Source organism: Sphingobium soli (assembly GCF_020782245.1).
GTDB lineage: Bacteria > Pseudomonadota > Alphaproteobacteria > Sphingomonadales > Sphingomonadaceae > Sphingobium > Sphingobium soli.
The window spans coordinates 1-56,882 of record NZ_JAJGNP010000004.1 but is presented as its reverse complement, the minus strand read 5'-3'; the positions used below and the strand labels follow the sequence as shown (position 1 = coordinate 56,882).

General features: G+C 62.0%; 56 protein-coding genes, 2 tRNA genes and 1 other RNA gene (1 of these 59 running past the window's edge). 16 read left to right on the top strand and 43 right to left on the bottom strand.

Going from position 1 to position 56,882, the window contains the following annotated elements; translation table 11 throughout:
• The 5 genes from LL253_RS06805 to ssrA form a co-directional block, all read right to left on the bottom strand.
• Positions 1-363 carry the start of a CYTH and CHAD domain-containing protein gene (locus LL253_RS06805; RefSeq protein WP_228226675.1) on the bottom strand. Its footprint begins 1,065 nt before the window's first position, so 363 of the gene's 1,428 nt are visible here — the first part of the coding sequence; its start codon is at positions 361-363; the stop codon falls past the left edge of the window.
• Positions 364-508: 145 nt separating this feature from the next.
• Positions 509-3,202, bottom strand: coding sequence for a TonB-dependent receptor domain-containing protein (locus LL253_RS06800; protein WP_228226674.1), 2,694 nt, complete (start codon positions 3,200-3,202; stop codon positions 509-511).
• Between the two features lie 93 nt (positions 3,203-3,295).
• Complete coding sequence (locus tag LL253_RS06795; RefSeq protein ID WP_228222462.1) at positions 3,296-4,897, bottom strand: hypothetical protein; 1,602 nt, start codon at positions 4,895-4,897, stop codon at positions 3,296-3,298.
• 277 nt (positions 4,898-5,174) lie between these two features.
• Positions 5,175-5,558, bottom strand: coding sequence for a tetratricopeptide repeat protein (locus LL253_RS06790; protein WP_009821699.1), 384 nt, complete (start codon positions 5,556-5,558; stop codon positions 5,175-5,177).
• Between the two features lie 303 nt (positions 5,559-5,861).
• Positions 5,862-6,205, bottom strand: a transfer-messenger RNA (tmRNA) gene (gene ssrA / locus LL253_RS06785).
• Positions 6,206-6,271: 66 nt separating this feature from the next.
• Between ssrA and LL253_RS06780 the strand changes: the two genes are divergently transcribed.
• The 6 genes from LL253_RS06780 to lexA all read left to right on the top strand — a co-directional run bounded on the left by LL253_RS06780 (position 6,272) and on the right by lexA (position 11,147).
• Positions 6,272-6,862 carry an anthranilate synthase component II gene (locus LL253_RS06780; RefSeq protein WP_228226673.1) on the top strand — a complete coding sequence of 197 codons (591 nt, stop codon included), beginning with the start codon at positions 6,272-6,274 and terminating at the stop codon, positions 6,860-6,862.
• Positions 6,863-6,947: 85 nt separating this feature from the next.
• A complete protein-coding gene (trpD, locus tag LL253_RS06775) occupies positions 6,948-7,940 on the top strand; it encodes an anthranilate phosphoribosyltransferase (protein ID WP_228226672.1) in 993 nt (330 codons plus the stop codon).
• Positions 7,937-8,728, top strand: coding sequence for an indole-3-glycerol phosphate synthase TrpC (gene trpC / locus LL253_RS06770; RefSeq protein WP_228226671.1), 792 nt, complete (start codon positions 7,937-7,939; stop codon positions 8,726-8,728). Before trpD ends, trpC begins: the two co-directional genes overlap by 4 nt.
• On the top strand, positions 8,725-9,198 hold the full coding sequence (gene moaC / locus LL253_RS06765; RefSeq protein WP_228226670.1) for a cyclic pyranopterin monophosphate synthase MoaC: 474 nt from the start codon (positions 8,725-8,727) through the stop codon (positions 9,196-9,198). The genes trpC and moaC overlap by 4 nt, the downstream gene beginning before the upstream one ends.
• Positions 9,195-10,373: a molybdopterin molybdotransferase MoeA gene (locus LL253_RS06760; protein WP_228226669.1), complete on the top strand. Its 1,179-nt coding sequence runs from the start codon at positions 9,195-9,197 to the stop codon at positions 10,371-10,373. Before moaC ends, LL253_RS06760 begins: the two co-directional genes overlap by 4 nt.
• A gap of 102 nt (positions 10,374-10,475) precedes the next feature.
• Positions 10,476-11,147 carry a transcriptional repressor LexA gene (gene lexA, locus LL253_RS06755; RefSeq protein ID WP_228226668.1) on the top strand — a complete coding sequence of 224 codons (672 nt, stop codon included), beginning with the start codon at positions 10,476-10,478 and terminating at the stop codon, positions 11,145-11,147.
• Here the strand turns inward: lexA and LL253_RS06750 are convergent.
• Positions 11,138-13,225: a ComEC/Rec2 family competence protein gene (locus LL253_RS06750; protein ID WP_228226667.1), complete on the bottom strand. Its 2,088-nt coding sequence runs from the start codon at positions 13,223-13,225 to the stop codon at positions 11,138-11,140. The two genes, lexA and LL253_RS06750, sit on opposite strands and share 10 nt — an antisense overlap.
• A 103-nt stretch (positions 13,226-13,328) precedes the next feature.
• Here LL253_RS06750 and gltX point away from each other — a divergent pair, with 103 nt between their 5' ends.
• Both gltX and LL253_RS06740 read left to right on the top strand, forming a co-directional pair.
• Complete coding sequence (gene gltX, locus LL253_RS06745) at positions 13,329-14,786, top strand: glutamate--tRNA ligase (protein ID WP_228226666.1); 1,458 nt, start codon at positions 13,329-13,331, stop codon at positions 14,784-14,786.
• A gap of 20 nt (positions 14,787-14,806) precedes the next feature.
• A complete protein-coding gene (locus tag LL253_RS06740; RefSeq protein ID WP_228222606.1) occupies positions 14,807-16,093 on the top strand; it encodes a citrate synthase in 1,287 nt (428 codons plus the stop codon).
• A 74-nt stretch (positions 16,094-16,167) separates the two neighbouring features.
• Here LL253_RS06740 and LL253_RS06735 read toward each other — a convergent pair whose 3' ends face one another.
• From LL253_RS06735 to LL253_RS06725, 3 genes are all read right to left on the bottom strand, one after another.
• On the bottom strand, positions 16,168-17,541 hold the full coding sequence (locus LL253_RS06735; RefSeq protein ID WP_228226665.1) for a sensor histidine kinase: 1,374 nt from the start codon (positions 17,539-17,541) through the stop codon (positions 16,168-16,170).
• Between the two features lie 55 nt (positions 17,542-17,596).
• Positions 17,597-18,763: a hypothetical protein gene (locus LL253_RS06730; protein ID WP_228226664.1), complete on the bottom strand. Its 1,167-nt coding sequence runs from the start codon at positions 18,761-18,763 to the stop codon at positions 17,597-17,599.
• Between the two features lie 72 nt (positions 18,764-18,835).
• Complete coding sequence (locus LL253_RS06725; protein WP_037542240.1) at positions 18,836-19,138, bottom strand: Hpt domain-containing protein; 303 nt, start codon at positions 19,136-19,138, stop codon at positions 18,836-18,838.
• 80 nt (positions 19,139-19,218) lie between these two features.
• Between LL253_RS06725 and LL253_RS06720 the strand changes: the two genes are divergently transcribed.
• Positions 19,219-21,891, top strand: a complete 2,673-nt coding sequence (locus LL253_RS06720; RefSeq protein WP_228226663.1) for a coiled-coil domain-containing protein — start codon at positions 19,219-19,221, stop codon at positions 21,889-21,891.
• Positions 21,892-22,124: 233 nt separating this feature from the next.
• Here the strand turns inward: LL253_RS06720 and LL253_RS06715 are convergent, their stop codons facing one another.
• The 27 genes from LL253_RS06715 to thiE all read right to left on the bottom strand — a co-directional run bounded on the left by LL253_RS06715 (position 22,125) and on the right by thiE (position 45,869).
• Complete coding sequence (locus tag LL253_RS06715) at positions 22,125-22,397, bottom strand: DUF1467 family protein (RefSeq protein WP_009821713.1); 273 nt, start codon at positions 22,395-22,397, stop codon at positions 22,125-22,127.
• 9 nt (positions 22,398-22,406) lie between these two features.
• Entirely contained in the window at positions 22,407-24,044 is a 1,638-nt protein-coding gene (locus LL253_RS06710; RefSeq protein ID WP_228226662.1) for a ribonuclease J, read from the bottom strand.
• Complete coding sequence (locus LL253_RS06705; RefSeq protein WP_009821715.1) at positions 24,041-24,823, bottom strand: type III pantothenate kinase; 783 nt, start codon at positions 24,821-24,823, stop codon at positions 24,041-24,043. The genes LL253_RS06710 and LL253_RS06705 overlap by 4 nt, the downstream gene beginning before the upstream one ends.
• Positions 24,824-24,834: 11 nt before the next feature.
• Positions 24,835-25,536, bottom strand: a complete 702-nt coding sequence (locus tag LL253_RS06700; protein WP_228226837.1) for a biotin--[acetyl-CoA-carboxylase] ligase — start codon at positions 25,534-25,536, stop codon at positions 24,835-24,837.
• 2 nt (positions 25,537-25,538) lie between these two features.
• Positions 25,539-26,975, bottom strand: coding sequence for an NADH-quinone oxidoreductase subunit NuoN (gene nuoN, locus LL253_RS06695; protein WP_228226661.1), 1,437 nt, complete (start codon positions 26,973-26,975; stop codon positions 25,539-25,541).
• Positions 26,975-28,528: an NADH-quinone oxidoreductase subunit M gene (locus LL253_RS06690; RefSeq protein WP_228226660.1), complete on the bottom strand. Its 1,554-nt coding sequence runs from the start codon at positions 28,526-28,528 to the stop codon at positions 26,975-26,977. Before LL253_RS06690 ends, nuoN begins: the two co-directional genes overlap by 1 nt.
• Positions 28,528-30,621 carry an NADH-quinone oxidoreductase subunit L gene (nuoL, locus tag LL253_RS06685; protein WP_228226659.1) on the bottom strand — a complete coding sequence of 698 codons (2,094 nt, stop codon included), beginning with the start codon at positions 30,619-30,621 and terminating at the stop codon, positions 28,528-28,530. The genes LL253_RS06690 and nuoL overlap by 1 nt, the downstream gene beginning before the upstream one ends.
• Positions 30,622-30,629: 8 nt before the next feature.
• A complete protein-coding gene (gene nuoK / locus LL253_RS06680) occupies positions 30,630-30,935 on the bottom strand; it encodes an NADH-quinone oxidoreductase subunit NuoK (protein ID WP_009821720.1) in 306 nt (101 codons plus the stop codon).
• Positions 30,932-31,543, bottom strand: a complete 612-nt coding sequence (locus tag LL253_RS06675; protein ID WP_009821721.1) for an NADH-quinone oxidoreductase subunit J — start codon at positions 31,541-31,543, stop codon at positions 30,932-30,934. The genes nuoK and LL253_RS06675 overlap by 4 nt, the downstream gene beginning before the upstream one ends.
• A gap of 27 nt (positions 31,544-31,570) precedes the next feature.
• Complete coding sequence (gene nuoI / locus LL253_RS06670) at positions 31,571-32,056, bottom strand: NADH-quinone oxidoreductase subunit NuoI (RefSeq protein ID WP_009821722.1); 486 nt, start codon at positions 32,054-32,056, stop codon at positions 31,571-31,573.
• Positions 32,053-33,102, bottom strand: coding sequence for an NADH-quinone oxidoreductase subunit NuoH (gene nuoH / locus LL253_RS06665; RefSeq protein WP_228226658.1), 1,050 nt, complete (start codon positions 33,100-33,102; stop codon positions 32,053-32,055). The genes nuoI and nuoH overlap by 4 nt, the downstream gene beginning before the upstream one ends.
• A complete protein-coding gene (nuoG, locus tag LL253_RS06660; protein ID WP_228226657.1) occupies positions 33,099-35,105 on the bottom strand; it encodes an NADH-quinone oxidoreductase subunit NuoG in 2,007 nt (668 codons plus the stop codon). Before nuoG ends, nuoH begins: the two co-directional genes overlap by 4 nt.
• Positions 35,098-35,466 carry a hypothetical protein gene (locus tag LL253_RS06655; RefSeq protein ID WP_228226656.1) on the bottom strand — a complete coding sequence of 123 codons (369 nt, stop codon included), beginning with the start codon at positions 35,464-35,466 and terminating at the stop codon, positions 35,098-35,100. The genes nuoG and LL253_RS06655 overlap by 8 nt, the downstream gene beginning before the upstream one ends.
• Positions 35,463-36,800, bottom strand: a complete 1,338-nt coding sequence (nuoF, locus tag LL253_RS06650) for an NADH-quinone oxidoreductase subunit NuoF (protein WP_228226655.1) — start codon at positions 36,798-36,800, stop codon at positions 35,463-35,465. The genes LL253_RS06655 and nuoF overlap by 4 nt, the downstream gene beginning before the upstream one ends.
• The gene (locus tag LL253_RS06645; RefSeq protein ID WP_009821727.1) at positions 36,800-36,949 is read right to left on the bottom strand and encodes a hypothetical protein; all 150 of its coding nucleotides are present in this window, start codon (positions 36,947-36,949) and stop codon (positions 36,800-36,802) included. Before LL253_RS06645 ends, nuoF begins: the two co-directional genes overlap by 1 nt.
• Positions 36,946-37,626, bottom strand: coding sequence for an NADH-quinone oxidoreductase subunit NuoE (gene nuoE, locus LL253_RS06640; protein ID WP_228226654.1), 681 nt, complete (start codon positions 37,624-37,626; stop codon positions 36,946-36,948). Before nuoE ends, LL253_RS06645 begins: the two co-directional genes overlap by 4 nt.
• On the bottom strand, positions 37,626-38,861 hold the full coding sequence (locus LL253_RS06635; RefSeq protein ID WP_009821729.1) for an NADH-quinone oxidoreductase subunit D: 1,236 nt from the start codon (positions 38,859-38,861) through the stop codon (positions 37,626-37,628). The genes nuoE and LL253_RS06635 overlap by 1 nt, the downstream gene beginning before the upstream one ends.
• A complete protein-coding gene (locus LL253_RS06630) occupies positions 38,861-39,697 on the bottom strand; it encodes an NADH-quinone oxidoreductase subunit C (RefSeq protein ID WP_228226653.1) in 837 nt (278 codons plus the stop codon). The genes LL253_RS06635 and LL253_RS06630 overlap by 1 nt, the downstream gene beginning before the upstream one ends.
• Position 39,698: 1 nt before the next feature.
• Entirely contained in the window at positions 39,699-40,253 is a 555-nt protein-coding gene (locus tag LL253_RS06625) for a NuoB/complex I 20 kDa subunit family protein (protein ID WP_031297956.1), read from the bottom strand.
• A complete protein-coding gene (locus tag LL253_RS06620; protein WP_009821732.1) occupies positions 40,244-40,618 on the bottom strand; it encodes an NADH-quinone oxidoreductase subunit A in 375 nt (124 codons plus the stop codon). The genes LL253_RS06625 and LL253_RS06620 overlap by 10 nt, the downstream gene beginning before the upstream one ends.
• A gap of 126 nt (positions 40,619-40,744) precedes the next feature.
• A complete protein-coding gene (locus tag LL253_RS06615; protein WP_009821733.1) occupies positions 40,745-41,560 on the bottom strand; it encodes an inositol monophosphatase family protein in 816 nt (271 codons plus the stop codon).
• Positions 41,561-41,597: 37 nt separating this feature from the next.
• Complete coding sequence (locus tag LL253_RS06610) at positions 41,598-41,945, bottom strand: hypothetical protein (RefSeq protein ID WP_228226652.1); 348 nt, start codon at positions 41,943-41,945, stop codon at positions 41,598-41,600.
• Between the two features lie 5 nt (positions 41,946-41,950).
• Positions 41,951-42,514 carry an elongation factor P gene (gene efp, locus LL253_RS06605; protein ID WP_009821735.1) on the bottom strand — a complete coding sequence of 188 codons (564 nt, stop codon included), beginning with the start codon at positions 42,512-42,514 and terminating at the stop codon, positions 41,951-41,953.
• Positions 42,515-42,647: 133 nt separating this feature from the next.
• Positions 42,648-43,226, bottom strand: a complete 579-nt coding sequence (locus tag LL253_RS06600; protein WP_228226651.1) for a M23 family metallopeptidase — start codon at positions 43,224-43,226, stop codon at positions 42,648-42,650.
• Positions 43,223-44,314 (bottom strand): L,D-transpeptidase family protein, encoded by a 1,092-nt coding sequence (locus LL253_RS06595; RefSeq protein WP_228226650.1) that lies wholly within the window; start codon positions 44,312-44,314, stop codon positions 43,223-43,225. The genes LL253_RS06600 and LL253_RS06595 overlap by 4 nt, the downstream gene beginning before the upstream one ends.
• A gap of 59 nt (positions 44,315-44,373) precedes the next feature.
• A complete protein-coding gene (locus tag LL253_RS06590; RefSeq protein WP_228226649.1) occupies positions 44,374-45,144 on the bottom strand; it encodes an SDR family NAD(P)-dependent oxidoreductase in 771 nt (256 codons plus the stop codon).
• 14 nt (positions 45,145-45,158) lie between these two features.
• Positions 45,159-45,869: a thiamine phosphate synthase gene (thiE, locus tag LL253_RS06585; protein WP_228226648.1), complete on the bottom strand. Its 711-nt coding sequence runs from the start codon at positions 45,867-45,869 to the stop codon at positions 45,159-45,161.
• A 99-nt stretch (positions 45,870-45,968) separates the two neighbouring features.
• Here thiE and LL253_RS06580 point away from each other — a divergent pair, with 99 nt between their 5' ends.
• Complete coding sequence (locus LL253_RS06580) at positions 45,969-47,096, top strand: DmpA family aminopeptidase (RefSeq protein ID WP_228226647.1); 1,128 nt, start codon at positions 45,969-45,971, stop codon at positions 47,094-47,096.
• A 35-nt stretch (positions 47,097-47,131) separates the two neighbouring features.
• Here the strand turns inward: LL253_RS06580 and LL253_RS06575 are convergent, their stop codons facing one another.
• Positions 47,132-47,677, bottom strand: a complete 546-nt coding sequence (locus tag LL253_RS06575; protein WP_228226646.1) for a hypothetical protein — start codon at positions 47,675-47,677, stop codon at positions 47,132-47,134.
• Between the two features lie 4 nt (positions 47,678-47,681).
• A complete protein-coding gene (locus LL253_RS06570) occupies positions 47,682-48,587 on the bottom strand; it encodes a fructose bisphosphate aldolase (RefSeq protein WP_228226645.1) in 906 nt (301 codons plus the stop codon).
• Between the two features lie 219 nt (positions 48,588-48,806).
• Between LL253_RS06570 and LL253_RS06565 the strand changes: the two genes are divergently transcribed.
• The gene (locus tag LL253_RS06565; protein WP_228226644.1) at positions 48,807-49,310 is read left to right on the top strand and encodes a TlpA family protein disulfide reductase; all 504 of its coding nucleotides are present in this window, start codon (positions 48,807-48,809) and stop codon (positions 49,308-49,310) included.
• Between the two features lie 70 nt (positions 49,311-49,380).
• Positions 49,381-50,580, top strand: a complete 1,200-nt coding sequence (locus LL253_RS06560; RefSeq protein WP_228226643.1) for an MFS transporter — start codon at positions 49,381-49,383, stop codon at positions 50,578-50,580.
• A 13-nt stretch (positions 50,581-50,593) separates the two neighbouring features.
• Here the strand turns inward: LL253_RS06560 and LL253_RS06555 are convergent, their stop codons facing one another.
• The 3 genes from LL253_RS06555 to tkt all read right to left on the bottom strand — a co-directional run bounded on the left by LL253_RS06555 (position 50,594) and on the right by tkt (position 54,884).
• Positions 50,594-51,796 (bottom strand): phosphoglycerate kinase, encoded by a 1,203-nt coding sequence (locus LL253_RS06555; protein WP_228226642.1) that lies wholly within the window; start codon positions 51,794-51,796, stop codon positions 50,594-50,596.
• 79 nt (positions 51,797-51,875) lie between these two features.
• Positions 51,876-52,886, bottom strand: a complete 1,011-nt coding sequence (gene gap / locus LL253_RS06550) for a type I glyceraldehyde-3-phosphate dehydrogenase (protein WP_228226641.1) — start codon at positions 52,884-52,886, stop codon at positions 51,876-51,878.
• 30 nt (positions 52,887-52,916) lie between these two features.
• On the bottom strand, positions 52,917-54,884 hold the full coding sequence (tkt, locus tag LL253_RS06545; protein ID WP_228226640.1) for a transketolase: 1,968 nt from the start codon (positions 54,882-54,884) through the stop codon (positions 52,917-52,919).
• A 94-nt stretch (positions 54,885-54,978) separates the two neighbouring features.
• On the opposite strand from tkt, the gene LL253_RS06540 reads away from it, so the two are divergent.
• The 4 genes from LL253_RS06540 (at position 54,979) to LL253_RS06525 (ending at position 56,622) form a co-directional block, all read left to right on the top strand.
• Complete coding sequence (locus tag LL253_RS06540) at positions 54,979-55,269, top strand: hypothetical protein (RefSeq protein WP_037542252.1); 291 nt, start codon at positions 54,979-54,981, stop codon at positions 55,267-55,269.
• The gene (locus LL253_RS06535) at positions 55,262-55,597 is read left to right on the top strand and encodes a cell division protein ZapA (RefSeq protein ID WP_228226639.1); all 336 of its coding nucleotides are present in this window, start codon (positions 55,262-55,264) and stop codon (positions 55,595-55,597) included. The genes LL253_RS06540 and LL253_RS06535 overlap by 8 nt, the downstream gene beginning before the upstream one ends.
• 198 nt (positions 55,598-55,795) lie before the next feature.
• The gene (locus LL253_RS06530; RefSeq protein WP_228226638.1) at positions 55,796-56,383 is read left to right on the top strand and encodes a 5-formyltetrahydrofolate cyclo-ligase; all 588 of its coding nucleotides are present in this window, start codon (positions 55,796-55,798) and stop codon (positions 56,381-56,383) included.
• Positions 56,380-56,622: a DUF2842 domain-containing protein gene (locus LL253_RS06525; protein ID WP_009821751.1), complete on the top strand. Its 243-nt coding sequence runs from the start codon at positions 56,380-56,382 to the stop codon at positions 56,620-56,622. Before LL253_RS06530 ends, LL253_RS06525 begins: the two co-directional genes overlap by 4 nt.
• 22 nt (positions 56,623-56,644) lie before the next feature.
• Here the strand turns inward: LL253_RS06525 and LL253_RS06520 are convergent.
• Together LL253_RS06520 and LL253_RS06515 are read right to left on the bottom strand one after the other, a co-directional pair.
• Positions 56,645-56,721, bottom strand: a tRNA-Asp gene (locus LL253_RS06520).
• 84 nt (positions 56,722-56,805) lie between these two features.
• A tRNA-Asp gene (locus LL253_RS06515) sits at positions 56,806-56,882 on the bottom strand.

Sequence of the window (56,882 nt, the reverse complement as noted above, 5' to 3'; positions counted from 1 at the left end):
CATGCGTTCGATATCGGTTTCAAACATCGGCTCGATCTGGTCGACAGCCTCGCCCAATGCGTCCCGCACTGGCGTTTGCGCATCAAGCACTGGCCTGTTCGACCGGACGGGTCGTTCCCATTCCTGACGCGTGAACAGCCCGCCCGCAGCCGACCCGTCGCCCTTGACGGTCTGCACCCTGCGCCGCCCGGACTGGCGAATCCGCAGGCTGATCCGCTTGTTCGCCAGTTGCGTATCGGGCGTATCGAAATAAATGGCGCGCAGACGGGCGACATCCTCGCGCTCAGGCAGCATGTCCCATTGCGACAGACGGCTGGCGCCATCGTCCGACAGGTCCAGCTTGAGTTCGATTTCGCGGCCCATAGATCCTCCATCATACGCCGCAAGGGGGCGGATGCATAGCAGGACGCGTGGACCCGGGGCGTCGTTCCAGAATCGCAACGGCCGGCCTGTCGAATGACGGGCCGGCCGCACGATCCGGGGGGCGATCAGCCCCCACTGGCAAGGTTCAGAACGCCACCGTCAACGACGCGGCGATCGTGGTGCCGATCTTGTAGCGGTTATAGAATATCTTGGTGCCGCCGGCCTCTTGGAATTCCTGATATTTGCGGCCCGTGATGTTCCGGGCCTCAAATTTGAATTCGCTGTTGATGCCGCCCGGCAGCGTCACACCCTGACGGGCGACGAAGTCCAGCGTCAGGCCTGGCTTTTCCTTGATATCGGGTTGCAGGTTCGGACCGCGGCTGGTGACGCGAGGGCTTGCATAGGTGAGCAGCAGCGTCTGCTGCGACAGCTTGTCCGTATCCTCAAGCCCGATCTGGACGTTGACCAGATGATCCGACTGGCCCGTCAACGGCGCGCCGTCGACGAAATAGTCGGACGCGGCCGGCAGGTCGCCGGTGGTGTAGGTGTAAGGAATGGTCGTGTCGCCATCGCTCACCTTCAGTTCCGACTGGGTGTAGGTGTAGTTGCCGATCAGCACCACGCGGCGGGTCTGGAAGAAGTTTGAATCCATCCCGTCGAGCGGAATATATTTCTGCGCTTCTACCTCAAAGCCGTACAGCGTCGCTTCCGGCGCATTGGCGAAGCTGGTGGTCACTGCATAGGTATCGGTAATGGTCGTGAAGGTTTCGATCGGATTGTCGATCTTCTTGTAGAAGGCCGACGCCGTCAGCCTCTCATCGCGCCCCATATACCATTCCGCGCGAATGTCGGCGTTCCACAATTCGCTGTCCTGCAGGAACGGGTTGCCGCGATAGAAGCGGTTGGATTCGGTGTCGATGAACGGCTGGGCGATCAGTTCGCGGAACTGCGGACGAGCGATCGTCTTGGACCCCGAGGCGCGGAACTGCAAACCGCCGCCCACGTCGTAAGTGAGCGTGACGGCCGGCAACCAATAGTCATTCTTGACCTGGTTGAACGGCGTCTCGCCGGTCGAATAGACGTCGACGCCCGTCACCGACTGGCGGCCATTTTCGTAGCGGACGCCAGCATCGATGCTGAGGCCCGGGAACAGCTCTGCCTTTACCTGCCCATAGCCGGCATGAACGCGAAGCGCGGCGTCATAGACCGGATATGGCCCGGAAAAGTCGAGAAGGCCAAGATCGTAGAGCTGGATGGTCGCATCCGACAGCAGATAATCGGGCCGCAACTGCTGCACCGGCACGGGCAGGTTCACGGCATCGAAATGCAACTCATAGCGCGACGATGTACGCTTCGTATCCGTATAGGCATAGCCCGCCGTCACGGTGAAGCTTGGCGCGATCTTGTAGCTCAGGTCCGCGCCGCCCGACCACAGGTCTTCGTTCAGGTCGCTGAACGTGACCGATGCATCGCCACGCTGGCGATTGAGCGCATTGATGAAGCGGTCGCCCACCGGATCAATGTCCAGATCGCGGTTCGAACGGACATAGACGAATTCGCGTTCATAGGGGGCTTCGCGCTGCGAATTGGCATAGCCGCCCCGCACATCGAGGCTCAACGCATCGTCAAACTTGAATTCGCCGACAAATTGCGTGTCGATCAGCTGACGCTCATACCAGGCGGTCTGCTGGGTCAGATAATCAGCGCCCTGAATTTGGCCGTCATTCTGGCCGATAGCGAGCGAGGCACGCTTGAGCGTGTCGCGGATATAGAGGTTGGTCCAGCGCAGCTTCTGCTCGCCCCACTCAACGCCGACACCCAGCAGTCCGTTAACGGTGACCTGATTGTCGGTGACGACCTGATTATAGCTTTTGCCCGCGCCTTCTTCGACAGTCAGCGACGCCTGCTGCAAGTTGTCGCGCGTGCGCCATTTGTTGCTATATCCCGCCGTGGCGATGATGCCGACCCGCGCATCGCTGCCAACGTCGAACGCCGTGCCGCCGTTGATCGAGCCGGAGAAGTTGAACGGCAGGCTGTTGGTGCGCTGAAGCACCGACGTCTTGCTGTTCAAAAACTGCATGGCGATCGCTTGCTGGTCGGAGCGATCGATGTTGGCGAAGGGCACGCCCGCGCCAAAGGCATCCTTGAGCAGCGGCGGCACGTCGCGCGAACTGTCGTCAAAGCCGGTCCAGTCCGACTTGCTGCCATAATAGGTATAGCCAAGCTGACCCGAGGTTTCGGTATTAGCGGAGCTTCCGACGCCGATTTCCAGATAGGATTCGGTCGGGATCGCCTTGGTCGTCAAGTTGATCACGCCGCCGCCAAATTCACCGGGGAAGTTGGCCGAGAAGCTTTTCTGCACCAAAGTCGACGCAATCACGCTGGTCGGGAAAATGTCGAGGGGCACGACACGCTTGAGCGGCTCGGGACTGGGCAGCGGCGAACCGTTGAGCAGTGCGAGCGAATAGCGATCGCCAAGGCCGCGGACATAGACATAGCCGCCCGACACCACGGACAGGCCAGTGACGCGCTGAAGCGAACCGGCGATGTCACCCTCACCCGTGCGCTTGATGTCGGCCGCCGACAGGACGTTCACCACCTGCGGCGCCGCCTGCGAGATGTTGCTGGTGCGGCGACCGGTGACGACGATGTCGGAACCGGGAATGGAAACATCGACGTCGCCCGACTGGGCGGCGGCTTCATCGGCGGCGCTGGGCGTCGTCGAGAGGCCGGCGTCGCCGGCGGACGATGAACTGGTGTCGGTCTGCGCCATCGCCACGGGAGCGACCAGCGCGGTGGAAATCAGGAGCAGGCGCGCCAAGGTCAGCGGCTTCGACATGCTAGGGGTCCCCCTTTGGGAATATGCAGTGTGCAAGAAAGGCGGGGAAGCGCCGATTCACGCTCCCCCGCCCCTATTGAGGTCAGGTGCCGATCAGGTCGTCGGAATGGCCGTGCAGTTGCCGCTGGCGCTGCCGAAGCTGGCGGTCACGGAATTGCAGGTCCAGCCGGCATACCAGGTGTCGCTGCTGTCCTTGACCGCACCGACATAGTTGGTCGTTGCGAAGGCGCTGTCGATCGTCTTGGGATCGGTTGCCGTCACCGCGGTTTCGGTCGCGCCGTTGATGAACAGGCTGGTCAGCGACGGCGTGTAGTTGATGCTGCTGTTCGGGCCAGCTTCGAAGATCGACTGGACGACCGAAGCCTCTACCCCGCCCGTGCCCTTGAACGGCTCGCTGTTGCACTGCATGACCACCGAAATATAGCGCGGCTTGCCGGCATCCTGAAGAGCATCGTCGGCGTCGCGAACGGTCGCGGCACTGTTGATGCGCAGGCAGCTTTGGTTGGGGCTGACGATGATGCCGTTGACCAGCGCCAGGTCGGCGCCGCCGCGCAGCAGCATGGACGCGCCGTCGTCACCAGTGTTCGAACGCTGGATGTGGGTGAAGTTGGCGACCTTCAGATACTGGCGCGGCAGGGCGTCTTCGCTCGCGTTGCTGTTGCTGGTCGAACCGTTCGAGTCGGTTTCCAGGAAGGTATCGCCGATATTGTTGTTGGCGCGCTGGACCGAGATCAGGAACTGCGCCGTACCGCGGAAACCGACGTCGGTGTCCAGATTGTCGTCTTCGTTACCGGTCAGGACCAGATATTTCATGTTGGCCGAGCCGCCGAAGGCTTCGATGCCGTCGTCCGAGCTGTTGTGGACCTGGATATGATCGATGACCGTTCCGGTGCCGACGCCCGAGGGGGTCAGGCCCTGCAATTCCTTGCCGTCGGCCAGGACGAAGCCCGAATAGCGGATCTGCACATAGGACAGGCGGCCAGAGCTGTCGGCGTCGTTCGCGCCGCCATACAGGGCGTTGCTGGTGCCTTCGGTGTCACGCTCGCACGCCGTCGTACCGGGCGCGGCGGCAGGCGCCTGGCAATCGGTGATCTTGCCGCGGCCCAGCAGCACGATGCCGCCCCACTGGCCCGACGACTGATCGGTGGCGGCGCCGGTGACGTTTTCGCGGCTGGTGAAGATGATCGGCGCGGTGGCGCTGCCAACGGCATTGATCTTGTTACCGCGATTGACCGCCAGATAGGCGTTACCCGTGCTGGCGAAGACGACGACGCCCGGATCGATGTTGAGCGTGACGTCGGTGTTGCTCGTGCCGGCGCCCTGATCGGTGCCGACATCGACGCGGCCGGGCAGCGAATAGATCACGCCGGTGGCCTTGGCGATCGCCGTCGTCGCGGTGAAACGCGTCGGGAAGCCGCAATTGCGCCAGGTGTTGGTGCCGTCGGTGATGGTGCCAAGGTCATTCAGCTGGTTTGGGCCAGCGATCGACGGGCAGCTCGCCGCGGGCGTCACCGCCGTCGGGGTGGGCGTGGGCGTCGGGGTAGGCGTCGGCGTGGGCGTCGGGGTAGGCGTCGGCGCGGGGATGACGATGGTGCCTTCGCCGGGCGAAGCAATGTCGTCAGCGCCACAGGCGCTCAGACCTACGCAGGCGCAGCTCGCCATCAGGATCGTGTGGATACGGTTAATCTTGGCCATGTCATCTCCGCTCCGGCTTTACCGGCGTTGTGGAACTGCGGAGCGCAGGGGAATTTACGAATCGGACAACGCCCCCTGTCGCCCTCTTTGCGGGGCACTAGGGGGGGCAAGTGACAGGCTCATTCCGCTTCGATGACAATGGAGCGTCTTTGATATGACGGACGCATGACAATCATGTCAGGAAAAAGACATTGCCAAAAAGTGGAGCGAAAAAAAGGGCGCCATCCCGCAGGACGGCACCCTCCCCTCATGAACGGCCTTTGACCGGGCCGCGCCGTCAGCGGGCAGCGAAGCTCGGGTTCAGGCGGCCCATGGCGCGACGTGCAATCACGCGCGACGACTCTTCCTCGCCATTGGCCAGCAGGAGCATCATTTCCGGCGCGAAACGTGCGGAGCGATAGGCTTCGCGCGCCTGCTTCATGCGGCCGGCACCAGCATAGGCGTTGCCCAGGTTGATCAGACGCGCCGGGTCGTTGGCGCTGTAGGGCCACATCGGCTCCAGCCGCTCGATCGCGGCGTCGAACTGCCCAGACGCAATCGCGTTCGCAGCGAGGTTGCCATCCTGCACGCCAAGAACGACAAGGCTATCGGGAGCGGACTGTGCCATGGCCGGCCCCGCCACGACCAGCGAAACCCCAAACATGATTGCGGCCTTGAACATCTCTCGTCTCCCAAAAAAAACTTCCCAATATAGCCAGGATTATTTCATCTAGATGACAATGGCGCAAGCAGGCTGCATGGGTATCGCAATGAGTTTGTTTTCAGGAAAATCAAAGCATTAGAAATTTTACGCTATTATGTCATAAAAGCGTAATCGAATTAGCACGCTGAATTCTGCCCGGCGCGAATCGCTTTGACACAGCACGACCTATGCCTCGGCCGGGCTAGAGACCCCGCGCAGCAAAATGACCGGTGGTTGGGAAAGGTCCGGAGGCTTCTGTTGCCCGGCGCCTCCGGGTGCCGCTGAATTCCCTTCTGTTGCCCGGTGGGTTCAACCGCGCTATTTTAGAGTAATGTCAGGCCGTGAGGCCCTCAATTACGCTGCAATGGCGAGTGCTTCGTTATCGTTGGCACTTGTGAGTTTTGCACAGTTTAACGGCGTACACGGGCCGGGTAAAAGCATCGCTTTTCAACACACGTCGATCCTAGTTCGGCCCCGTCATCTTCCCCGCGAAGCGAGGGAGGTGGTGGAGCCGCCGGGTACTGCCCCCGGGTCCGCTGCGTCTATTATACGACACACTTTATCACCATAGCCGGGCGAACCCGGCAGCTGTGCATATGGGCGCAAGCAAATGATTCTTCAAGCGCTCCGCGCAACAAGCTCTTGCGCCCAGACATCTTTCCACCATGGCGCTTAGCCGCTAGAAGCCTTCCATGATCCTCGTCATCGACAATTATGACAGCTTCACCTGGAACCTCGTCCATTATCTGATGGAACTGGGCGCCAGGGTGGAGGTCGTCCGCAACGACGCCATTTCGGCCGGCCAGGCGCTTTCCAGCGGCGCCAAGGCTTTCCTCCTGTCACCTGGCCCTTGCACGCCCAATGAAGCCGGTGTCAGCCTGGACCTTGTCGCAGCCTGCGCCGACGCGGGCGCGCCGCTGTTGGGCGTTTGCCTGGGCCATCAGGCCATCGGCCAGCATTTCGGCGGCAAGGTGGTGCGTGGCGGGTTGATGCATGGCAAGACATCACCGGTCAGCCACGATGGCACGGGCCTGTTCCAGGGCCTGCCCTCCCCCTTTACCGCCACCCGCTACCATTCGCTGATCGTCGAGGATATTCCGGGCAGCCTGATCGTCAACGCCACCAGCGAGGATGGGTCGGTCATGGGCTTTCGTCACGCCAGCCTGCCGATCCATTCGGTCCAGTTCCATCCTGAAAGCATCGCCACCGAACATGGTCATGCGATGCTGGCAAATTTCCTGACGCTGGCCGGATTGCCCGTCCGGCGACGCGAAGCCGCCTGATCGGACAGGCGGGTATCGCAAAAAGCGTGGCGCGCCCGCCTTGCCCCTCGACTTACCGTGCCGGCGCTGATTAAGGCGAGGCATCATGACCCGTTTGCCCGATCCTTCCGCGCCGCTGTCCGGTGAAGCCGCCGCGATCGCCTTCGACCTGCTGTTCGATGCCGACCTGCTGGACGAGGACATATCGGCATTTCTGGTAACAATGGCGCGGCGGGGCGAAACGGCGACGGAAATCGCCGCCGCCGCCCGCGCCATGCGCGCGCGCATGATCCCGGTCGGCGCGCCGGCCGGCGCAATCGACGTGTGCGGCACCGGTGGCGATGGACACCACACGCTAAATGTTTCGACCGCCGTCAGCTTGGTGGTCGCCGCAGCGGGCGTGCCGGTCGCCAAGCATGGCAATCGCGCAGCCTCATCCAAGGCCGGCGCGGCCGATACGCTCGAAGCGCTCGGCCTCGACCTTGACCGGGCGGCCGCCACCGCCGAAGCGACGCTGGCGGACCTGGGCATCGGCTTCCTCTTCGCGCAAAATTATCATCCTGCACTCAAACGGCTTGGTCCCATTCGCCGCGCCATCGGTGAGCGCACCATCTTCAACCTCATGGGGCCGCTCGCCAATCCGGCCAATGTCCGTCGCCAACTGGTCGGCATTGCCCGGCCCGCTTATGTGCCCATCTATGCGCAGGCCTTGGCAGAACTCGGCGTTGACCGGGCGATGATCGTATCGGGTGACGAAGGACTGGACGAATTGTCGCTCGGAGGCGGCAATGACATGGCAGAAGTGAGGGACCATGCGTTGGTCGCCATGCACCGCATCGATGCGGCCGATCTGGGGTTGCCCACCCATCCCGTCTCGGCAATCCGTGGCGGCGATGCGGCCTATAATGCCGCGGCACTGCGCGCCTTGCTTCAGGGCGAGAGAAACGCCTATCGCGATGCCGTCCTGCTGAACGCCGCCGCCGCGCTGGTGGTGGCGGACGCTGCCGCCGATCTGCGCGAGGGGCTGGAGGAAGCGGCCGAAACGCTCGATCGTGGCCTTGCCAATGCGCTTTTGAATTGCTGGATTGCCTATACATGACCAACAAGCTGATCGAAATTTGCGACGTCAAGCGCCAGGAGGTCGCTCGGAGAAAAGCGGCGACCAGCATCGCCAGCCTTCAGACGCGCGCCGCCGAGCAGACGCCGCCGCGCGGATTTCGCCGCGCGCTGGACGCAGCCTCTCTATCAGGCTTCGGCCTCATCGCGGAGGTCAAGAAGGCCAGCCCGTCCAAGGGGTTGATCCGCGCCGACTTCGATCCGCCGGCTCATGCCGCCGCCTATGCGGCCGGCGGCGCGGCTTGCCTGTCCGTCCTGACCGACGAACCCTATTTTCAGGGGGCAGACGCCTATCTGGTCGCCGCTCGCGCCGCCTGCGCGCTACCGGTGCTGCGCAAGGATTTCATTATCGATCCCTGGCAGGTGCTGGAAAGCCGGGCACTGGGCGCGGACGCCATCCTGATCATCGTCGCCGCGCTGGATGACGGCCTCATGCGCGAGATAGAGGATGCCGCGCTGGGCCTTGGCATGGACGCGTTGATCGAGGTGCATGACGAGGCCGAACTAGAGCGCGCCCTGGCATTGCGCTCTCGTCTCATCGGCGTCAATAATCGCGACCTGCGAGATTTCAGTGTGGACTTTGCGCGCACCTATGAATTGGTCGACAAGGCGCCGGCAGGCTGCACCTTCGTCGCCGAAAGCGGGCTTGGCAGTCATGACGATCTTGTCGCCATGTCCGGCCATGGCGTCCGCTGTTTCCTAGTCGGCGAAACGCTGATGCGGCAAGCCGATGTCGAAGCGGCCACGCGTACGCTGCTGACCGGGGCATGAGCGGCCTCACGCATCTCGACACTGACGGCTCTGCCCGCATGGTCGACGTGTCGGCCAAGGCCGTCACTGCGCGCGAAGCCATCGCTGCAGGCCGGATCGACATGAGCGGTGAGGCCGCGCGGGCGATAGCCGAGGGCCTGGTGAAAAAGGGCGATGTGCTGGCGGTCGCGCGCGTGGCGGGCATCATGGCGGCAAAAAAGACCGCCGACCTTATCCCGCTGTGCCATCCGATCGCGCTCAGCGCAGTGACCGTAGATTTTACGCTCGACGATCATGGCGTCACGGTCGAGGCGACAGCACGAACGGCGGGCCAAACCGGCGTGGAGATGGAGGCGCTCGCCGCAACGTCCGTCGCTCTGCTCACCATTTACGACATGGCCAAGGCGCTGGACAAGGCGATGGTCATCCGCGACGTCAGGCTGATCGCGAAGACCGGCGGCAAGTCGGGCGATTGGCGGCGACCGGAATGAGCCTGCTGCCGGTCGCAGAGGCGCAGGCCCGCTTGTTCGCTCTTGCAGAACCGCTGTCGGCGGAGACGGTGCCGATCGGCGAGGCTGTCGGCCGCTGGCTGGCGCAGGATCTGATTGCCTTGCGCGACCAGCCCTGGGCCGATCTGTCGGCGATGGATGGTTATGCCGTGCGCGCGGCCGAGTATCCGGGGCCTTGGCGCGTGACGGGCGAAAGCACAGCCGGCGGTGCGACGCCCGCGCCGATTTCGGCAGGAGCGGCCTTGCGCATCTTTACTGGAGCGCCGGTGCCGCCGGGGGCCGACGCCATCCTGATCCAGGAAAACGCCACACGCGATGGCGACTTGCTCATGGCCAGCGCAGATCCCTTGCCGGTCGGTCGCCACATCCGTGCGCGGGCATCCGATTTCGCGCGCGAAACCCTGTTGCTGGACAGCGGCGCGCGCCTAGGCGCTGCTCAGGTCGCGCTCGCGGTCCTTGGCGGCCACGGCCGCGTGGCGGTGCATCGCCGTCCGCGCTTGGCACTGCTGTCGACCGGCAACGAACTGGTGCCTCCGGGGGCCGACACGCCGCCCGGCATGCTGCCCTCTTCCAATGCACCCATGCTGGCCGCGCTGCTCGCCGACCTGCCGTGCGACGTGATGGACCTTGGCATCGTTTCGGACGATCTCGACGCCATGACAGCCGCTTTTGTCCGTGCGACGCAGGCGGACATCATCGTATCAACGGGGGGAGCGTCCGTTGGCGACCATGACCTGGTTCGTCCCGCTTTTGCGGCGGCGGGCGGCACGCTCGACTTCTGGAAGATCCGCATGCGGCCGGGCAAGCCGCTGATGGCTGGAACGCTGGACAAATCCTTGTTTCTCGGCCTTCCCGGCAATCCGGTGTCGGCGTTCGTGACGGGCGCATTGTTCCTGCTTCCCCTGGTGCGCCATCTGTCGGGTGCGGGGCGCCCGCTGCCCTTCCTTACGGATGCCGCGCTGGCTTCGCCCCTGCCCGCGACCGGGGATCGTGACGACTATCTGCGCGCATGGCGTGGAATCGACGGCGTCGTGTCGGTGACGTCCCAGGACAGCGCCGCCACCGCCGCGATGGCGAAGGCGGATTGCCTGATCCTGCGCCCCGCCCAATCCCCGCCCGCCCAGCCCGGCGATCGCGTCACAATTCTTCCTCTTTGAATTGGTGATCCACATGACTGTGTCGTCAAGGTTTGCGACGCTTGACTAATCTCCATGTGTTTCCTATGCGTTCCTTATTCGTTCCAAAGAAGGATCGCAGCGATGTTGACGCCCAAGCAGCAGGAATTGCTGAGCTTCATTCACGACCGTCTGGAAGAAGGCGGTGTTTCGCCTTCGTTCGAGGAGATGAAGGACGCGCTCGACCTGCGATCCAAATCCGGCATCCATCGTCTGATCAACGCGCTGGAAGAGCGTGGCTTCATCCGGCGCTTGCCCAATCGCGCCCGCGCGCTTGAAGTGTTGAAGCTTCCCGACGCGATGCATCGCGCCCCTGTCCCGCCGGTCGCCCTGGCGGCGAAGGCGGCGGCACCCATTCCGATCGCAGCCAATGATGTTCTGGAAATTCCTTTGCATGGCCGGATCGCGGCTGGCGTTCCGATCGAGGCGATGGAGGGGCAGACGATGTTGTCTGTTCCAGCCGCCTTGCTTGGCTCGGGTGATCATTATGCCTTGGAAGTGTCCGGCGACTCTATGGTCGAGGCGGGCATTCTCGATGGTGATTTCGCGCTCATCCAGCGTACCGATGTCGCGCGTGAAGGACAGATCGTCGTCGCCCTGATCGATGACAATGAAGCCACGCTCAAATATTTCCGACGCGACGGTGCGCGGGTGCGGCTGGACCCGGCAAACCCGGCTTACGAACCGCAGGTTTACGATCCGCGTCAGGTGCGTATTCAGGGCAAGCTCGCGGGCCTGTTACGCCGCTATAACTGACGGGAAGGACGGCGTTTTCGCATCCGGGACTTGACGATCCAGGGATGCGCATCGCCTGGCCGATGAACGGTGTGAACTTCGCCTTCTTCCAGGCTGATCGACAGGCCGCCCGTTCGCGCCAGGAGCTGCCGGTCGATCCCCAACCAGCGCGGGCGGCACCATAGCGGAAGGCGACGATCGCTGATCACGATATCCGCGCGCGCGCATGCCGGTGCAAAGGCCGGCCGGTCGATCAGCATGTCACTGCGCGTCAGCAGCAAACGCCATGTCCGCCCAGCCGGATCGTGCATGTCCAGGGCGCAAAGGTCAGTAGAACAACGCGCCATCGGCAGGTCCGCAATAGCGCTGAGGTCGCCTTCGTAACCGGCGCTTTCCGACAGCGTATCACGAACATAGTCCCCCGCCCGATCGCGCAGGATCGCCATGCCGCTCCCGGATCGGACCGCAACATGCCGTCCATCCCCCGTCACCAGCAGATCGGGCGGGGCCGCGACCAGCACCAAAGCGACGCCGACAAGGACCGGCGGCAAACCAAGCCATCTCCATCGCGTGCGCCAGAGGAGGCACCAGAGCAGCCCGACGATGACCAAGGCAAACAGCCCCGGTCGCATGGCCGGCGCCAGCAGCGTCGCAAACGGGCTTGCGGCCACTCCATGGGCGACGGCCAGCAACAGATCGAGCGCATGGCCCGTCAGCCACCAGAAGGGCGCGCCCAGTCCGATCAGATCGAACAGGAGCGCCAGCACCTCCAATGGCATGACGACAAAGGTCGTGAGCGGAATGGCGATCAGATTGGCAAACGCCCCCAGCAGGCCGGCCTTATGAAAATGAAACAAAGCAATCGGCATCAACGCCAATTCAACGACCAGCCCCGTCGCCAGCGTCACCGCCAACGCCCGCGTCAGTTTCCACGACCAATTCTCTTCTCGTGCGGCGGCGAAGGCGCGAAATCGAGGATGCTCAGCCAATGCGACGATCGCCGTCACCGCCGCGAAACTCATTTGAAAACTCGGTCCGACGAGCGATTCCGGCCAGAAGAACAGGACGATCAGCGCGCCCGTGGCCACCAGCCGCAGTGTGATCGCGTCGCGGCCCAACGCGAGCCCGCCCAGAACAAGCAGGGCGGCAATACAGGATCTCACCGTAGGCACCTCGGCGCCGGTCAGCCAGGTATAGCCGATACCAACCAAGGCGCCCCCACCCGCTGCGATCAGCATGAGTGGCCAGTCGAGCGCGGCCCTGCGGCTAAGCGCCATCACCCGCATCAAGAGGAAAATGGCCGCGCCGATCACTGCGGTGACATGCAAGCCACTGATCGACAGCAGATGCGCGAGGCCGCTACGCCGCATCGCTTCGGCATCGGCATCGCTGATCGCCCCCTGATCGCCGGTGGCTAGCGCCGCAGCTATGCCTTCAGCCGGCCCTTCGACCTGATCCACTATGTGTGCAAACAACCGTGCGCGTAGCGGTGGAGTTTCGCGCGTCGGCGCCAGCACCCTGATCGGCCTCAACGCCTTTCCCGTCGCGCCGATACCCTGGAAATAGGCTCGCGCCGCGAAATCATAAGCGCCCGGCACGCCGGGCGGCGCTGGTGGCATCAGGCGGGTGCGAAACCGTATAACAGCGCCCTCGCCCAGACCCTTGGGAACATCCTCGGACGGAATGTTGACGCGCACCGTGACAGGCAAGCCAGGCGCATCGATCGGCCGCAGCATGGCGCGCACCATATTCCGCGCGGGCACCGGCCGAACGGACCGAACTTCCGCGGTCATCTCGACGAAGGTCGCGCGCCCCAGCGGCGGTTGCCCCAGCAACGTCGCCTTCCCCCATATCAAAAGGCAGCCGATCGTCGCCAGCAAGGCCCCAGCCATCACGATATGGCGCAACCGTCCCGATCCGGGCGACAAAGCAGCCAGCGCCGCGACACCCAGCGCGAAGCAGCAAAAGGCAAGCCACTGTGCAGGATCGAGTAGCCAGAACCAGGCAACGATGCCCGCGCCGAGCCCGACAGGCGCCCAAAGCCCAACCTGCTCGCGTTCCGTTTCCAGCCATGTTTCGAGCGCCGAAAAAATAAGCATTGCGCGTGTCTTGAGCCGCCCGCGACAGGAGGTTTGTCGTGGCTCAAAAGCCATGCTAGGGGGCGTCGAATTCATGGATCAGATAAGGCGAATGTCAAAGAATATGACGGCGAGCGCAACGGGAAAAAGCAAGCAGGTGGTGACCCGTTTCGCCCCGTCCCCCACGGGTTATTTGCATATCGGCGGCGCACGGACCGCTCTGTTCAACTGGCTGTTCGCCCGCCATCATGGCGGCAAGTTCCTGCTGCGGATTGAGGATACCGACCGCGCCCGTTCCACCGAGGCTGCCGTTGCAGCCATCTTCGATGGGTTGGACTGGCTGGGTCTTGGCGGTGATGAACCGGCGGTCTTTCAGTTCGAACGGACCCCGCGCCATGCCGAAGTCGCCGCACAGTTACTCGCCGCGGGCCACGCGTATAAATGTTTTGCGACCCCCGAAGAACTCGCCGAATTGCGCGAACAGCAGCGGGCCGCAAAGCTGCCTATGCGCTATGATGGCCGCTGGAGGGATCGCGATCCCGGCGAAGCACCCGAAGGCGCACCCTACGTCATCCGTATCAAGGCGCCGCGCGAAGGCGAGACGGTCGTTGAAGACGCCGTTCAGGGCCGTGTGGTCGTGCAGAATGCCGAACTGGACGATATGATCCTGTTACGATCGGACGGAACGCCCACCTATATGCTGGCCGTCGTCGTCGACGATCGCGATATGGGTGTGACGCATGTCATCCGTGGCGATGATCACCTCAATAATGCCTTTCGCCAACTAACGATCATCAAGGCGATGGCCCAGATCGAAACTGGATGGGATGAGCCGGTTTACGCGCATATCCCGCTCATTCACGGGTCGGATGGCGCAAAGCTGTCCAAGAGACACGGTGCGCTCGGCGTAGACGCCTATCGCGACGAAATGGGGATGCTGCCCGAAGCAGTGCTCAACTATCTGTTGCGGCTTGGCTGGGGGCATGGCGACGAAGAACTTATCTCGCTCGACCGCGCGATCGAATTGTTTGACATCGATGGCGTCGGTCGGTCGCCTTCGCGTTTCGACATCAAGAAACTGGAAAATCTGAACGGCCATTATCTGCGGGAGGCTGAGGATGTTCGGCTTGCGGCGCTCGTCGCGCCCCGCGTCGAATCGCGTCTGGATACACGCCTTGCACCTGCCCAAGCCGATATTTTGCGGCAGGCGATGGGATCGCTCAAGCCTCGAGCCAAAACCCTAAATGAAATTGCGGAAGGGGCCGAGTTCCTGTTCAAATCTTGCCCACTCGACTTTGACGAAAAGGCTACGGCTCTGCTAGATGAGCCTGCGCGTGCGCTGCTGATAAAGACAGCCGACGCTCTGCGGACCGTTCCGTCCTGGACGGTCGAAGCGATCGAGGACGTGATACGCCGCGTGGCAGAGGATGCTGGCCTGGGGCTTGGCAAGGTGGCGCAGCCGCTGCGCGCTGCGCTTACCGGCCGTACCGTCTCGCCGGGCATTTTTGACGTCCTCTTCCTTTTGGGGAGAGAAGAAAGCTTGGATCGACTGATCGCAGCCGGGCACGCTGCGGCCAGTTGATGGCACTCAAGGAGAAAAACATGTCGGATAATAAGGCCATTTTGACAATGGGCAGCGACGCCCAGGACTATGCCATCATGGATGGCACCATGGGTCCCCAGGTCATCGACGTTCGCAAGCTTTACGCCAATACCGGCATGTTCACCTATGATCCGGGCTTTACCTCGACAGCCAGCTGTGATTCTGGCCTGACCTATATCGACGGCGACGAAGGCGTGCTGCTGCATCGCGGCTATCCGATCGGGCAGCTTGCCGAACAGTCCAGCTTCATGGAAGTAAGCTACCTCCTGCTGAACGGCGAACTGCCTTCGGCCAAGGAACTGGACGAGTTCACGCACACGATCACGCGCCATACCATGATCCACGAACAGCTGACGACTTTCTATCGCGGCTTCCGCCGGGACGCGCATCCCATGGCGATCATGTGCGGTGTCGTGGGCGCCCTGTCGGCATTCTATCATGACTCGACAGACATTAATGATCCGGAACAGCGCCGGATTGCCAGCCACCGCCTGATTGCCAAGATGCCGACGATCGCGGCGATGGCCTATAAATATTCGGTCGGCCAGCCCTTCGTCTATCCGCGTAACGACCTCAGCTACACTGCAAACTTCCTGCGCATGACCTTTTCGGTCCCGGCGGAAGAATATGAGGTCGATCCGGTCATCGTCGATGCGATGGACAAGATCTTCATCCTGCACGCCGATCATGAGCAGAATGCGTCGACTTCCACCGTGCGCCTTGCCGGCTCGTCGGGTGCCAATCCCTTTGCCTGCATCGCGGCGGGCATCGCCTGTCTGTGGGGGCCTGCGCATGGTGGTGCCAATGAAGCGGCGCTCAACATGCTGCGCGAAATCGGCACGGTGGACCGCATTCCCGAATATATCGCACGCGCCAAGAATAAGGACGATCCGTTCCGCCTGATGGGCTTTGGCCATCGCGTCTATAAGAATTACGATCCGCGCGCGACCGTGATGCAGAAGACGGCCAAGGACGTGCTGGAAAAGCTGGGTGTCGACGATCCTATCTTCGATGTCGCAAAGGAACTGGAGCAGATCGCGCTCAACGACCCCTATTTCATCGAGAAGAAGCTCTACCCGAATGTCGACTTCTATTCGGGCGTCATTCTCTCCGCGATCGGCTTCCCGACCGAAATGTTCACCGTGCTCTTCGCGCTGGCTCGCACCGTCGGTTGGGTCGCGCAGTGGAACGAAATGATTTCCGATCCCGCGCAGAAGATCGGCCGTCCGCGCCAGCTCTATACCGGGCCGACGCAGCGCGACTATGTGCCGGTCGACAAGCGCTAAGCCGGATCATCATCGAAAACAAACGGCGCCCGTTTCGGGCGCCGTTTTCTTTGGGGCGGTAGCGCGTAGGAGGGCTAGGTACGCGCCGGCAGGCTGAGGATGAAGCGCGCGCCTTCCCCGACCGCGCCGCCGATTTCGATATCGCCCCCCATGGCCCGCGCCAGGCGGCGCGAAATGTAGAGGCCAAGCCCGCTACCGCCAGCGTCATCGCGCCCCAGCCGCTCGAACTTATCGAAAATGCGCTCGCGGTCCGCGATTGCAACGCCACTGCCTTGATCGATCACCATGATCCGTGCTTGCCCGCGCGCCTGTTCGGTGACGACGCGCACCATGCTGCCCTGGGGGGAATAACGGACCGCGTTGCTGATCAGGTTGACCAATATTTGCAGGACTCGCCGGAATTCGCCCGTGGCCGTCGCACTGGCATCCTCAGGGGGCGGAACGATCAGGATCTGTCGATCCAGGGCTTTAACGCGAAGCAAGCCGGCGGCGCGTCGGCCAAGGTCAGCCAGGTCCACCTCTTCCAGTGTGACGGAGAAATCCGGGCGATCGATTGCCTGAAGATCGGCCAGGTCATCGATCAACGCCATGAGATGCCGACCCGCCGATGCAATGTCATCGGCATAGCCGGCATAATCGGCCCGTAGGGGTCCTTCCATCTGGGCGCTGATCGTGTCCGCATTGGCGATGATGCGTCCGAGCGGCTGACGCAGGGACCGGTCCAGGCGCTTGCCGAAGTCCGCCGGGTAGAGCGTGACCTCGGGCTCCCGTCCCAACGGCGCCAATATCATCTGATCCAAGGGGAAAGCCGAACCGCGATATCCGATCAATTGCCCGGCCAGATCGAACAAGGGATAACCGGACAACTGAAACAGCCGTCCGGGGTCGCTCGCCTGGGCCGCGACCTGATGACGAAACGCCCGACGCTGTGCGATCCCGCGCAGCATCGGCAAATCCCCGTCGTCCTCCGCACGCAGTTCGAAGAAACCGGCAAAGCGTGAGCCGGGCACGGGTGGAGCCGCCGGCAGGACTCCTTGAGGTCCATGTCCCGCCGCTATCATTTCGAACCGCAATTCCGTATCGATTTGCCAGGCCCATCCTTCCGCCAGAGCGGCCAGATCAGCCTCTCGCCGCAATGTTTCAGTGGAATCGCCTTCAATCGGACGCTCGTGCCAATCAATAATGGCCAGTGCGACGCCGCCACCATCCGGGCGCGCCCTCACCCACATATCAATCAATCCCCGCTCGGCCGCCGCGATGACGGGACGGGACACCGCCGCACCCATACGATGGGTCAGGCGAGCGATCGCGGCGAGTTGCGGCACGGCGATCGGCGTTCCAAGGTCGCCGCCAGCTTCCTTCTGCAACGCTAACAGCGCCGCATCGGCGCTCAGCAGCCTCCCGTCCGCCGACAACCTGGCGCGCAAAATAGTGGACGGGCCGCTCATGACCACAACCATAAATGCACGTCGTTAAAATGCACTAAACCGTGCGAGGAAAAATTCAGGCTGGCCGCCGCAGGATAAGCGCGCCTGCTGATGCGATGGCGGCAAGCATTCCTAAGCGGTAGGCTTCCTGCATGAAGCCCAGCGCACCCCCGATAATCAACAAGACCAGAAGTGTCGCTGGCGTAAAAACCATCCAGGGCATTGCCCCTCCCAACCGTCGCCAGCGAACCGCCAGCGTGAGCAGCATCACCAACATGGCTAGATCAAATGCGACCGCACTTTCGCCAGCGAGAGCGATACCGATGAGGGTCAAGGCAGGCGCGACGAAGGCAGTCCACCCTCGCGGGGGCGGGCGCAATGCCAGTTCGTCCAGACGATCGGCGGAATCGCACAGCAGGATGGCAACCAGCATCAGGCAAAAACCCGGCAGAACCCAGGATAGCTCAATGGGAACAAGAGCGATTGCCGCGAGCGCCATCGCGCCAATACGCACCTGAAAGGCGGGCACTTGCAGCCGCATCAGGGCTCCGCCGATGGATCGTGCCAACGGCGCAAGAACATAATGTTCCAGGCCGCCCCTGTCATAGGCGCGATCGGCCCCTGCAGAGGTTATGGCCTGCGCGACAAGATCGGCTTGTTGCTGGCTTTCGACCATGGCCGCCCTGCCTTCGAGCAGGTCAGCCTCTGGCACGGTGATCCTACGCGCGCCCTTCTGAACCGCGCTCCGGACCAGCGTCAACGCCAGGTCCCAGTCGCCGATCATGTCGAGCGTTCCGAACAAAAGGGCAGGACTTATGCGCGCCAAGCCGGCCCAGCGCTGACCGGCGTCGATCCTTTCCAATGGGGCGCTTGCGCGGGAATCGTCGGCGACCAGCAATGTATCGCCCATCGCCGAACCCAGATGATCGACATGCGCCTGGCTGACGATCGCGCCGTCCGCGATCAGCAAGACGTCGGCATCGCGCGGCGCGTCACGCACCATCGACACCATATCCCGGACCAGCGCGACAGCGATCCCGTCCGCACTCAAACGATCGACCGCCTGCGACAGGGCAGGCGTGATGACGCTGACCATTACGAAAATCCGGTCCGCCCCAGCACGCACGGCCTGACGCGCCTGATATTCGACCAGGGTCTGCCCCGCGAAATGCAGACAGGCGCGCAGGCCCCCCGACGAATCGGCGGGTGCGCGACTGGCGCTCAAAATTGCGGCGAAACTCATGATGTAATGACGACGACCCGTTCTTGACTGACTACCTTTTCGCAAGCGCAAGCAACGGACGCAAGCCCGGTATCAGTCGCGAGCCAAGGTATCGAGAGTCGCCTGAAGCCGACGCAGGATTTTGGGATCGCCGGGCGCCGACTGTGCCGCTTCTTCCGCCAGCGCCATCAGGGATGTGAGGCCAAAGCTCGCCGCCAGGCCTTTCAGCCGCCAGGCAGCCAGATGCCAGTTGGCATCGCAACGCGCCCTGCCCAGCAAATCTATCTGGCGGCTGGCGCTTTCCAGGAACGCGACACGCAAATCCGCGATAAGCGCGGTATCGTCGCCAACGGCGGCGGCCAATGCCGCATCGAGAGCGCCAGGATCATAGGACATGGCGACCAACGCTATCTGGCTTGCGTTAAGTTTTGGTAACGGGGCATTTGCCCGCGCGTAAAAGCTGTTAAGGTGGTGAAATGACAGGGGGCAGCACAATCGTCGATTTTTGGCGCGATGAACCGATCGCGACGGAATCACAGGCGCAATCCGATGACATCTTGTTGTTGAAACAGGCCGTCATGGACATTGACGAGGCGCCAGCGACCAATGATCGGGACGCTAAATGGACGCGCCCGGTCACGGCCGCGCTTGCCATTCTGGCGCTGGCTTGGATTGTTTTTGCGGGCTGGAGCGTAATGGTCTCTGGCCAGTTGCGCGCCGGCCCGGCTGGGTGGAGCCAAGCGGTTGCCACCATGGCCGTGCCGCTCATCCTGTTGTGCGTTGTCCATATGTTGGTGATGAGGAACAGCAGGACGGAATCGCGGCGCTATCGCGATACGGCGCGCGCAATGCGCGCAGAAGCCGATCTGCTGGAATTGCGCCTTGGTCATATTGTGACCCAGCTGGAATCGGCGCGCCGGACGATGCAGGATCAGGCCGAACTGCTCGACAGCTATGGTGCCGCTGCGAGCAGCAATATGGAAGCGTCGGCTGAGCTGATTGCAAGCCGTGCGCAAGTGACAGCAGATCGCGCCGAGGCAGCCGAGCACGCCGGCGCAGCCCTTCTCAATCGGATGGAGGCGCTGATCGCATCCATCCCGACCCTTGAGGAGCGTAGCGCGCGCATCGCCGCGCAGATCATGGACAATGGTCACGCCCTGGGCGAGCGAATCGATACGCTGGAAACGCGGCTACACGGGCTCACCGAATTGTCTGACGACGCGCGCGCGCGCATGCTGGCCGCCACCAAGAGCCTGACCAGCCAGCTAAGCCAGTTGCAGGAAGCCACCCGCGCATCCAGCGACGAAGTGTCGGGTATGGCGGACATCGCCGCAAATCGGATCGAGGCAACCGCCACGGGTGCGCGTCTGGCGATGGACCACAGCCGGGCGCAGCTGGAAGACCAGTGTGCGGCGCTCTCGCAGCTAATCGAAGGCGCGCAGGACGGGCTCGCCCGCACCAGCGAACAGGTCCGCACCGCTCTGTTGGATGATCTGGAAACAACCCAAGCGGTAATCGACGAGCGCTTGAACGCAGTGGCGCAAAGAACACGACAGACGCTCTCGACGATCGACGAGAGTCTGACCCGGCGCGCCGATTCGCTAACGGCGCTGGTGGCGGCCGCGCAGACAGGCATCGACGCCAGCAGCGAACAGGCGCTCACCGCGTTGGCCCGCGACATGGATCATATCGAGCAGGATTTGCGGGGCCGGCTGGGCGCGGCGCTCGATCAGGCGCAGGAGGCGCTGGCACTCACTGACGGCAGGTTGAGCTTCCAGTCGGACGCGCTCACCGATCTCATTTTCCGTTCGCGCACCCATCTGGACATGATCGGCAACGAAACCGTGGTGGGCCTGACCGACGCGATCGGTGATGTTGAAGGCCGTCTGCATCAGATTAACGACATGGTTGAAGGGCAGCGCACTCTGCTCACCAGCCTTCATGTCGAATTGCAGGACAGCGCGAGTGCGGCGGAAACGCGGTTCGAGGCTCTGGAACAGTCAGCAATGGCCAGGAACCAGAGGCTGACCGGGGCGCTGGAACGACTGACGGCGGAAACCCGACGAATCGATGAGGCGCTGAATGCTGGCGGCGCGACTGCGGACCGGCTGATCGGCAACGCAGAGACGCTGATGGTTGCGCTCGACGCGAGCGTTCGCGAACTGGACGAAACTTATCCCGCCGCGCTGGACCGGTTCGACAGCAGGATGGAGCAGAGCCGCAGTCTGCTGGGCGACACCGCGCCGGAGATGGAACGATTGGAGGCCATTTCCCAAGCCCTGGTCGGTCGTGCCGAGGAGGCGGAAGCCTTGTTGCGTGGTCAGGGTGCGCGCCTTACCGAATGGCTTGAAAGCACACAGGGTGGATTGGAAGCCAATCGTGACCTTATAGACCGGTTGCGCGCGGCGCTGGATGCGGCACATCAGGATGCAAGCCGCATTACCGAAGGCGCAGGCCCCCTCCTCGTGACGGCGCTTCTGCGCGTCAAGGACACCGCTGAACAAGCGGCCGAGCGTGCCCGTCAGGCGCTTGGACGGGTCATTCCGGATGCCGCTAAACAATTGGCAGATGCCAGCGAGCAGGCCGTTGAAGGCGTCATCAGCGAGAAGGTGACCGCCCAGATCGCCCAGATAGCTCAGGTTGCCGACGAAGCGGTGAAGGCTGCACAACAGGCATCGGAACGGCTGACCCGCCAGCTCCTGACGATTGCCGACACCAGTGCCAGCATTGATCAGCGCATCGAAGAAGCCAGACATGCGACGGAAGAACGCGATCGCGATCACTTCGCCCGCCGTTCGGCCTTGCTGATCGAATCGCTCAACAGCACCGCGATCGATGTCGCCAAGATATTGTCGAACGATGTCACCGATTCCGCTTGGTCGGCCTATCTCAAGGGCGATCGTGGCGTATTCACCCGTCGCGCCGTCAAACTGCTTGATGCCGGGGAATCGCGTGAGATAGCCCTGCATTATGACGACGATGCGGAATTTCGCGATCATGTGAACCGCTATATCCATGACTTCGAAGCCATGTTGCGCGTGATCCTGTCCTCGCGCGATGGCAACGCGCTGGGCGTTGCGATCCTGTCATCGGACATGGGCAAACTCTACGTCGCCCTTGCGCAGGCGATAGAGCGGCTCCGGCAATAGGATTGGTTATCGCGCTGAGGCCGCCATTGACGACATCACGGTCGCTATGGCTCGAACCAAAGGGCATGAGCGAACGTGTCGCCACGAAGATACTGCCCCGCCTTCGCAGAGGCTGTTGTCTGGAAGATATCGCACCACCGGCAGACGCCATTTGGCGTCGAACTCGACTATAGGGCGCTGCCCCTTGCGACGGATCTGTTGCCTTCCCCCGCCTCAGCCGCTGCGGCCACCCGCTACGATGAGGCGGAGCGGTACCCCGGAACCATGTCGATCGTGACCCAACCTTGGGTATAATTCAGATAATAAAGACCGAATAAAAAGGCCGATAAGATCGTGGCGCGGAGCACCACTATTCCTGGGCGGAAATTGCTGGGCGCACTGTCCGCCTGCCCCCGGAGCAGCGCCTCACCCGTTTCGTCGGGCGTGCGCAGTCCGAAAGGCAGCATGACGAAGGCGCATATGACCCACATCAAAAAATAAATGGCGAAAATCGCGTACCAGTTCATGTGGCCTGATTAGGCGCGAATGAGGAGCACGTCCACCAAAGGCTTTTTGCCTGTCCAGCGCGTCGCCGTGCGTCGAACGGCCAGACGGACGCGCTCTCTCAGGGCCTCGTCCTCCTGTGAGCCCTTGGCGATAACCGATCCGACCTCTTGCGCAGCTTCTTCCAGGAAAGCCGCCTTATCCTCTTCGACCGGCACGCCCTGCGTTCGCAACGCCGGGCTCCCGATCAGCTTCCCCTTTCGATCAATGGCGACAGCGACGCTGATCTGACCGTGAAGACCCAGCTTGCGACGCTCGTTGATTGTCGTCCCATCCGCCGGCAGGATGACGTCGCCATCCAAGACCAATCGCCCGGTTTCCTGACGGCCAATGATTTCCGGCGCCCCGGGAGCCAGTCGCAGCAAATCGCCATTGGATTGAACCGGTGCATGGCGAATGCCATTTGCCAGCCCCAGCCGCGCCTGTTCCGCCATATGCCGACGCTCACCATGCACCGGCAGGAGAATGTCCGGCCGGATCCAGCGATACATAGCTTCCAGTTCCGGTCGGCCGGGATGGCCGGACACATGAACCTCGGCCTGGCGATCGGTGACCATCAACACGCCAGCCATCGCCAGTGCATTCTGAATGCGGCCGATCGCAATCTCGTTTCCGGGTATCTGCTTGGAGGAAAAGACAACCATGTCGCCTTCGGCCAGTTTGATCGGATGGCTGTTGAAGGCAATGCGCGACAGCGCCGCGCGGGCCTCCCCCTGCCCGCCTGTCGCGATGATCATCACCTCGCTGCGCGGCAAGGCCATCACGTCGTCCCAATCGACCGTCGGCGGAAAATCCTTGAGATAGCCCGCGGCCTTCGCGGTCCCAATAATCCGGTCCAGCGAACGGCCGGCGACGCACAATTTGCGCCCCGTCGCGTTGGCGACTTCGCCCAAAGTCTGCAAACGCGCGGCATTGGAGGCAAAGGTCGTCACCAGCACGCGCCCCTTTGCGCTGGCGACGGTCTGCATCAGGCCTTCGCGCACATCGCCTTCGGATCCGCTCGCCTCTGCATTGAACACATTGGTGCTATCGCACACCAGCGCCAATACCCCTTCATCACCGATCGCCGACAATTCTTCGGGCGTGGACGGTTGGCCCAGAAGCGGGCGTTCATCTAGCTTCCAGTCTCCGGTGTGGAATATGCGCCCATATGGCGTGTCGATCAGTACCGCATTGCCCTCTGGAATGGAGTGCGCCAGCGGGACATAACGAAATCCGAAGGGACCAAGAGCGAAGCTTCCCTCATTATCGATGACGTTGAGTTCGACATCGTTGGTCAGGCCCTCTTCCTCAAGCTTCAACCGGATGAGGCCGGCCGTGAAGGGCGTCGCGTAGAGCGGCACACCAAGATCCGCGGCCAGATAAGGGATCGCGCCGATATGATCCTCATGTCCATGGGTAAGCACGATGCCGAGGAGGTCGTCGCGTCGGTCCTCGATAAAGCTCAGGTCCGGCAGGATCAGTTCCACGCCCGGATAGGCCGGGTCAGCGAAAGTGAGGCCAAGATCGACCATCACCCATTTGCCTTGGCAGCCATATAGATTCACGTTCATGCCGATCTCGCCCGACCCGCCAAGGGCCAGGAAGAGCAGCTCATTTCCAGGTGTCATTCTCTATTCAAACTCCGCTCGTACAACAGCGCCAAGCCCTGAATTGTCAGGTCCGGCGCAATCGCATCGAAAATATCGCTATTGTCGTTAAAGAGGACGGCAAGGCCCCCGGTTGAAATCACTTTGGCAGGCCGGCCGATTTCCGCACGAATGCGCGCGACCAGCCCTTCCATCATCGCCACATAACCCCAGAAAACGCCGATATGCATCTGCGCTTCGGTGGTGCGGCCGATCACGGAACGGCTTTCGGGCGGCGCAATGGCGATCTTGGGCAGCTTGGCTGCTGCGGCGACCAGCGCATCGAGCGACAGGTTGATGCCAGGCGCAATAATGCCGCCCTTATAGGCGCCGGTATAATCAACGACGTCAAACGTGGTGGCAGTGCCGAAATCGATAACGATCAAATCCTCGGGATAAAGATGGTGGGCGGCAATGGCGTTTACAACCCGGTCCGCTCCGACGGATGCTGGCTCCGCCACGTCCAGAGGGATACCCCATTGCACCGCGCCTTGACCGGCAAGCAGCGCCGATGTCTTGAAATATTTGTCCGCCAGCACTTGCAGATTGTGCAACGCCCGCGGCACCACGGTGGCGATAATTACTGCGCTGACATCAGCAATGGTGAAGCCTTCCAGCATCAAAAGCTGGTTCAGCCATACGGCATATTCATCGGCCGTGCGGCGTGGATCAGTCGCAATCCGCCACCGCGCGCGGATCGTCCCTGCTTCCAGCAAGGCGAAAACGACATTGGTATTACCCGCGTCGATCGCGAGAAGCATGATCCGACCCTTCAGTTGAGGATGATGTCGCCCGCGTGAATGGCACGGCTCTGGCCATCCGCCAAGCGAAGGATCAACATGCCCTGTTGATCCAGCGTGTCGAAGGCCCCTTCCACCTGCTCGCCATTCGGCTGGAGCACGCGCATGGCTGTCCCTCGTGGATGGGCGTTGAGCAGCCAGTGTGCCCGGACCGGCTCCAACCCCTGCGCGCGCCATACCGCAAGCCAATGAGTGAACAACGCGGCGAGGCGTTCCAGCAACGCGCCGGCATCGGTTTCGATGGCGCCTTGCGCTTTCAAACTGGTGACGGGCCGATCCAGATCTTCGGGATGACCGGTCACGTTGACGCCGATGCCGGCAATGACGGCGTCGCCCGCCCGCTCCAGCAGGATACCGGCGATCTTTGCGCCGTCGACCAATATGTCGTTGGGCCATTTAATCCGGGCATTGCCGACGCACAGGGGCGCAATCAGCGCGTGGACTGCATTGGCGGCGACGAGTGCCAATGTATGCGCGGGCGGATCACTAGCCCGCACCCTGACCAATGTGGAAGAATGGAGGTTGCCTGCCGGGCTTTCCCAATGTCGACCCATCCGCCCGCGACCACCGGTCTGCCTGCCGGCGCGGAGCCAACTGCCCTCGGGCGCGCCCTGCTCCGCCAATGCCAGCATGTCGGCATTGGTGGAGCCGGTTTCGGCTACGAAGCGGATCAGTGTCAGAAGAGTGACGCGGCAGCAGCCGCGCTGACCGCGTCGAGTGCCGGGTTTAGCAGATACCCAAAGACGATGACCACCGCACAGGCGGTGAGGATGACATTTTCGACCATTCCGCCCTTGGCTTCATAGGCTGCGGCCGGCTCGTCAAAATAGATCGTCTTGATGATCTTGAGATAATAGAAAGCACCGATCACCGAGGCAGCGATGCCGAAGGCGGCAAGCGCAGTCAGATCCGCAGCGACCGCGGCATCGAACACCAGGAACTTCGCCCAGAAGCCAAAGAGCGGCGGGATGCCGGCCATCGAGAACATGAAGATCGCGAAGGCCGCGGCCAGACCCTTGCGCGACTGCGACAGTCCGGCAAGGCTGGCGATGCTTTCGACCGGGCGGCCATCTGCGTCCCGCATTTGCAGGATGCAGGCGAAAGCGCCGATCGTCATGACAACATAGATGGCCATGTAACTCATGGTTGCGGCGACACCAGCAGGCGTGCCCGCGGCAAGGCCGATCAGCGCGAAGCCCACATTGTTGATCGATGAATAGGCCATCAGACGCTTAATATTGGTCTGACCAATAGCCGCCACCGCACCCAGGATGATGGACGCCAGCGCGACGAAAATCACGATCTGCTGCCAGTCCAGCCCCGCAGGACCGAGCGCTTCGATCGCGACCCGAACCGCCAGCGCCATAGCTGCAACTTTGGGAGCGCTGCCGAAGAAAGTCGTCACAGGGGTTGGGGCGCCCTCGTAGACGTCGGGGGTCCACATATGGAACGGCACCGCGCTCATCTTGAAAGCCAAGCCCGCCAGCAGGAACACCATGCCGAACAGCTCGCCATTCGATACGCCGTTACCCATGGCCACCGCAATGCCGTCAAACGCCGTCGTGCCGGTGAAACCGTACAGCAGCGCCGACCCGTAGAGCAGAATGCCGCTCGCCAGCGACCCCAGCACGAAATATTTGAGGCCCGCTTCGGACGATCGTGCGTCCCGGCGCATGAAGCTTGCCAGCACATAGGCTGCAAGGCTCTGCATTTCGAGGCCGACATAAAGGGTCAACAGGTCGCCTGCCGACACCATCATGCCCATGCCGATGGCGCTGAACAGGATCAGCACCGGATATTCGGGCCGTTCCCTGCCGTCCGTCTGGAAATAGCGGGGGGCGAGAAGAATGGCGGCAGCAGCGGCGGCGTAGATCATGCCCTTGGCAAACGCCGAGAAGGCGTCTGCCCGCACCAACCCATCGAAGGCAACAGGGCCATTGGCGAGCGAGGTCGACAAGGCAACGCCAGCCAGCACCAGTGTCAGGACGGCCAGCCAGTTGACGACGCGGCTGCTCGCTTCGCCGCCCCAGGCGGCCACCAGCATCAGAGCGAGACCACCGACGGTCAGGACCAGTTCCGGCGCAACCGCCAGAAGGGAAGCGGATTCAATCATCAGTGCGCCTCCCCGTGCACGCTTGCTTCTTCATGGGTGGCGCCGCCAGCCGACTTCGCCGCGCCCATCTTGATATGGGAATCACCTGCGGGTGCCGCAGGAGCGAGGCGCGCTTCGAGCGCGCGAATATCGGACCGCATCGGAGCGAGGAAACTTTCGGGATAGACGCCCATCCACAGCACCGCCGCCGCGATTGGCGCCAGCAGGGCAATTTCGCGCACGGACAGGTCAGGCATGGCTGCTGCATCAGCATTGACCTGTTCGCCATAAGCGATCCGCCGATACAAATAGAGCATGTAGGCCGCGCCCAAAATGATACCCGTGGTGCAAACCAGCGCCACCCAGCTGGATGCCTGGTAAATTCCCATTAGTGACAGAAATTCGCCGACGAAGTTGGACGTGCCGGGCAAGCCGACCGACGCCATGGTGAACAGAAGGAACAACACCGCATATTTGGGCATGTTGATGCTGAGGCCACCATATCGGTTGATCTCTCGCGTGTGCAGGCGATCGTAAATCACGCCGACACACAGGAACAGCGCGCCCGACACCAGGCCATGGCCCAGCATGACCATCATCGCGCCTTCGATCCCGGCCTGATTGAAGGCGAACAGCCCGACCGTGACGATCGCCATATGCGCAACCGAGGAATAGGCGATCAGCTTCTTCATATCACTCTGAACCAGCGCAACCAGGCTGGTGTAGACCACCGCGACCATCGACAGGCCCCAAATCAGCCAGGCGAGCTGTGCCGAGGCTTCCGGGAACATCGGCAACGAGAAACGGATGAAGCCATAGCCCCCCATTTTCAGCAGCACACCCGCCAGGATCACCGACCCTGCGGTGGGTGCCTGAACGTGGGCGTCAGGCAGCCAGGTGTGGACGGGCCACATCGGCATCTTGACCGCAAAGCTGGCGAAGAAGGCCAGGAACAGCCAGGTCTGCGCCTCTGGCGCAAAATTATAGGCCATCAACGCGGGAATTTCGGTCGTGCCCGCTTCATGCACCATCCACATCATCGCTATCAGCATGAGGACCGAGCCAAGGAGCGTGTATAGGAAGAATTTATAGCTCGCGTAAATGCGGTCCGCGCCCCCCCAGATACCGATGATAAGGTACATCGGGATGAGGCCGGCTTCGAACATGACGTAAAAGAGGTAGATGTCCTGTGCCGTGAAGACGCCGATCATCAGCACCTCCATGAACAGGAACGCCGCCATATACTCGCCGACACGTTTCTGGATGGCCTGCCAGCTTGCGCCGATGCAAATTGGCATCAGGAAGACGGTCAGGACGATCAGCATCAGCGCAATGCCGTCAATGCCGAGCGCCCAGGCAAAGCGCCCGAAAATCGGCGCATATTCCTGAAATTGCCACTGCGCTGCCGTTCCAGCCTGATCGAAATTCGCCCAGAGCGCGATGCCGAGCACCAGATCGACCAGCGTAGCGATCAGCGCTATCCAGCGTGCGCTATTGGCGCCTGCAAAGAGACAGGCGATGGCCCCCGCCATCGGCACTGCCATCATCAGGGAAAGGATGGGGAAGCCGTCCATTATCGTGTCATCGCCCAGGTTGCGGCTGCGGCGAGGCCAATCAGCATCACCAGCGCGTAGGTGTAAAGGTAGCCGGACTGAATCCGACGCGTGATCTTGTTGCCCTGCACGACCAGCGCGGCAAGCCCGTTGGGGCCAAAGCGGTCGATGAAACCGACATCCCCGAACTTCCAGAAGAAGCGGCCGATGGCGAAGGCGGGCCTGACGAACAGGAAGTGATACAGCTCGTCAAAATACCATTTATTGAGGAGGAACTGGTAAAGCGCACCGAAGGTCGACACGAAGCGCTGCGGCCAATCGGTGTTCTTGATGTAGACAAGCCAGGCGATCAGCAGCCCGATGGCCATCACCGTGAACGGGCCGAACTTCACCCAGGTCGGCACTTCATGGGCAGCGTGCATCAGATGGCTGTTAAAGGCGAGCGCCCCGTTCCAGAACTCCATGCCGCCTTCCGCGCCGATGAACTGGTCGTGGAAGACGAAGCCGGCAAAAACCGCGCCCAGGCTCAGCACGACCAACGGGATCAGCATGACCAGGCCGCTTTCGTGCGGATGATAGCCACCCGTGCCCGCAGGCAAAGCATGCGCGGCGGTACCGTGCGCATGCGGCTCATCGCCTGCATCTTCCTGCGCAGGCGCATTGTCATGCTCTGCTCCATGGCCATGCGTGTCATGATCGTCATGGCCATGGGCATCATGAAGCGCATGCTGGATATGCTCTGACGCTGCCCAGCGCGGCTTGCCGAAAAAGGTCAGGAACACCAGGCGCCAGCTGTAGAAGCTGGTCAGCAATGCAGCGAACACGCCGACATAATAGGCCCCCACGCCCGCCCCGCCAGCCGCGAACGCGGCTTCAAGGATGCCATCCTTTGAATAGAAGCCGGCAAAGCCAACACCAACGAGCGGAATGCCGACGCCGGTGATCGCCAGCGTGCCGAGTGTCATTGTCCAGAAGGTGATGGGGATGCTTTTGCGCAGGCCGCCATAATAGCGCATGTCCTGCTCATGATGCATCGCATGGATGACCGATCCTGCGCCGAGGAAGAGCAGCGCCTTGAAAAAGGCGTGCGTGAAGAGATGGAACATCGCCGCGCCATAAGCGCCGACGCCCGCCGCGAAGAACATATAGCCCAGCTGCGAACAGGTTGAATAGGCGATGACGCGCTTGATGTCCGTCTGCACGGTGCCGACCGTCGCCGCGAACAGGCAGGTGGCAGCGCCGATGAAGGTTACGAAGCCAAGCGCTGTGGGCGAGGTTTCGAACATCGGTGACAGGCGGCACACCATGAACACGCCGGCCGTCACCATCGTCGCGGCGTGGATCAGCGCCGACACAGGGGTCGGGCCTTCCATCGCGTCAGGCAACCAGGTGTGCAGGCCGAGCTGCGCCGACTTGCCCATCGCGCCGACGAACAGCAGCAGGCAAAGCACGGTCATGGTATCGAAACGATAGCCCAGGAACCCGATGGTCGAGCCTGCCATTGACGGCGCAGCCTCAAGGATTTCCGGGATCGAAATCGTGTTGAACACCAGATAGGTGCCGAAAATGCCCATCATGAAGCCAAGGTCGCCGACGCGGTTGACGACGAAGGCTTTAATCGCAGCGGCATTGGCGCTGGGCTTACGGAACCAGAAACCGATGAGAAGATAAGACGCCAGACCTACGCCTTCCCAGCCGAAGAACATCTGGAGCAGATTGTTCGCGGTCACGAGCATCAGCATCGCGAAGGTGAAAAGCGAGAGATAGGCGAAGAAGCGCGGCTGATCCGGCTCTTCGTCCATATAGCCCCAGCTGTAGAGGTGGACGAGACTGGATACGCTGGTGATGACCACCAACATGACCGCTGTCATCGTGTCTACGCGCAGCGCCCACTGGGCATCGAAGCTGCCGCTTTCGATCCAGGTAAAAAGAGGCGTAACGGTCGCCTCTGCATGACCGGCGACGAACGGGACGAAGATCATCCAGCTCATTGCGCAGGCGATGAACAGCGCGCCGGTCGTGACGATCTTGGCCGGCAGCTTGCCAAGCGCCTTGTTTCCAAGGCCAGCGATGGCAGCCGCCAGCAGCGGCAGAAGGACGATAAGCTGGATCATGAAACGGCTCAGCCCTTCATCTGGTTGATGTCATCGACGGCAATGGTGCCGCGACCGCGAAAGTAGATGACGAGGATGGCAAGGCCGATGGCCGCCTCACCCGCCGCGACGGTCAGCACGAACATGCTGAACACTTGACCGACCAGATCGCCGAGGAAGGCGCTGAACGCCACAAGGTTGATGTTCACGCTCAGCAGGATCAGCTCGATCGCCATCAGGATGATGATCACATTCTTGCGGTTGATGAAGATGCCCAGCACCCCCATCACGAACAGGATGGCGCTGACCACCAGATAATGTTGCAGGCCGATCACAGCTCCACCCCCTGCCCCACGGGCTGATTGACGTTGCGCACGGCATCTTGCGGCCGGCGCTGGTTCTGACGCGCGATATTCTGCGGGCGAACCCCGCCACGTGCACGGTGTGTCAGGACGATAGCGCCGATCATAGCCACCAGTAGGACGATGCCCGCCGCTTCGAACAGGAAGATGTAGCGCGTATAGAGAAGCGCGCCGATCGCCTGGATATTGCTGAGCTCCGGGTTAACCGGGCCGGCGCGCTGCGCCAGCTCGATCGGACCGACGCTCCACAAGCCAATGCCGAGGACGATTTCCGCCAACAGCACCAGCGCGACCAGCAGGCCGAACGGCAGATAGCTCACGAAGCCTGCGCGCAATTCGGCAAAATCAATGTCCAGCATCATGACGACGAACAGGAACAACACCGCGACGGCGCCGACATAGACGATGACCAGCAGCATCGCGATAAATTCCGCGCCCAGCAAGATCATCAGGCCAGCGGCGTTGAAGAAGGCCAGGATCAGCCACAGGACCGAATGGACCGGGTTGCGCGACAGGATCGTCAGCGCGCCGCTGCACACCACAATCGTGGCGAACAGATAGAAGGCGACAACGTGAATCACAGGATCATATTCCCCTTGGCGCGCGGCTTAACGATAGGGTGCATCGGCGGCAAGGTTCGCGGCGATCGCGCGTTCCCACTTGTCACCATTTTCAAGAAGCTTGGCCTTGTCGTAGATCAGCTCCTCGCGGGTTTCGGTCGCGAATTCGAAGTTCGGACCTTCCACGACTGCGTCCACCGGGCATGCTTCCTGACAGAAGCCGCAATAGATGCACTTGGTCATGTCGATGTCATACCGTGTCGTGCGGCGGCTGCCATCGTCGCGCGGCTGCGCCTCGATCGTGATGGCCTGCGCCGGGCAGACCGCTTCGCACAGCTTGCACGCGATGCACCGTTCTTCGCCGTTGGGGTAACGACGCAACGCATGCTCGCCCCGGAACCGCGGCGAAATCGGGTTCTTCTCATAGGGATAGTTGATCGTCGCCTTTGGCTTGAAAAAATATTTCAAGGTCAGGGCGTGCGCCTTCACGAACTCCCAGAGGGTAAACGACTTGACGTAGTAACCGAGGCTCATTGTGCGCCTCCATAGCGCGTCAGCATGAGGAAGCCCGAAACCAGGAACACGAACAGCAGCGAGGTTGGCAGGAAGATTTTCCAGCCCAGCCGCATCAGCTGATCATAACGGTAGCGGGGCACCGTCGCCTTCACCCAGGAGAAGACGAAGAAGAAAAAGAGGATCTTGGCAAACAGCCAGAGGATGCCGGGCACATAATAAAGCGGCGCCCAATCGAACGGCGGCAGATAGCCACCCCAGAACAGCACCGCGTTGAGCGCACACATCAGAATGACGTTGGCATATTCGCCCAGCCAGAACAGCGCAAACGCCATCGACGAATATTCGGTCTGATAGCCCGCGACCAGCTCGCTTTCCGCTTCGGTCAGGTCGAAAGGCGCACGCGCCGTTTCCGCCATCGCGGAAATCAGGAACATGATGGCCATGGGGAATAGCAGCGGGTTGAAGCCGTTGCCGTTCAGAAACCCATAATAGCCCTTCTGGCTTTCCACGATCGCCGTCAGATTGAAGCTGCCGGCCCACAGCACGACGCAGATCAGGATAAAGCCGATCGAGACTTCATAGCTGATCATCTGCGCGCTGGCGCGGATCGCCGAGTAGAAGGGATATTTGGAGTTGGACGCCCAGCCCGACAACACGACGCCGTAAACCCCAAGCGAGGAGATGGCGAGGACATAGAGCAGGCCGACATTGATGTCCGCCAGCACCACGCCGACCTGGAACGGCACCACCGCCCAAGCCATCAGCGCGACCGTGAAGGTGATGATCGGCGCGATCAGGAACAGGGTCTTGTTCGCCGCCGACGGAATGATGGTTTCCTGCAGGAAGACCTTAAGACCATCCGCAAAGGACTGGAGCAGACCGAACGGGCCGACGACGTTGGGGCCGCGCCGCAGGGCCATTGCCGCCCAAATCTTCCGGTCAGCATAGATGATCATCGCCACCGCCAGCATGACCGGCAGCGCGATCAGCAATATGCCGATGACGGTGGCGAGCAGCCACGCGCCTTCGAACGGCAGGCCCATATTTTGGAAAAAGGCGGTCACTCTGCGGCCTCCGCGAAGCTTTCACCATGGATCAGCTCGGCCGAGCATTGCTGCATCGTCGGGCTGGCGCGGCAAATCGCGTTGGTGAGGTAGAAATCCTTGATCGGCGAACCCAACTCCCCGGTCGCCCCGCTGGGCAGGCTCGGAACGGACCAACCGAAATCGACCAGCCCTTCCTGCCCCAGCGCCGGCACGGCCTTGGCCATCTCCGCGCGCAATTGTTCGAAGCTGTCGAAGGGCAGCGTCGCCCCCATCACATCCGACAAGGCGCGCAGGATCGACCAGTCTTCGCGCGCGTCACCCGGTGCGAACACGGCCTTTTCACCGCGCTGCACCCGACCTTCCAGATTGACATAGGTGCCAGCCTTTTCGGCATAGCTTGCGCCAGGCAGAATCACGTCCGCTGCATGCGCGCCCTTGTCGCCATGATGGCCGATATAGACTTTGAAGCTGCCATCAAACGCCGCATAATCGACCTCATCAGCGCCCAGCGAAAAAAGCAACTTGGGCGCGGCTTGCGCCATCGCCTTGATGCCGCCGTCCATCGCATAGCCCAGCATCAGCCCGCCCATGCGTGAAGCCGCAAAGTGCAGGACGTTATAGCCGTTCCAGCCATCCTTGATCAGGCCCAGCGTATCGACCAACGCCAGCGTGTCGCCATGCGCGCCGTCCTTCGCCAGCACCCCGCCACCGACGATCATCGTCGGACGCGCAGCCTTGGCAAAGGCTTCAACCACGGCTTCCGGCAGCTTACCGAGGAGCGAGGCGTCATTCCCCAGCCATTCGACCTTGTAGGTCAGATCGACCTCGGGGCCGACGGCAAATATTGTCGCGCCACGTTTGATCGCCTTGCGGATGCGCGTGTTCACCAGAGGCGCTTCCCAGCGCAAATTGGTGCCGACCAGCAGGATGACGTCCGCAGTTTCCAGATCGGCCAGCGGGGTGTTGAATACCACCGACGACAGGCTCGACACGTCATAGGCAAGACCGGTCTGACGCCCTTCCAGCATCGTGCCGCCCAGCTTCTCCGCCAGCAGCTTGCCGGCAAACATGGTCTCGCAGTCGAGCAGGTCGCCGGCGATCGCTGCGACGCTGCCGCCATGCTGCACCGCCGCAATCGCCTTGAACGCTTCTTCCCAGGTAGCCGCGACCAACTTGCCATCCCTGCGGACGAACGGCTTGTCGAGCCGCTTGCGCACCAGCCCATCGACATTGTGCCGGGTCTTGTCGGATGCCCATTCCTCATTCACGTCGTCATTGATGCGCGGCACCGCGCGCAGAACCTGACGACCGCGGCTGTCGAGCCGGATGTTTGTCCCGACCGCGTCCATGACGTCGATCGCGTGCGTCTTCTTCAGCTCCCAGGGCCGCGCTTCGAAAGCATAAGGCTTGGACGTCAGCGCGCCGACCGGGCAAAGATCAACCACGTTACCCGAAAGCTCGCTTTTGGCGGCATGCTCCAGATAGGTGGTAATCTGCATATTCTCGCCGCGATAAATGGCGCCGATTTCCGGCACCCCCGCGACTTCTTCGGCAAAGCGCACGCAGCGGGTGCATTGGATGCACCGGGTCATGACCGTCTTGACGATCGGCCCCATATATTTTTCGGTGACGGCACGCTTGTTTTCGTCATAGCGGCTGCCGCCCCGGCCATAGGCGACCGACTGGTCCTGCAAATCGCATTCGCCGCCCTGGTCGCAGATCGGGCAATCGAGCGGATGGTTGATGAGCAGAAACTCCATCACCCCCTCGCGCGCCGTCTTCACCATTTCAGTCTGGGTGAAGATTTCCTGATTGTCGGCAGCAGGCAGCGCGCACGAAGCCTGTGGCTTGGGCGGTCCGGGCTTCACCTCGACCAGGCACATGCGGCAATTGCCGGCGATGGACAAGCGTTCATGATAGCAGAAGCGCGGAATTTCCTTCCCCGCCAATTCGCACGCCTGCAGGACAGTGGCGCCTGCCGGCACTTCGAGTTCTACGCCGTCGACTTTGACTTTAGGCATTGGGACGACCCCGGAATAGATTCCAGTTCGGCACGACGACCGCGACGAACATGACAAGAAACAGGGCATAGCCCCAGATAAAACCCCATGTCTGGGGCAGGAAAAAGCCCTTGATGACCTGAATGCCGGCACCGGCTACATACAGGTAAACACCAACGCGCTTCGTCAGGCCGGTGAGATATGCCCCGTATATCGCCATGGCCATGCCCACCAGCGTCGCAATGACGATCGGCTCACCATAGAGAGATGGCGCATCGGCCAGCGCAAACACCAGCGTGACGAAGAAGGCCGCCCAGATGAGGGCAAAGCCCCATCCGAACACCCGTATCGTCTTGTAGCCGCTGACAGGCTGATCGATCACTCGGCGGCCTCCATGACCGGAGCGCCGCGCTCGGCGATCCGACGCTCGATTTCCGGGCGGAAGTGCCGGATCAGGCCCTGGATCGGCCAGGCGGCCGCGTCGCCCAGCGCGCAGATGGTGTGGCCTTCGACCTGCTTGGTCACCTGGAACAACATGTCGATCTCGCTCTGGTCCGCATCGCCGGTGCGCAGCCGTTCCATCACCCGCCACATCCAGCCGGTGCCTTCGCGGCACGGCGTGCACTGACCGCAGCTCTCGTGCTTGTAGAAATAGGACAAACGGCTGATCGCCCGGACAATATCAGTCGATTTGTCCATGACGATGATGGCCGCAGTGCCAAGACCCGAGCCAAGACCTTTCAGGCCATCAAAGTCCATCGGCGCGTCCATAATCTCCTTGGCCGGCACCAGCGGCACCGACGATCCGCCAGGGATCACCGCCAGCAGATTGTCCCAGCCGCCGCGAATGCCGCCGCAATGGCGGTCGATCAGCTCGCGGAACGGGATGCCCATGGCCTCCTCGACCACGCAGGGCTTGTTCACATGCCCGCTGATCTGGAACAGCTTGGTGCCCAGATTATTGGGACGTCCGATCGAGGCAAACCATTCCGGCGAGCGACGCAAAATCGTTGGGGCGACCGCGATCGACTCCACATTGTTGACCGTGGTCGGGCAACCATAAAGACCCGCGCCCGCCGGAAACGGTGGCTTCAGGCGCGGCTGGCCCTTCTTGCCCTCCAGGCTCTCGATCTGCGCGGTTTCCTCGCCACAGATATAGGCGCCAGCGCCGCGATGGACGAACACATCGAAATCATAGCCCGACCCGCAGGCATTCTTGCCTAGGAAGCCCTTGGCATAGGCCTGCTCGACGGCGGCGAAGAGAACCTTGGCTTCGTAGATAAACTCGCCGCGAATATAAATATAGGCCGCGCGCGCCCGCATCGCGAAGCCGGCAATCAGCGCGCCTTCGATCAGCTTGTGCGGATCATGCCGGATGATCTCGCGGTCCTTGCATGAACCCGGTTCGGATTCATCGGCATTGATGACCAGGAAGCTCGGCCGGCCGTCCTTGCTTTCCTTGGGCATGAAACTCCACTTCATGCCGGTCGGGAAGCCCGCACCGCCGCGACCGCGTAGGCCGGACGCCTTGATGCGGTTGATGATTTCGTCCTGGCCGATCTCCAGCAGGGCCTTGGTATTGTCCCAGTCGCCGCGCTTCATCGCCGCGTCGATGCCCCAATCCTGGAAGCCGTATACGTTGGTGAAGATGCGATCCTTGTCGGCCAGCGGACCGACGAACGGCGGCGGCGCGGGAGGCGCGGTGTCTTCGGCCATTATCGGCCCTTTCCGATCAGTTTTTCAGCAACGAAATAGGCGAGCACGGCCACCGCCAGTCCAAGGACGAGGCCCAGCACCGCGCCCAAAATCTTGAGCGCGATGATGAAGACGATGATCGCCAGGATGATGGAGACAAGCGCACTCATGCGGCCGTGGCTCCCCACTGGCCGCGATAATCATGATTGTCGTCGACCATTTCCGGCAGGCTGGTCGGACCGCCTTCGGGACAGCTGGTCTGGCGGTCGATCTGCGGGCCGATCTTCGGCTGCTTTCCGGCGGCCAGATCGTCCAGGATCGCGCTCATGCTGTCATAGGTCAGATCTTCGAAATTATCGTCGTTGATCTGGACCATCGGCGCATTGGCGCACGCGCCAAGGCACTCGACCTCAGTCAGAGTGAACAGGCCGTCGGGCGTGGTCGATCCCTTTACCAGACCCTTGTTCTTGCAGGCCGAAAACACGTCGTCCGAACCGCGCAGCATGCAGGGTGTCGTGCCGCACACCTGCACATGATAGCGGCCGACCGGCGCCAGATTGTACATGGTGTAGAAGGTCGCGACCTCATAGACGCGCATATACGGCATATCGAGCTGCCGGGCGATATATTCCATCACCGGCACGGGCAGCCAGCCCTGCGTCTGCGTCTCCGCGCCGACCTGCCGCTGGGCAAGATCGAGCAGCGGCATCACCGCGGACTGCTGGCGGCCGGCGGGATAGCGGGCGATGACCTTCTCGGCCTGCGCGGCATTCTCTGCCGTCCACGCAAACGCGCCCCAGCGCGCGCGGGTCTCGGCTTCGTCAGGGATATGGGGTGCGTCAGCCATTAGCGGTCACATTCTCCGAACACGATATCCATCGCGCCTAGTACAGCGGTAGTGTCGGCGAGCATGTGGCCCTTCATCATGAAGTCCATCGCCTGCAGATGCGAGAAGGCGGTCGGGCGGATCTTGCAGCGATAGGGCTTGTTGCTGCCGTCCGCGACCAGATAGACGCCGAATTCGCCCTTGGGGCTTTCCGTCGCGACATAGACTTCGCCCGCCGGGACGTGGAAACCCTCGGTATAAAGTTTGAAGTGATGGATCAGCGCTTCCATCGAGCGCTTCATCTCGCCGCGCTTGGGCGGCACCACCTTGCGGTCGAAACTCGCGATCGGCCCTTCAGGCATCTCGTTCAGGCACTGCTTCATGATCCGCGCGGACTGGCGGACTTCCTCGACGCGCACCATGAACCGGTCATAGCAGTCGAAGTTGGTGCCGACCGGAACGTCGAAGTCCATGCGGTCATAGACGTCATAAGGCTGCGCCTTGCGGATGTCCCACGGAATGCCGCTGCCGCGGATCATCGGGCCGGAAAAGCCCCATTTCAGCGCGTCTTCCTTCGAGACGACGGCGATGTCGACATTGCGCTGCTTGAAGATGCGGTTGTCGACCACCAGGCTCATCGCATCCTCGAACAGGCGCGGCAATCGCGTGTCCAGCCAGTCGGCAATGTCGGTCAGCAGCTTGAGCGGCACATCCTGATGCACGCCGCCCGGCCGGAAATAGGCCGAGTGCATGCGCGCGCCCGACGCACGCTCGAAGAAGTTCAGGCAATCCTCGCGAATTTCGAACAGCCACAGGTTGGGCGTCATCGCGCCCACGTCCATCACATGGCTACCGAGGTTCAGCATATGATTGCAGATGCGCGTCAGCTCCGCGAAGAACACGCGCAGATATTGCGCGCGCAGCGGCACTTCGAGGTTCAGCAGCTTTTCGACCGCCAGCACATAGCTGTGCTCCATACCGAGCGGCGAGCAATAGTCGAGCCGGTCGAAATAGGGCAGCGCCTGCAAATAGGTCTTATATTCGATCAGCTTTTCGGTGCCGCGGTGCAGCAGGCCGACATGCGGATCGCAACGCTCGACGATTTCGCCTTCCAGCTCCATGACGAGGCGCAGAACGCCGTGCGCAGCGGGATGCTGTGGACCGAAGTTGATCGTGTAATTCTGGATTTCGGTATCACCATAGGCCGGATCGGCCGCGTCGGTGCGATGGTCCAGTTCGTCCAGATAATCGGCCATTACGCCTTGTCCTCCGGCTTGGCAGCGCCTTCGCCTTCATCGGTATGCTCCTCCGGCTTTACCGGAGCATCCTCTGACTTGGCCGCCGCTTTGGCGTTGGCCGGCTCGCCAGCCCCCGTATCGCTCTTGCTCTCGGTCGTCTTGGGCGTGTCACCCTTCGCTTCCCCCTTTGGCGCGGAAGGCGGCGGCGGTGGCGCGGCAGCAGGCGTGGGCGCGCCTGGCGCCTGACCGGCTTTTTCGTCCCCCGGCAGCACATATTGCGCACCTTCCCACGGGCTCATGAAGTCGAAGCTGCGGAAATCCTGAGCCAGACGCACCGGTTCGTACACGACCCGCTTATCTTCTTCGGAATAGCGCAACTCGACATAGCCGGTCAGCGGAAAATCCTTGCGCTGCGGATGGCCCCTGAACCCATAATCGGTCAGGATGCGGCGCAGGTCCGTATTGCCTTCGAACACCACGCCGTACATGTCGAACACTTCGCGTTCCAGCCAGCCGGCGACCGGCCAGATGTGCGTGACGGTCGGCACCGGCATATTTTCGTCGGTGCTCACCTTCACGCGGATACGATGATTCCGTGTCACGCTCAGCAAATGATAGCAGACCTCGAAGCGCTCGGCTCGGTCGGGATAGTCGACCCCGGCAATCTCCATCAGCTGCTGATAATGCCCCATGTCGCGCAGCGTGACCATGGCGTTCGCCAATTCCTCGCGCACGACAGTGAAGCTCAGTTCATCGGCATGATCGACGGTTTCGACCAGCATCGAACCCAGCAGGGCGGCGATTTCATCCGCGATGCCGTCGATGGTCGCGATCCGGGGTGCAGAATGGGCCATATTAACGCTCGATCGTCCCGATGCGGCGGATCTTCCGCTGCAACTGCATCACACCATATAGAAGCGCCTCGGCAGTCGGCGGGCAGCCGGGGACATAGATATCGACCGGCACGATGCGATCGCAGCCGCGCACCACAGAATAGCTGTAATGATAATAACCGCCGCCATTGGCGCAGCTGCCCATCGAAATGACATATTTCGGGTTGGACATCTGGTCATAGACCTTGCGCAGGGCCGGCGCCATCTTGTTGCAGAGCGTGCCGGCAACGATCATCACGTCCGACTGGCGCGGCGACGCGCGCGGAGCAGCCCCAAAGCGCTCCATGTCATAGCGCGGCATATTGACGTGGATCATCTCGACCGCGCAGCAGGCCAGACCAAAGGTCATCCACCACAGCGAACCCGTGCGGGCCCACTGGAACAGCTCCTCGGTGGAGGTGACAAGAAAGCCCTTGTCGCTGACTTCGCCATTCAGCGCGTTGAAGAAGTCCTGGTCGGGTTGGGTGCCCACCGGCGGCATGGTGCCGGGGATGGGCCGCTCAAGTTCTACTCCCAATCGAGTGCTCCCTTCTTCCACGCATAGACGAGGCCGAGCACCAGCTCCGCTATGAAGATCATCATTGTCGCCCAGCCGGCCCAGCCGATCTGCTCCAGGCTTACGGCCCAGGGAAACAGGAACGCCGCTTCAAGATCGAAGATGATGAAGAGGATGGCGACCAGATAGAAACGTACGTCAAACTGGCTGCGCGGCTCTTCGAACGCGGGGAAGCCGCATTCATATTCGCTGAGCTTTGCCGGGTCTGGCTGGTGCGCGCCAGTGAGGCGGCCGACCAGCATCGGCAGAAAAACGAAGGTGCCGGAAAGCAGCAAGGCAATCCCGAGAAAAATCAGGATCGGCAGATATTGGGCAAGATCGACCAACGGAGTCCCCTGGGCGAAAAGGTTGTGGGCGCGCTTTAGGCCCGCTGCATATGCGAAGCAAGGGGCCAAGGGCATGAGAATGAATCGCAAAAAGGCCAAGTCATTGAAGCGCTTGGCCCTTGTCGGTCATCGCAACGCGCCAGCAACCAATTTATGCAATTTGGAATGGATCGCGTCATTGCCCGCGATCACTTCCCGGCGGTCCATCATCTGGTCGCCGCCACGAAAATCACTGACGAAGCCGCCCGCTTCGCGGACCAGCAACATGCCCGCCGCCACGTCCCAGGGCCGCAGGCCGCTCTCCCAAAAGCCGTCATAGCGGCCGGATGCGACATGGGCGAGGTCAAGCGACGCCGCACCAAAGCGGCGAAGCCCCGCCACCGAGGGCGCGACTGCGCCGAAGATGCGCGACCATTGGGCCATGTCGCCATGCCCCATGAACGGAATGCCGGTTGCGATGACGCAATCGGCCATGTCGCGTCGCGCCGACACGCGCAGCCGCTGGTCGTGACGCCAGGCACCGCGGCTCTTTTCCGCCCAATAGCTTTCATCTGTGACGGGCTGGTAGATCAGCCCGGTCGTCACTTCGCGCTTGTTGCCGCCATAGAGCGGTTCTTCGACAGCGATCGAGATGGCAAAATGGGGAATGCCGTGCAGGAAGTTAGTCGTGCCGTCGAGCGGGTCGATGATCCAGCGGGGCTTGGTCGGATCGCCGGCGATTTCACCGCCTTCTTCCAGCAGGAAACCCCAGTCCGGCCGGGCCTTCTGCAATTCCTCGACCAATGTGCGTTCCGCCTGCTCATCGGCCTTGGACACGAAATCGGCTGGTCCCTTGCGGCTGACCTGCAAATGTTCGACCTCGCCGAAGTCGCGACGCAATTTCGAGCCTGCCTTGCGCGCGGCGCGCTCCATGACGGTGAGAAGGCCGGAATGCGATACCATATTCTTTCTCCGCCGCCCGTACCGGCGGCTCGCTGAGTTATTTTTTCGGGGCAGCCTGGGGCGCGGCGGCGGGGCGATAGCCGCAGGCGCCGGCGATCACCGCCAGCATCTGCGACGCGTCCTTGCGATCGACCTTGCCGGGATTGGCGGCAACCACCTTGTCCACCGCGCCGCTGATCTGCGACACCGAATTGCTGTAGAGGCATTCGAACAGCTTGTTCTTCACCGGCTGTTCGACCTCATCGGACTGGAGCGCGCTGCTCATGACGCGTAGCACGAACGCCGCATTGGCAAGCTGCGCCTTGGACGGCCCAGCCTGCGCGTGAAGCGCGGCTGGAACCAGACCCGCCGCCAGCGCGCCCGCCAGCATCATGCCGCGCCCCATGCCCATTACTCAGCCCGCTTCACATATTCGCGTTCATAGACATCGACCACGATGCGGGTGCCGGTGACGATATGCGGCGGCACCATGACGCGCACGCCATTGTCGAGGATTGCAGGCTTGTAGCTGGCCGACGCCGTCTGGCCCTTCACCACCGCATCCGCTTCCACCACGGTCGCTTCAACCGTTTCGGGCAGTTGCACGCTGATCGGCCGTTCGTCATACATTTCCAGCATGACCATCATGCCGTCCTGAAGGAAGGCCGAAGCATCACCGACCAGATCCTGCGGCAGGTTGATCTGCTCATAGGTCTCGGTGTCCATGAAGACGAGCATGTCGCCTTCCGCATAAAGATACTGGAAATCCTTGGTATCAAGCCGGATGCGCTCGACCGTCTCGGCAGACCGGAAGCGCACATTATTCTTGCGTCCGTCGATCAGGTTCTTGAGTTCCACCTGCATATAGGCCCCGCCCTTGCCAGGCTGGGTGTGCTGGATCTTCACGGCGCGCCACAGGCTGCCGTCATATTCGATGTTGTTGCCGGGACGAATCTCGACGCCGCTGATCTTCATGGGAAGAGCCTGCCTATATGTCTGGATGGGTAAAGAGCCGGCCTCATGCGAGGCTGCGCGGGCCTTTACCTGCTGATCGGCGGCAGGGCAAGAGGCGCTCGCCAACTGGCCATGTCGCCCGGATCAAACATATTCAACTTCCGACGAGCAGCGGATAGGGATTGATCGGCTGCCCGCCATACCAGGGCTCGTCCGGCCGTACCAGGTGGATGGCGAAATGGAGGTGCGGCGCAGACTCGTCAGCATTGCCGGTACTGCCGACCGTGCCGATCGGCTGACCGCGCTGAAGCGCCTGCCCCTCACCCAGCCCGGGCGCATAGCTGTCGAGATGGGCATAATAATATATGCGTTTGCCGTCGGTCGAGCGCTGGTAGAGAGTGCGTCCACCCTCCCCGCTCCAGAACAGCTTTTCCACGCGTCCATCGGCGGCAGCGACAACCGGCCGTCCGCGCGCCGCCATGATATCGATGGCGTCGTGAGGACGTGCGCCGCCCGCGCGCGCCTGTGTGAATGTATCCGCCAAAGCAGATGACGGCACTCCCTCGACCGGAATGACCAGCTTGCCCCGCGCGGCTGTTTGCGAAGAACGGGGCACGGGGGGAGACGGCAAAGGTGATGGCGCTTCGGCGGGGACGATGCGCACGCAGAAATGCGCGAACGCAGCACAGAGCAGGAGCGCAGCAGCCCCACCGCCCCACGCCCGACGGTTCACGCCTGGAACTTCGCCTTGACGCCCGTCTTCACCATCTGCGCCAAGCGCGCGGCATCCCAATTGGTGAGGCGGATGCAGCCATGGCTCTCGGTTCGCCCGATCGTCTGCGGTTCAGGCGTGCCGTGAATGCCATAATGATCCTTGGACAGGTCAATCCACACGACGCCGACCGGCCCATTGGGCCCCGGCTTCAATACCGCTTTTTCGTCCTTGGACGACGCGTCCCAGAACAAGTCGGGATTATAATGAAAGTCCGGATTGCGGCTTACGCCCTTGATCGTCCATTCGCCGATCGGCAAAGGATCATGCTGCGATCCGGTGGTCACCGGGAACTGCGCGATCATGCGGTTGTCGGCATCATAGACTTTCAGCAGCCCTTCTGACTTGTCCACGACGATATGGTCGGCTTGCGGCTGCTCCTTGGCGACACCCAGGCTTGCCAAAGTCTCCCCCCATCCACGCTCATCACCCTCGATCTGCGCAACCGGCTGATTGTCGATCGCGGGCACTCGGATGGTCGCACCGGCGCCGACCTGCGTCGTCGGCGAATTTAGCGCCACCAGCGCGTCGGGCGTCGTATGGAAACGCTCCGCCAGCTTTTCCATCAGATTGCGATAGGTCAGCGCCGGCAGGCTGGCCTGCTCGTTCAACCCTCTTGGAATGTTAAAAAACGGCCCACGCGCAAAATCTTCAGGGATCTTGACGAGATAGGTGGTGGGCCGCGCTTCGCCCTCAAGCAGCATATTGGATGTGGGTTGGTCGAACAGGCCGGTCACCGGCAGGTCGTGCGCTTCCTGAAAGCCGCGCAACGCTGCCTTGTAGCTCATGCCATCCTTGCCATCGAGCACGCCGGGCGAAAATCCCCAGCGATCCAGCGCGACCTGCGCCATCAGGATACGGTTGGGCTGTTTGGGATTCTGCTCCTGAACGATCTCAAAATCATAGGCGGCATTTTTGATGGCCGCCTGGGTGGCGGCATCATTGCCCGACTGGCCTTCCTCCTGGGCCGGCCGGCTTTCATTGGCGTCGGTGACGGTCACGTTGCAGGCGCTGCACAAAAACGCGGCGAGCAAGACGGGATTTCTCAAGACATGTTCTCCATTCCGGTGGAGCAACAACGTCTTACCGGTAAAAGGGATGCGCGCGGCTAGTGCGCATAGATCATCTTGCGCGTCATGCCGCCATCTACTGCGATCTGCTGACCGGTGATAAACGCAGCGCTCGGGGAAGCCAGAAATGCGACAGTCCCCGCAATATCGCCCGGCTCGCCGACCCGCCCGACTGGATGCTGCTCCCGGTCGATATCGCGATGCTCTGCCCCAGCGCGCTTAGACGCCTTCGCCCACGGACCCGTCTCGATCCAACCAGGCAGAATGGCGTTGCAGCGAATATCCGGTCCCAGGCTGATGGCGAGCGCATGATTGAGCGCCAGCAACGCGCCCTTGGCCGCCGCATAAGCCTCGCAATGGGGTTCCGACTGGATCGCTCGCGTAGATGCCATCAGCACGATGCTCCCTTTGCGTCGGCGTAATAGCGGTATGGCTGCGCGCGTCATCAGGAACGCGCCCGTCACATGGCTGTCCTGCCACAAATGCCAGTTCTTGAGCGTCAGATCCTCGATCGGGCCGCTCACCGGATCGGCCAGCCCGGCGTTGGATACGAGCAAGTCGATGCCGGCTGGCGTATCACCCTTCAACCAGTCGCCGATCGCCTTAAAGGCCTTGGCGACGGCCGTCTCATTGCTGACGTCCGCCTCGAGCGACAGCAGGCGATCATTGGGCATCTCGGCCGCAAGATCGCGTACCGCTTCGCCATCCTTGTCGATCGCCGCAACGCGCCATCCTTCGGCGATCAGATGCTGAACGATTCCCTTGCCGATGCCTTGCGCGCCGCCCGTGACGATGCCGGTCCGGGTCATGATGCCTCCTTGCGTCAGGCGCGCGGCGGCGGCGGGTTGCTCGCCAGGACGTCCGCGAACGCCGCGACCCCAGCGCGCGGTCCGGCCGGATGGTTCCAGACCGCGCCGCTCACCGCCAGGAAATCCGCGCCCGCCGCAACCAGGGGCGCCGCATTGTCCGCGGTGATCCCGCCGATCGCCACGCACGGCAGTTCGAACAATGTCGTCCACCATCCCAGGATCGAAGGCTCCGGGCGATGCATCGTGTCCTTCGTCATGGTCGGGTAAAAGGCGCCAAAGGCGACATAATCCGCGCCCGCCTCCCCGGCCTCCATGGCCAGGTGCCGGCTGTCATGGCAGGTCACCCCAATCTGCACCTTAGGGCCAAGCAGCTTGCGCGCGTCTTTGGGGTCACCATCGCCCTGCCCCAAATGCACGCCATCGGCCCCTAGACGTTGCGCCAGCGCCACGCTGTCGTTGATGATGAAGGCGACGTCGCGTTCCGCGCACAGCTTTTGCAAAGGCTCGGCCGCGCGCGCGACCTCATCCTCATCCATGCCTTTCAACCGCAATTGGAAGGCGGCGACCCTACCCCCGTCTAAAGCGGCAGCGAGCCGATCGACAAAGGCCGCGTCGATGGCCGGCGGAGAAATAAGATAAAGCTGGCAAGCTGGGCGAAAGCCTTGCTCGAACTGGGCGGCGAACTGCGGGTCGAGCGCCAGTTCCTCATCGGTAAAATCGGTCATGGCGGCCTTATAGCTGCTCCGCCGCCCGCGCCAAGGGCGGCTATGGATCGATCCTTGCCCCGCTGATAGCACAGCTGCATTTCTTGGGGGATTTTTTCAATGCGCTGCGCCCTGCCACTTCTGCTACTTCTGTCTTCCGCACCGATTCACGCCCAAGCGGAGATGCGGCCACGCGCCAGAGAGGCAGGCGTCATCGTCGGCATTCTGCAACCCGGCCCGCTCAACGCCATCACCGATGTCAAAGGCGTAAAGGTGGGCCAGGTGACATTGCCGCGCAGTCGCGACGTGAATACGGGCGTTACCGCAATTCTCCCGCATGGCGGCAACCTCTTTCAGGACAAGGTGCCAGCCGGCTTTGTCGCCTATAATGCGTTCGGCAAGTTCATGGGGTCGACACAGGTTGTGGAACTGGGTGAAGTGGAAACACCGATCCTCCTGACCAACACGTTGAATGTCGCCGAGGCCGGCGCCGCTGCGGTCGAATGGACCCTGGCGCAGCCAGGCAATGAAGAAGTCCGCTCCGTCAATGCCGTGGTTGGCGAAACCAATGACGGCCTGCTCAACGACATTCGCGCCCGCCATGTCACCGTTGCCGATGCGCGTCGTGCCATCGAGAGCGCAGCCGATGGCCAGGTGGAGGAAGGCGTCGTGGGTGCTGGCGCGGGCACCGTCGCCTTCGGGTTCAAGGCCGGGATCGGCACCGCCTCCCGCCTATTGCCGGCCTCGCTCGGAGGATGGACCGTCGGCGTGCTCGTTCAGGCCAATTATGGCGGTGTCCTCACGATTACCGGCGTTCCAGTGGGGGGCAAACTCGGCCGCTACGACTATCGGCAACAGGTGGAAGACAGGAAAGCCGATGGCTCCGTCGTCATCATCATCGCCACCGATGCGCCATTGTCCGATCGCAATTTGCGCCGGGTCGCCGAGCGCGCCTTTGCCGGAATCGCCCGAACCGGGTCCAGCTTCTCCAACGGATCAGGGGACTATGCGCTGGCCTTTTCCACCGCACAGGCCGTGCGGCGAACCGCCGATAGGCGCACGGACGCCGCCAGCGTTCAAGACCTGCCCAACGACCGCATATCACCGATTTTTCAGGCGGCGATCGAAGCGACCGAGGAAGCCGTCCTGAACGCCCTGTTCAAAGCGCATATGGTTGAAGGCCATCGCGGGACCGCGCAGGCGCTGCCCCTGGAAAAGGTCCTGCCGATGCTGGAGATCGCGCGTTGACGGGTCTCAAATGGCCGGCTTTCGGCCTCCTGACGTCAGTCCTTCATGTCCAGCCGGGGCGAGAAACTGCTCGACGCCGCCACGTTCCAGGCTGAAAATGCAGCGACGAAATCGGACGGTTCGTCCAGCCGATGCGCCAGAAAGCGGATCGATCGTCGTCTGGTTTGAACCGGCGGATCAAGTTCCACCACGATATTGGGATGGGCGATCAGCCCCCCATTGAACAATCCCGCTGCCCGAAGCTCTGCAAGTGTCCATTCTGCGCGCACTCCGACCACCTGCGGCCACGGAATCGTCAGGCTCCGCATGGATCCTATGGGCCAGGTCAGGCCGCGTGCATCGACACACACCGGATGACGCTTAAGCGAGCGGAGAAACAATATGAACCAGCCGACGAGGGTCAAACTCATAATGGAGAGAATGAGTGCCGCCCACGCATTCCACAACGCAACCAGCAGGTGCACCACCATGGTTTCGATCAGCATGAGGGTCAACAGGACCCAGAGCATCGGCGCGACGGCACGATGATAGAAAAAGGCGGCGCCGGCGGGGTCCATACCCTCCCCGGCGCCGCCCTTCATCGGCTTATGCCGCGACCGGCTGCTTGGCAGTTGACGCGGTGTGGATTTCGTCGATCGCCTCGCCCAGCGCCGCGTCGAATTCCGCGTCGCTCATCTGATGACGCAGGTCGTTCAGCAGCGCACGGCTGAAGCTTGCGATGATGCCGCGGTTCTTCGCCAGTTCAGCACATGCCTCAGTGCGGCTGAAACCGCCGGACAGGGCAACGACGCGCAAAACCTTGGGGTGATCGACCAGCGGATCGAACAGACCAGCCGTCGCAGGTAACGACAATTTGAGCATGACCTGCTCGCCATCCGGCAAGGCATCCAGATTCTTGAGGATTTCCTCCAGCAGTATCTGATCGGCCTCGGCACGCTCAGGCGATTTGATGTTCACTTCCGGCTCGATGATCGGCATCAGGCCGCCGGCCAGCACCTGCCGGCCGATATCGAATTGCTGCGCGACCACAGCGGCGATGCCCTCGCGGTTGGCGAGGTTGATGACTGAACGCTCCTTGGTGCCGAATACGCCCAGCCCCTTGGCGCGCGCGAGCAGCGCATCCAGCTCTGGCATCGGCTTCATCATCTGGACGCCATTGGCCTCGTCTTCCAGGCCCTTGTCGATCTTGATGAAGGGAACCACGCCGCGCTCGATCAGCGCCGCAGGCGTCGGCTTGCCGTCGACTGTGCCGTCCATGGTGCGCTCGAACAGGATTGCGCCCAGCACCTTCTCTCCACTGAAGGCCGGCGCGGTGATGATGCGGCTGCGCATTTCATGGATCAGGCCGAACATCTCGTCATCATTCGACCAGGCGCCCTCCTCGATCCCATAGCCCTTGAGCGCCTTGGGCGTTGAACCGCCGCTCTGATCGAGCGCGGCGATGAAACCGTTCCCGTCGGCGATCTTCTGCTTCATATCCTGATCCAGCATCTGCACATACCTTCTCTCATGGCGCCACCCCTCCGGTAGCGCGAAATCGGGCGATCCGCCGCTCAAGGCGCGCGGGCCGCACGGACGAATGCTCCGTCCTGCCTGTTGGGCTGTTAGCGAGCGCCATGCCGCACCGCAAGAATGTTCGCCGCTTTCGCTCTTTGCGGCCCGGTCGCCCCCTGCTAACGCGGAATTGGGGCACGAAGGGGACCGTCATTCATGCATAATCTGCGCGCCGTCGTCGCGACCATAGCGGCGCTGATGTGTCTGACAATATCGGCCCATGCCGAAACCAGGCCAGTCGTCGGAATGGCCGCCCCCGATTTTGAACTCACGCTCCTCGATGGCGGCAAAGTGTCGCTTTCCGACCTTAAGGGACAGGTCGTGGTCCTCAATTTTTGGGCGACATGGTGTGTTCCCTGCCGCAAGGAATTGCCAACGCTCGACACCTATTACGCCATTCAGCGACCCCATGGCCTCAAGGTCTTCGCGATTACGACGGAAGGGTCCGTTCCATTGGCCCGCTTGAAGAAACTGTTCGCCGCCATGAACATCCCTTCCGCCCGGCGGATCAAGGGACCTTATGGACCGCTGACCGGGGTCCCCACCAGTTTCGTGATCGATCGCGCCGGTGTACTGCGGCACGCCCAATCGGGCGCCTTAGACCTCGATGATCTTAATCATGTCCTGATCCCACTGCTGCGTGAAAAGCCAGCATCATAAATTGCTGCATCGCACAATTTTGAAGTGTGCCAGCCTTGAACAGTTTCACTTCAGAACTTATTAGACTTTGATGACGACCGATCCCGCTCTGGCCCATCCCAACCTCGGCAGACCCGCCATTCTCCTGATGGCGCTGGCTTGCGGTGTCATCGTCGCCAATCTCTATTATGCCCAGACGCTGATCGACGTCATCGGACCGGAAATCGGCATGTCCGCAGCTATGGCGGGGTTGATCACGACGCTTACTCAATTGGGATATGGCCTCGGCCTTTTCCTGATCGTCCCTGTCGCCGACCTTTTCGAAAACCGCCGTATCGTACTTGGCTCAATCATTGTCACCGTCATCGCCTGCCTCGCTGTCGCAGCCTCGCAGGGACCGACCAGCTTCCTTGTGGCGTCAATTTTGACCGGCGTGGGCGCGACCGGCGCGCAGGTTCTGGTCCCGCTCGCCTCGCATCTGGCTGCGCCCGAACGGCAGGGCCGCGTCGTCGGCACGGTGATGAGCGGCCTGCTCTTTGGCATCATGCTGGCTCGCCCGGTAGCCAATTTTCTCGCCGGATCTTTTGGCTGGCGGTCGATCTTCATTCTGTCCGCAATCGCAATGGCTTTGATCGGCGTCGCCTTGTTGCTCCTGTGCCCGCAAAGACACCCACGGGGCGCTATGCGCTATAGCCAGGCGCTGGCATCGACCTTCAGCCAACTGCGGCAGCATCGCGTAGTGCGGATGCGCGCCTTTTACCAGTCGATGATGTTTGCCGCCTTCAATCTTTTCTGGACCGCAGCGCCGCTGGCATTGATCCGAGAATTTCACCTCGGCCATGCTGGTATAGGTGCCTTTGCACTGGCCGGCGCAGGCGGTGCGCTGGTGGCGCCTGTTGCCGGCTGGCTCGCGGACCGCCGCCTAACCCGCCCCACATCGCTCGTCGGCCTCGCCGGCTTGTCCGTTGGCTTTCTGCTGGCGGACTGGACCGTCGCGGCTGGCAGTCTCATCGGTTTCACAATCATGGCGGTGCTCATCGACGCAGCCGTCCAGTTGAGCCAGATCACTGGGCAGAAGCTGATCTTTTCCATTGATCCCGAAGCGCGCGGACGGATCAATGCCGCCTATATGACTGTCATGTTCGTTGTCGGCGCGCTTGGTTCGGTCATTGGATCGGCAACCTATGAAGCAGGCGGCTGGTCGGCCAGCGCCCTGGCAGGCGCAGCCATCGGCGGCATCGCTACCCTTGGTTTTCTGCTGTTCGACCGGGGCGCCAGCGCACCGCGCTGACGCCTTCTCAATATCAGCCTATCAGCGCCTTGACGCCAGGCAAGTCCTTGCCTTCCATCCATTCAAGGAAAGCGCCGCCCGCCGTTGACACGAAACTGAAATCTGCCGCCACCCCGGCATGGTTGAGCGCTGCAACGGTGTCACCGCCACCTGCTACGGATGTTAACTGACCTTCCTTCGTCAGCGCAGCGGCAGTCTTGGCCAGCGCCACCGTCGCAGCGTCGAAGGGGGCGATCTCAAAGGCGCCCAAAGGCCCGTTCCATACCAGCGTACGGCAATTTTTCAGCGCATCGCCCAGCGCCTCGACCGCCGCAGGGCCGACGTCGAGGATCATCTCATCCTCAGCGACCTCATGCACGTTGCAGGTCCGTAATGACGCCGGGTGGGCGGCGAATTCCTTGGCGACGACAACGTCATAAGGCAGATGGATCGTGCATCCGGCCGCCTCGGCCCGATCGAAAATCGTATCGACGGTGTCGCTCAACTCCTTCTCGCACAACGACTTGCCGATATCGACGCCGCGGGCATACAGGAACGTGTTGGCCATGCCGCCACCGATGATCAGATGGTCTACTTTGGCGACCAGATTGTTGAGCACGTCCAGCTTGGTGGAAACCTTGGCGCCGCCGACCACCGCAGCGACCGGCTTTACCGGCTCGCCCAGCGCGGCCTGCAATGCATCAAGTTCCCTTTCCATCGATCGCCCGGCGAAGGCAGGCATTTTCCGCGCCAGCCCTTCGGTTGACGCATGGGCGCGGTGCGCTGCGGAGAAGGCATCGTTGACATAAAGGTCGCCGATCGCGGCGATCGCATCGACCAGCGCCGGGTCATTCTTCTCTTCGCCGGCATGAAAACGGGTATTTTCCAGGATGGCGATATCCCCGTTGCGCATCACCTTGATACCGTCCACGGCAGCTTCGCCCTGGCAATCGGGAATGAACTGAACCTCGCGTCCTAACACCTGCGTTAGTGGCCGGGTGATCTTGCTCAATGAAAATTCCGGGTTTTTCTGCCCCTTGGGACGGCCGAAATGCGCGAGGATCAATACCTTCGCGCCGCGATCCGCCAATTCCAGCACCGTGGGCATAGCCGCGCGCAGGCGGGTATCATCCGTCACCGACCCATCCTGCATCGGCACGTTCAGATCCTCGCGCACCAGCACCACCTTGCCGGTGATGTCTCCCATGTCGTCGAGTGTCTTGAACGGCTTGGCCATGATCGCTCCTAAAATCTTATTGGGATATCGCTAGAAGAAAAACCCCGCCGATTTGCTCCGGCGGGGTCGATAGGGATGCTTACAGGAACTTCGCCATGACACCGGTAGTGTCGATCATGCGGTTCGAAAAACCCCATTCATTATCATACCAGCTGAGCACCCGGACCAGCGATCCGTCGATGACGGCCGTTTCGAGGCTGTCGACGGTCGAGCTGCGCGCGTCGCCATTATAATCGATCGATACCAGAGGCTCGTCGGAATAGCCAAGCACGCCTTTGAGCGGGCCGGATTCAGATGCGGCCTTGAGCAGGCCATTGACCTCTTCCTTGGTCGTCGCCTTCTTGGCGATGAACTTAAGGTCCACGACCGACACGTTGGGGGTCGGCACGCGCACCGACGATCCGTCCAGCTTGCCCTTGAGTTCGGGCAGAACTTCGCCGACGGCGCGGGCCGCACCCGTTGTGGTCGGGATCATCGACAGGGCGGCGGCGCGGGCGCGACGCATGTCCTTGTGGATCTGGTCCAGCGTGTTCTGATCGTTGGTGTAGCTGTGGATCGTGGTCATGAAGCCTTTTTCGATGCCAATGGCATCGTTCAGGACCTTCGCGAGCGGCGCCAGGCAATTGGTTGTGCAGCTCGCGTTGGAGATCACGATGTCATCAGCCGACAGCTGGTCATGGTTGACGCCGAACACGATCGTCTTGTCGACATTGGTGCCGGGTGCGGAGATGATCACGCGCTTGGCGCCGGCGGTCAGATGGGCGCTCGCCTTGTCCTTGGACGTGAAGATTCCGGTGCATTCCAGCGCGATCTCCACACCCAGTTCGGCGTGAGGCAGGTTGGCGGGGTCACGCTCGGCCGTCACCTTGATCTTCTTGCCGTCGATGACCAGAAAATCGCCGTCGACGCTGACTTCCCCAGCCCAGTTCCCATGCACGGAATCGCGCTTGAACAACAGGGCATTGGCGTTGGCATCGCCCAGATCGTTGATGCTGACCAGTTCCAGGTCGTGATCCGTGCGCGACAAGATGGCGCGCGCCACCAGGCGGCCGATACGTCCAAAACCGTTAATTGCTACCTTCGTTGCCACTGCACTAGCCTCCTGGTGTGTTGTTGTCGGTTAGGAATTGAGCGCCGCTTCAATCTGCGGCGCGATCTTCGCGGCGGTCAGGCCGAAATGGTCGTAAAGCGCGGGCGCAGGCGCTGATGCACCAAAGCTATCGATGCCAAAGCGCAGACCCGCAATGCCGGTATAGCGTTCCCAGCCAAAGGTCGTTCCCGCTTCGATCGACGCGCGCAGCACATGCTGCGGCAGCAGATCGTCCTTGTAGGATTGCGGCTGCGCCTCGAAATGCGCCCAACTGGGCATGGAGATGACGTCCGCGCCGATGCCCCGCTCCTCCAGCGCCTTGGCCGTGGCGACAGCGATTTCGACTTCAGAACCTGTAGCGATCAGCACGACCTTGCGTTCGGCCGTCGCCGCGACAAGGCGATAGCCGCCCTTGGCGGACAGGTTCTCGCTTTTGTCGGTGCGAAGCTGCGGCAGGTTCTGCCGGGTCAGCGCCAGCACCGAAGGGCCGGTCGCGTCCTTGAGCGCTAATTCCCAGCATTCCGCCGTTTCTACAATATCCGCCGGGCGATAGACGTCCAGGTTCGGGATCATCCGCAGCGACATGACATGCTCGATCGGCTGGTGGGTCGGGCCATCCTCGCCAAGGCCGATCGAATCATGCGTGAGCACATGGATCACCCGTTGCTGCTGAAGCGCCGCCAGGCGAATGCCCGCGCGCATATAGTCGGAAAAGACCAGGAACGTCCCGCCATAAGGAATGACGCCGCCATGCAGCGCCATACCGTTCATCGCGCAGGCCATGCCGAATTCGCGAATGCCATAATAGACATAGCGCCCGGCATAATCGTCCCGCGTCAACGGCCCGGTCGTTTTCGTTTTGGTGTTGTTCGATCCCGTAAGGTCAGCCGAACCACCCAGCGTTTCGGGCAGCAACTCATTGATCGCGCCCAGCGCCAATTCGCTCGCCTTGCGCGTTGCGACCTTTTGGGGATTGGCGATCAGGCTATCGATATAGGAGTCCAGCGAGAAGTCGGCCGGCAATTCTCCTGCCATGCGACGCGAAAATTCGTCGCCTTGCGCATGGCCTGCCAGCCGTTGCTCCCAAGCGCTACGCACATCGCGCCCCTTCGCGCCGATCGCCTTCCAGGCGGCGGCGATATCGTCGGGAATGACGAAGGGTTCGGCGTCCCAACCGAGGAACGCGCGCGCGGCGGCGACCTCATCCGCGCCCAGCGCGGATCCGTGCACGCCGGATGTGCCCGCCTTGTTAGGCGCGCCATAGCCGATCTTGGTCGCGCAGGCGACGATCGACGGGCGCAGATCGGCGACCGCTTCCGCTAGTGCACGGTGCACGTCAGCAGCGTCATGGCCGTCGCAAGACACGACATGCCAACCGGTGGCGGCATAGCGCGCCAGCACATCCTCGCTGCTCGACAGGTCGACCGCGCCGTCAATGGTGATCTTGTTGTCGTCCCACAGGACGATCAGGCGACCCAGGTTGAGGTGCCCGGCCAGCCCGATGGCCTCATGATTAATGCCTTCCATCAGGCAGCCATCACCCGCGATCACCCAGGTGCGATGGTCGACCAGATCGTCGCCGAACTGGGCGTTCAAATGACGTTCAGCAATTGCCATGCCGACGGCGGTCGCAAGGCCCGAACCCAGTGGGCCGGTGGTGGCTTCGACGCCTGCAAGCTCGAAATTTTCGGGGTGTCCGGCGCACGGGCTGTGCAACTGGCGGAAACTGGCAATGTCTTCGATGGTCGGGCGGGCATAGCCGGTCAGATGCAACAGGCTGTAGATCAGCATGGAGCCATGGCCGGCCGACAGAACGAAGCGATCACGGTCGGCCCAGTCGGGCTTGCCCGGATCAAATTTCAGATGATCGCTGAACAGGACCGTCGCAACGTCCGCCATGCCCATGGGCATTCCGGGATGCCCGCTATTGGCGGCCTGCACGGCGTCCATGGACAGCGCGCGAATGGCGTTGGCGAGCGACTTTTCGGAAACGGTCATGGCAAGCGGGCGTCTTTCCTGGGCTGGCGCGCTGAAAAAGTGCACGCACAAGGCGGCGAGTCGAGTTGCGGCTTCCTTTGTCGCGTCAAGCCCCATGCGTCAACCATGGCCGGGGCATGGCCGGGGGCAAAGCCGCGCTGGTCCGTATGTCGTCGGGCTTTTGCGAAGCCTGCGCTTTGGCTATGACGAGTCCATGGCAAGTGAGCGGATGATGCAGGCAATCGGTACGCTGGAGCGTACTGTCAGCCGGCTCGAACAGGATGTGGCCCATTATATGTCGGCCGCCGCCTCCCCCGACCCGAAGATCGATGTGCCCGCGGCGCATGCCGCGCTCCGCTCGCTCGACGCCTTGATCGACGAACTCAAGGGGCGCACCGATGGCTGAAACGACATTGCAGATCGCCGGGCGCCATTATGACATAGGCTGCCGCGACGGCGACGAACCCCATCTTGCCCGACTTGCAAGCCTGATCGAGGACAAGGCACGCCTGGCGCAGCGTTCGACACCCGGCCTGACCGAAGTGCGCACCTTGCTGTTCGCCGCCCTGTTTCTTGCCGACGAACTCACTGACCTGCGCAAGGTGGAAGCGGGCCGTCAGGAAAAGCTCAGTCTGGAGGCTGATGACGACCAGGCGGCTCGCACCGTTGAGCAGTTAGCGAGTCGGATCGAAAAGCTGCGCGAGGCACTTGCCGCGGCCGCTGCGGCCGCTTAGATTGCATAGCGACGGGCACTGCGCGGCACGAGCTTTAGCGAACATCCCTGAGGCGATAATCACATCCAAGGGGGCTGTCCCTGGGCGGGTTCCGGCCCGATCTACATGGTCCCCACCTGACGTTGAGGCGTCAGAGGATTTTCCAGCAAACGACCGAGGCGGTCCCGTCACCCTCCCCAGCCCGAACGAAAGCCGATGATGAGCGACCAGAGCCCCGCCGCCGACAAGGTCAGCCTGCGCGCAACGGCCCGCCAGCGTCGGCGCGATTTCGTGGCCGCGCTCGATCCGCTGGCGCATCGGCTTGCGTTCAAGGTCGTGCCTTCGCCGCTCGCCCGGCATATTGCCGATGCCCATATCGTGGCGCTTTACATGGGCCTTGACGATGAAGCCCCGGCACAACGGCTCGCGCCGCAGCTTAAGGCCATGGGCAAGGCCATTGCCCTCCCGCGCGTGATCGACCGGCTCGGGAGCATGGAATTTATCGAGTGGAACGCGGATGATGTCCTGGTTCCCGGGCTCTATCGCACCCACCATCCAGACCCGACAGGCGGCGTCGTCAGCCCTGATGTCATCGTCACGCCGCTGGTCGCCTTCGACCGCAGCATGAACCGGCTGGGTCAGGGCGGCGGCTATTATGACCGCGCCCTTGCCCGCTTCCCCGAGGCCCTGCGCATCGGTGTTGCCTGGTCAGCGCAGGAACTGGACGCTGTGCCGGCAGACCCCTGGGATCTTCCGCTCGATATGGTCCTGACCGAAGTCGAAGTGATTGAGGGGACGAAGGCATGACCATCAACCCGCGTCATCATCATCAGCCCAGTTGGCGCAAGCCCGTCGGCATGCTGGCGATCGTTGCGCTCATTTTATTATGGGCCGTACTCGTGGGCAGCCTGTCCGGCTGGATCAGCAGCCTGCCCGTCTGGGCTCAGGTGCCGGTCTATGTCGTGCTGGGCGTCGTGTGGATCTGGCTTCTACCGCTCAAGCAATTGATGCGGTGGATGGAAACCGGGATCTGGCAGAAATATTGATATTCTGCCTCATGGCAGGAAATGGCGCGAGTGACGGGGCTCGAACCCGCGACCTCCGGCGTGACAGGCCGGCGCTCTAACCAACTGAGCTACACCCGCGCAGGGCGGCATCCTATCACGACCCTATGGTCGCCAGACGATGCATATCTGAAAACCTTTTTCCGCTTTTCCCGTCCGGAAAAGTGGCGCGAGTGACGGGGCTCGAACCCGCGACCTCCGGCGTGACAGGCCGGCGCTCTAACCAACTGAGCTACACCCGC

What these genes read in the sequence shown, in the direction of transcription:
- LL253_RS06800 (WP_228226674.1), bottom strand. Translation starts at nt 3,202, where the DNA reads ATGTCGAAGCCGCTGACCTTGGCGCGCCTGCTCCTGATTTCCACCGCG.
- nuoF (WP_228226655.1), bottom strand. Translation starts at nt 36,800, where the DNA reads ATGGCCGAAGACACCGCGCCTCCCGCGCCGCCGCCGTTCGTCGGTCCG.
- LL253_RS06740 (WP_228222606.1), top strand. Translation starts at nt 14,807, where the DNA reads ATGTCGGATAATAAGGCCATTTTGACAATGGGCAGCGACGCCCAGGAC.
- LL253_RS06730 (WP_228226664.1), bottom strand. Translation starts at nt 18,763, where the DNA reads ATGAGTTTCGCCGCAATTTTGAGCGCCAGTCGCGCACCCGCCGATTCG.
- tkt (WP_228226640.1), bottom strand. Translation starts at nt 54,884, where the DNA reads ATGACCGTTTCCGAAAAGTCGCTCGCCAACGCCATTCGCGCGCTGTCC.
- LL253_RS06725 (WP_037542240.1), bottom strand. Translation starts at nt 19,138, where the DNA reads ATGTCCTATGATCCTGGCGCTCTCGATGCGGCATTGGCCGCCGCCGTT.
- LL253_RS06690 (WP_228226660.1), bottom strand. Translation starts at nt 28,528, where the DNA reads ATGGACGGCTTCCCCATCCTTTCCCTGATGATGGCAGTGCCGATGGCG.
- LL253_RS06780 (WP_228226673.1), top strand. Translation starts at nt 6,272, where the DNA reads ATGATCCTCGTCATCGACAATTATGACAGCTTCACCTGGAACCTCGTC.
- LL253_RS06615 (WP_009821733.1), bottom strand. Translation starts at nt 41,560, where the DNA reads ATGGTATCGCATTCCGGCCTTCTCACCGTCATGGAGCGCGCCGCGCGC.
- LL253_RS06705 (WP_009821715.1), bottom strand. Translation starts at nt 24,823, where the DNA reads ATGCTTCTCGCGATCGACGCGGGTAATACCAATGTCGTTTTCGCCTTG.
- LL253_RS06735 (WP_228226665.1), bottom strand. Translation starts at nt 17,541, where the DNA reads ATGAGCGGCCCGTCCACTATTTTGCGCGCCAGGTTGTCGGCGGACGGG.
- LL253_RS06795 (WP_228222462.1), bottom strand. Translation starts at nt 4,897, where the DNA reads ATGGCCAAGATTAACCGTATCCACACGATCCTGATGGCGAGCTGCGCC.
- trpD (WP_228226672.1), top strand. Translation starts at nt 6,948, where the DNA reads ATGACCCGTTTGCCCGATCCTTCCGCGCCGCTGTCCGGTGAAGCCGCC.
- nuoG (WP_228226657.1), bottom strand. Translation starts at nt 35,105, where the DNA reads ATGCCTAAAGTCAAAGTCGACGGCGTAGAACTCGAAGTGCCGGCAGGC.
- LL253_RS06540 (WP_037542252.1), top strand. Translation starts at nt 54,979, where the DNA reads ATGCGTCAACCATGGCCGGGGCATGGCCGGGGGCAAAGCCGCGCTGGT.
- nuoL (WP_228226659.1), bottom strand. Translation starts at nt 30,621, where the DNA reads ATGATCCAGCTTATCGTCCTTCTGCCGCTGCTGGCGGCTGCCATCGCT.
- efp (WP_009821735.1), bottom strand. Translation starts at nt 42,514, where the DNA reads ATGAAGATCAGCGGCGTCGAGATTCGTCCCGGCAACAACATCGAATAT.
- LL253_RS06565 (WP_228226644.1), top strand. Translation starts at nt 48,807, where the DNA reads ATGCATAATCTGCGCGCCGTCGTCGCGACCATAGCGGCGCTGATGTGT.
- LL253_RS06760 (WP_228226669.1), top strand. Translation starts at nt 9,195, where the DNA reads ATGAGCCTGCTGCCGGTCGCAGAGGCGCAGGCCCGCTTGTTCGCTCTT.
- LL253_RS06790 (WP_009821699.1), bottom strand. Translation starts at nt 5,558, where the DNA reads ATGTTCAAGGCCGCAATCATGTTTGGGGTTTCGCTGGTCGTGGCGGGG.
- LL253_RS06525 (WP_009821751.1), top strand. Translation starts at nt 56,380, where the DNA reads ATGACCATCAACCCGCGTCATCATCATCAGCCCAGTTGGCGCAAGCCC.
- LL253_RS06635 (WP_009821729.1), bottom strand. Translation starts at nt 38,861, where the DNA reads ATGGCCGATTATCTGGACGAACTGGACCATCGCACCGACGCGGCCGAT.
- LL253_RS06720 (WP_228226663.1), top strand. Translation starts at nt 19,219, where the DNA reads ATGACAGGGGGCAGCACAATCGTCGATTTTTGGCGCGATGAACCGATC.
- LL253_RS06580 (WP_228226647.1), top strand. Translation starts at nt 45,969, where the DNA reads ATGCGCTGCGCCCTGCCACTTCTGCTACTTCTGTCTTCCGCACCGATT.
- LL253_RS06645 (WP_009821727.1), bottom strand. Translation starts at nt 36,949, where the DNA reads ATGAGTGCGCTTGTCTCCATCATCCTGGCGATCATCGTCTTCATCATC.
- LL253_RS06710 (WP_228226662.1), bottom strand. Translation starts at nt 24,044, where the DNA reads ATGACACCTGGAAATGAGCTGCTCTTCCTGGCCCTTGGCGGGTCGGGC.
- lexA (WP_228226668.1), top strand. Translation starts at nt 10,476, where the DNA reads ATGTTGACGCCCAAGCAGCAGGAATTGCTGAGCTTCATTCACGACCGT.
- LL253_RS06570 (WP_228226645.1), bottom strand. Translation starts at nt 48,587, where the DNA reads ATGCTGGATCAGGATATGAAGCAGAAGATCGCCGACGGGAACGGTTTC.
- LL253_RS06630 (WP_228226653.1), bottom strand. Translation starts at nt 39,697, where the DNA reads ATGGCCCATTCTGCACCCCGGATCGCGACCATCGACGGCATCGCGGAT.
- LL253_RS06610 (WP_228226652.1), bottom strand. Translation starts at nt 41,945, where the DNA reads ATGGGGCGCGGCATGATGCTGGCGGGCGCGCTGGCGGCGGGTCTGGTT.
- LL253_RS06715 (WP_009821713.1), bottom strand. Translation starts at nt 22,397, where the DNA reads ATGAACTGGTACGCGATTTTCGCCATTTATTTTTTGATGTGGGTCATA.
- nuoI (WP_009821722.1), bottom strand. Translation starts at nt 32,056, where the DNA reads ATGAGCCTCGGTTACTACGTCAAGTCGTTTACCCTCTGGGAGTTCGTG.
- nuoE (WP_228226654.1), bottom strand. Translation starts at nt 37,626, where the DNA reads ATGGCTGACGCACCCCATATCCCTGACGAAGCCGAGACCCGCGCGCGC.
- LL253_RS06555 (WP_228226642.1), bottom strand. Translation starts at nt 51,796, where the DNA reads ATGGCCAAGCCGTTCAAGACACTCGACGACATGGGAGACATCACCGGC.
- trpC (WP_228226671.1), top strand. Translation starts at nt 7,937, where the DNA reads ATGACCAACAAGCTGATCGAAATTTGCGACGTCAAGCGCCAGGAGGTC.
- moaC (WP_228226670.1), top strand. Translation starts at nt 8,725, where the DNA reads ATGAGCGGCCTCACGCATCTCGACACTGACGGCTCTGCCCGCATGGTC.
- LL253_RS06535 (WP_228226639.1), top strand. Translation starts at nt 55,262, where the DNA reads ATGGCTGAAACGACATTGCAGATCGCCGGGCGCCATTATGACATAGGC.
- gltX (WP_228226666.1), top strand. Translation starts at nt 13,329, where the DNA reads ATGACGGCGAGCGCAACGGGAAAAAGCAAGCAGGTGGTGACCCGTTTC.
- LL253_RS06560 (WP_228226643.1), top strand. Translation starts at nt 49,381, where the DNA reads ATGACGACCGATCCCGCTCTGGCCCATCCCAACCTCGGCAGACCCGCC.
- thiE (WP_228226648.1), bottom strand. Translation starts at nt 45,869, where the DNA reads ATGACCGATTTTACCGATGAGGAACTGGCGCTCGACCCGCAGTTCGCC.
- LL253_RS06750 (WP_228226667.1), bottom strand. Translation starts at nt 13,225, where the DNA reads ATGCTTATTTTTTCGGCGCTCGAAACATGGCTGGAAACGGAACGCGAG.
- LL253_RS06530 (WP_228226638.1), top strand. Translation starts at nt 55,796, where the DNA reads ATGAGCGACCAGAGCCCCGCCGCCGACAAGGTCAGCCTGCGCGCAACG.
- nuoN (WP_228226661.1), bottom strand. Translation starts at nt 26,975, where the DNA reads ATGATTGAATCCGCTTCCCTTCTGGCGGTTGCGCCGGAACTGGTCCTG.
- LL253_RS06590 (WP_228226649.1), bottom strand. Translation starts at nt 45,144, where the DNA reads ATGACCCGGACCGGCATCGTCACGGGCGGCGCGCAAGGCATCGGCAAG.
- LL253_RS06575 (WP_228226646.1), bottom strand. Translation starts at nt 47,677, where the DNA reads ATGAAGGGCGGCGCCGGGGAGGGTATGGACCCCGCCGGCGCCGCCTTT.